Genomic DNA, 57,671 nt, shown 5'->3' with positions numbered 1-57,671 from the left:
GCCAGCTACTACTTCATAGCTTTTATTTTTTACCAATCCAAAAAACTTTTTCGTTACGACTACTTTTGAATTTAAAATAACTGCATCCTCGCCTAAATCTGACCGGATTTGTTTCATCGCTTCGGCAATAGAAGGTGCATTATACTTTTTCATCTTCATTCAACATTCACCACCCCAACACTTTGAATTTCTACTGCTGCATCTAACTCATTATAGGATAGAATTGGAACTTGCGGGAAATACCGCTCTGTCAACTGTCTTAAATACATACGCACACCTGGTGAGCAAAGCATGATAGGTGATTGCTCCATATAAGATACACGCTCCACTTCCTTTGCGACTGCTTCCAGAACAAATTGTGATTCTTGTGGATCCATTGCCAAATAGTTTCCATGGTCTGTTTGCTGAATGCTATCTGCCAATAACTTTTCCACTTTTGCAGAAACAGTAATGACTTTCAAGGCTTGTTGACCACCAACAAACTGAGCCGTTATTTGTCTTGCCAATGCTTGTCTTACATACTCGGTTAATATATCCGTATCACTCGTAAGTTTTGCATAATCTGCAAGTGTTTCAAATATGATTGGTAAATTGCGAACGGAAACATTTTCACGTAGTAATTTCGCCAAAACTTTTTGCACTTCACCAATTGAAAGTGGCGCTGGGATTAACTCGTCTACTAATATCGCATGTGTTTCACGTAAGTGGTCTATTAATTGCTTCGCTTCCTGACGTCCCAGTAAATCATGGGCATTTGCACGAATAATTTCCGTTAAATGTGTTGATACAACACTCGGTGGATCAACTACTGTATACCCAAACATTTCTGCATCTTCTTTTACTGCTTCTGTAATCCATTTTGCAGGAAGGCCGAATGAAGGCTCGATTGTATCTATTCCATCAATTGAGTCGTCATCCCCGGGACTCATTGCTAAATAATGATCCAGCAATAGTTCACCTCTTGCCATTTCATTTCCCTTAATCTTAATTCTGTATTCATTCGGTTGTAGTTGTATATTATCACGGATACGAACAATTGGAATAACAATCCCAAGTTCTAATGCAAGCTGACGGCGAATCATGACAACTCTGTCCAGTAAATCTCCACCTTGCGCAGCATCCACCAATGGAATTAACCCATATCCAAATTCGAATTCGATTGGGTCTACATTTAATAAGTTAATAACATTTTCGGGACTTTTCATCGTATCTGAAGCTACTTCTTCTTCAATTTCCATCATTTCTTCTGGAGTTTCATCCTTTTTACGATCCATCAGAAACGCTCCAATTGCCAAAGCTGCAGCGATCGGCATTGTTATCCAATCAGGAATTGGCGTAAACAATCCGAGCAATAAAATCGTACCTGCAGCAACATAGAGCAGTTTCGATTGCGCAAATAATTGATCGGTAATATCTGCACCAAGATTTCCTTTAGAGGCAGCACGTGTTACTACAATCCCTGTAGCGGTCGAAATTAATAATGCAGGAATTTGTGATACAAGTCCGTCACCGACTGTCAGCAATGAATATTTTGCTGCAGCTTCGCCAAAGCTTAGCTCCATTTGCATCATACCAATAATCATACCAAACAGTAAGTTAATACCTACCATGATAATAGAAGCAATTGCGTCACCTTTTACGAATTTTGTAGCACCATCCATCGCACCATAAAAGTCCGCTTCTCCGGCTACCTTTTCGCGTCGTTCACGCGCTTCCTTTTCAGAAATCATCCCTGCATTTAAATCAGCATCAATACTCATTTGCTTACCCGGCATCGCATCTAACGTGAAACGCGCAGCTACTTCAGCAACACGCTCGGCACCTTTTGTAATAACGATGAATTGAATAATAACAAGTAATAGGAAAATTACTAAGCCGACTAAAATATTCCCGCCCGTAACGAAATTACCAAATGTCTCTACAACCTGTCCTGCATCACCTTCTGCTAAAATTGCACGTGTTGTAGAAACCGATAATGCTAGACGGAATAGGGTTAATAAAAGGATAACTGTCGGGAAAATCGAGAAATCAAGGGCTTCTTTCATATTCATGGCTGTTAATAATACAAGAATCGCCAATGTAATATTGACGATAATTAAAAAGCTTAATAACCAATGTGGAAGAGGGATAATGAGCATCGCTACAACCATAATGACTGCAGCTAAAACCCCTAAATCGCGTATTTGCATTGATGTCCCTCCTGAAATCTATGTTAAATTTTGCGTTTAATACGATATACATATGCAAGAACTTCAGCGACCGCTTTGAAAAATTCTTCAGGCACTGCTTGGCCGATCTCCACTTGATCATACATAGCACGGGCAAGTGGCCTGTTTTCGACCATGATAACATCATGTTCTTTTGCAATAAGCTTTATTTTTTGGGCAACAAAGTCAGTCCCTTTTGCTACCACTCTTGGAGCCTCCATTTCGTCCTCATTATATTTTAACGCAATGGCATAATGGGTCGGGTTTGTAATAACCACGTCTGCAGCAGGGATTTCCTGCATCATTCTTCGCATCGCCATTTCCCGTTGACGCTGTTTAATTTTGGACTTGATTAAAGGATCACCTTCTGCATTTTTATGTTCATCTTTAATATCCTGTTTTGACATTTTCAATTGTTTTTCATATTCAAATCGTTCATAAATATAATCAATCAATGCGATGAATATGAGCATTATGGAAGCCGCTATCCCCATAATGGCAGATAAATAGGCAACAGTCGCCAATATTTCTGCGGGACTATGTAAAGCAAGTGATAATACATCTTCCAAGTAAATGATGATTACCACTGATGTAACAGTTCCGATCAACGTCACTTTCAATAAAGATTTAATTAAATTGACGATTGCCCGGACAGATATAATTTTTTTTATCCCTTTAATAGGGTCCATTTTCTTTAAATCAATTTTTAATGTTTCTGTTGTAAATAATAAGCCAAATTGAAAAAAGTTAGCTCCAATACCTGCAATCATGGCGACAACCATAATAGGTAAAACTATAATCGCCATCTCTTTTATGGACTCGACATACATATACATAACTGTTTCAGCATTTAGCGTTTCGATTAACATATTGCGCTCAAGCCCTTGCAATAAAAATCCTTTTACCCCGTTATACATAAATGGTGCAAAAAAGAGTAAAAAGGAAAATGACAGTAATAATAAAAAAGCTGCAGTTACATCCTGACTTTTTAATACTTGTCCCTTTTTACGTGCATCCTGTCGCTTTTTGGGTGTTGCCTTTTCAGTTTTTTCTCCTGCAAAAAACTGTAGATCTACTTTTATTAAGAGTTTTAACTCCATCTTAGCCACCACCTAAAATAACCATTAAATCACGCAATGAAACAATCATAAATTCAATCAGTTCCTTCATAACTCCAACTAATACACCCATCGTCACCATCAATACAAGAAAGCCTACCGCTATTTTAATGGGGAAGCCGATGACAAAAATATTCATTTGTGGTACGGTTTTCCCTGTTATTCCCAACGCTAATGTTACTAAAAACAGTGTTGCAACTATTGGAGCTGACATTTGAAATGCAATGGCAAAAACAGAAACAAACATTTTCATAATAAACAATACGGTTCCTTCTTCTCCAAAGTTCGGGAAGAATTGGTCCATAGGCAAAAACTGATAACTATAAAATATACCATCCAAAATTAGATGGTGACCATTAATCGCCAACAATACCAACAACGTTAAAAAGTTTAAAAATTGCCCCATTAACGGAGATTGTGCGCCTGTTTGGGGGTCAATTATATTTGCCATCGCAAAGCCCATCTGGAAATCGATGAACCCCCCTGCTATCTGAACAGCAGATATAATAATCATCGCAGCTAAACCTAACATCAGCCCGATAATCGCCTCTTTTAAAACAAATAATAAATATACACCATTAATCTCAAATGGTTCCATATTAAATGTGTAATACATCATCCATGCTAAAACAACCGCCAATGTAATGCGCACTTGTGGGGGGATTGTACGATAAGAAAATAAAGGTACAGTGACAAAAAACGCAGAAACACGAACTAAAATTAATAATAATATTGATAGATTCGGTATTATTTCCGTCATTTCCTCACCCAATATACCGGACTAAATTATTTAAAATATCATGAAAATAATCTGTCATTCTCGAAATCATAAAAGGGCCAAAAAATATAATCGCAAGCAATACAGCTACGATTTTAGGTACGAATGCCAAAGTCTGCTCTTGAATAGAAGTTGTCGCCTGAAAAATACTCACGACTAGACCGCTGGCTAACGCGATTAAAAGCAATGGACCCGAAACTATCAATATTGTAAAAACTGCATTTTCTGCAATTGCAATGACCATTTCCTGTGTCACTATGTATCATCCCCTAAAAACTTTGAAGTAAAGATTTCATCACTAAATACCAACCATCGACGAGTACAAACAACAATATTTTAAATGGTAGTGAAATCATTACTGGAGGTAGCATCATCATCCCCATCGACATAAGTGTACTTGCGACAACCATATCAATAACTAAAAATGGAATGAAAATCATAAAACCCATTTGGAAAGCTGTTTTAATTTCACTTAAAGCAAATGCAGGTACTAACAGCGTCATCGGAATTTCTTCTATTGAATCCGGATACTCCGCTTGGTTATATTCTATAAATAACTCTAGATCTTTTTGCCTTGTATGCTGTGCCATAAATTGTTTAAATGGTATCGTTGCCCGGTCATACGCTTCTTCTAAATTGATTTCTTCATCAAAAAGTGGCTGCAATGCCTGCTCATTTACTTGCTGGAATGTCGGCGCCATGATAAAAAATGTTAAAAATAATGCCAAGCCGATAATGACTTGGTTCGGAGGCATTTGGTTTGTAGCAAGGGCCGTCCTTGTAAATGACAGTACGATGACAATACGAGCGAACGATGTCATCAAAATTAAAAGACTTGGTGCTAATGAGAGGACCGTCAACAGGAATAATAGCGTAACCGATGTGGATACATTTCCCGGATCGCTTTCAGAAAAGACGGAAAGAAGATCGTTCATCGTTCATCACGCTCCCGCTCTTTCCAACGCTCTAACTCATTACTACGCTGTTTCTTTATTTCCCCTATTTTTTCATTGAACATATCATTAAATTTAGGGCTATTCGATACATCTTCTGGTCGGTTCTTTTTGGTAAATTTCCTGAACAGCTCTGCAATATACGGTGAAGTATTCATCATAGTTTGGTTGCTTTCAGTTTGACTTAGCAATTGTTCAATTTCCTCTTCGGAATCGATTTCCTTGAGAAGCTGAATATTATCCCCTACACCAACTACATATACATTTTTACCGATTAACAGTAATTGTACGGACTTTTGCTGCCCTACAGACAAGCCGCCGATATTTTTAACTACGGCATTTTGTTGATAGTTTAAGTTACGTTTGTTTAAATACTTCAAAATAAACAATAATAGCCCTAGTACAAAAACAAGTGCTATTAAAACTTTTATGTAATCCAAGAAACCGATGCCAGATGCCGATTCAGTAGATTCTGCGTCGGCATCTGTAACATTATCTTCTGAAATATTTTCTTCCGAACATACTTCAGGATTTTCATTACAGTTCTCATATACGTTACTTACCATCGCAAAAGTTCCATTTGAGATTGGTGCAAACAATGCCGTCATCAATACTATTCCAACAGCAAGCCAAAATCGAAATGATTTATTTGCTTTCATATCATTAACCTAATGCTTTTTGAATGGCTTCGATTACACGGTCAGCTTGGAATGGCTTAACTATAAAATCTTTTGCACCGGCTTGAATTGCGTCAATTACCATAGCTTGTTGACCCATTGCTGAGCACATAATGACAACAGCATTTGGATCTGTACCTTTAATTGCTTTTAATGCCGCGATGCCATCCATTTCAGGCATTGTAATATCCATTGTTACTAAATCTGGACGTAGCTCATTGTACTTTTCAACTGCTTGTATACCATCAGCTGCTTCCCCAATTACTTCATATCCATTTTTTGTTAAAATATCCTTAATCATCATGCGCATGAAAGCTGCATCGTCAACAATTAAAATTCTTTTAGACATACTCTGATTCCTCCAATTAGAAAACTATCTTAGATTGTTCAAGCGATCAGCTTGACTTAAAATATGTGTGATTCGAACACCGAAGTTCTCATCAATTACTACTACTTCACCTTTTGCGATTAACCGGCTGTTAACTAAAATATCAACAGGTTCACCTGCAAGCTTATCAAGTTCAATTACAGAACCACTGGAAAGCTCCAATATTTCTTTTACTGAACGCTTTGTACGTCCGAGCTCCACTGTTACTTGCAATGGAATGTCAAGTAGCATATTTAAATTGCGTGCTTCTGTCTGTGTTATATTTGCAGATTCGAAGCTGGCAAATTGAGCTTGCTGAACATTTGCTGGTGGTGCAGAATAAACTGGTTGTTGATACATTTGCTGTTGAACCGGTTGCTCGTACATCGGTTGCTGATTTGGCTGTTGTGCCGGTTGTTCATACATTGGTTGCTGATACATTGGCTGTTGGACCGGTTGCTCATGCATCGGCTGTTGAACTTGCTGTTGCTGTACATTTTGTTCCTGTTGCATCGTTTGTTGGGGTGCTGGTTGCGATACCGGCGCAGGCGGAACGGCTGTAGTTGCAACAATAGGCTCTTCAGTTTCTCCCAATAATGACTTTACTATTTTTTTACTAAACTTTAAAGGCAGTAATTGCATTAAATTTGAATCTATTAATTCCCCAATGCGCAATCTAAATGAAATTTTCACTAATAAATCGTCCGGCGGTATATTATCTGTACCTTCATTTTGGGAAAGATTCATTAAATCAATAGACGGCGGTGAGATATCCACCTTTTGATTAAATACAGTTGACATCGATGTAGCAGCAGAACCCATCATTTGATTCATCGCTTCCTGTACTGCACTTAATTGTATTTCATTTAACTGAGGTTTCGGGTTTAAACCATCCCCACCAAGCATTAAGTCCGCTATAATTGCAGCATCTGATTGTTTTATAACAAGTAAATTCATGCCTGATAGACCAACAGTATATTCTACCTGCACAGCAACATACGGATTTGGGAATTCTTCTTCTAAACGATTACGATTGATCATTGTGATACTTGGCGTTGTAATATCGACTTTTTGTCCTAATAATGCAGATAAAGCAGTAGCAGAACTTCCGAACGATATATTTCCTACTTCACCTAATGCATCAATTTCTATTGGAGTTAAGTAATCCTCAACTTTTACTTCTTCTTTTTGAGGTTCAAAATTGGCAGAGACATCATCTAGTGTCTCGCCTCTTAATAGGGCCTCAATTTCTTCTTGGGAGAGCATTTCATCACTCATCTTCGTCTCCTCCTTTCAAAGGTTCGATAATTTGAACAGCCATTTTTTTATTTAATTTTCCTGGCTGTACGGTGAATTTAGGTAAATCCCCTACTTTTAACGTCAACGGATGATCAATTTTTTGATTTAGCGGAATGACATCGCCTATCGTCATCCCCAAGAAATCTTCAATTGTAATATCTGTCGTACCTAATTCGGCAATAATAGGCAATTTTGCTTGTTTCACTCGTGTTTCAAGCATCTTTGTTTGTTCAGGAGAAATCTCCTTCGTATTAGTCTGCATCCAGTAACGTACAGATAAATTCGGTACAATTGGCTCCAATACGACATGTGGTATACAAATATTAATCATCCCTGTTGTTTCACCAATAATAGTATTCAATGAAATGACAACAACTGTTTCATTTGGTGAAATCATTTGTAAAAACTGTGGGTTAACTTCTAATTCTACAAGCATCGGGTCTATTTCAGCAATATTTTCCCATGCCTCCCGTAAATTATCAAATGAACGTTCGAATAGATTCGTCATAATTTTCGTTTCTATTTCGGTTAAATTGTCAACATTGCTATGACTTGCACCCGTTCCGCCCATTAATCGATCCAACATTGAATAGGCAATATTCGGGTTAATCTCCATTAGAATATTGCCATCCAATGGGGGAACCTCAAATACATTAATTAATGTCATATTCGGTATAGAACGAACAAATTCTTCAAATGGAATTTGGTCAACAGATGCAACTGTTATTTGTACATAGCTTCTTAACTGAGCGGAAAAGAAGGTTGTTAACAGTCGCGCAAAATTTTCATGTATACGGGTCAAACTTCGGATTTGGTCTTTAGAGAAGCGTAATGCACGTTTAAAGTCATACACTTTAACTTTCCGTGTTTCGTCTTCTTTTTTCATGTCCGCTGCCGACATTTCTCCTGTTGAAATCGCTGACAAAAGCGCATCAATTTCGGATTGGGACATTATATCTCCTGCCATTTGCCCACCTCCATTTCAAGATATAAAATTATAATATTCACTTATTGAAGAACATATGAAGTAATGTATACTTGTGTAATCTCCCCAACTTGCATTAACTCGTTTACTTGCGATTTTATCGCATTCTGGAAAGCTATTTTACCTTGTTTACCCTCCAAAGCCTCTTCTTCCATTTCTGAAAGTTCCTGAATAACGATGTTTTTAACTTGGAAATCACGTTTCAATAATTCTTCCCCGGCTTTTTTATCTGAAGCCTGAATTTTTAAAGTTATTCGAACAAAACTTCCATCAGCTAAATTTGTCGTAATTTCCGGTATATCGACTGACGACTCAACAATTTCATCGATTGACGGACCACTTGATTTTTCTTTATCAAGCTGAGTTATTAATACCACTACAATAATACCTAATAGTGTAATAGTCACTAAAATAATGAGCATTATCGTTATTAATTTATTGTTCTTCATCTTTTTCACCTCTTAGATGCGGGTTTGATAAAACTTGTATAGTTTGATAAAAAGCTTTTACCTTTTGTCGCACCTGTTCTTCAGTTTCTAAAACAATGAATCTACGCCCAGTCGTCAGCGTAATTTGCGTATCTGGGAAAGCTTCGACTGTTTCTATGTATAGAGCGTTTAAAGTAAATGCTTTACCGTTCAGACGAGTGACTTCGATCATTGAAATAGGGCCGGTCCTAGTGAAGAGCCGGCCCGACCCTCCTTTACAATGAATATATGATATATTTTTAGACTATCGTTTTAAGTTAACTAACTCTTGTAAAATCTCATCTGAAGTTGTAATAATACGAGAGTTCGCCTGGAAACCACGCTGCGCAACGATCATTTCAGTAAATTCTTCTGAAAGGTCAACGTTGGACATTTCCACGAAGCCTGAGTTCACTGAACCAATTCCGTCTTGTGTAGCTAATTGAGCATAAATTGCTCCAGAGTTTTGAGAAGTTTGGAAGTAGTTCCCTCCATTTTTAATTAGACCCCCAGGGTTAGCAAATTTAGCTAACACTACTGTTCCTGCATATTGTAAATCACCTGCTGAGTCGACAAATGATACAGTTCCATCTTGAGAAATACTCATTGATTGAGCTGTTACAGGTATACGAATCGGTGATGCTGTTGTTTGGCCTTGTGCTAAAAGTTCACCTGTTGCAGGATCAATCAAGTTTGCTCCTCCAGCTATATCTGGCTTATTTGTATCAAATCCTGCTCCAGGAGCATTTAAAGGATCAATAGCATCATAAGCAGTTACATCCGCAGCAAAACCGACTGCATATTTACCATCTGAATTTACTAAAAAACCATTTTGATCCATATAGAAATTCCCTGCACGAGTATAAAGTGTATTAGTGAACCCTTCAGCAGTCGCTGGTGTGCCAGTAGCAGGATCTCCGTTAATAAAGTCTGTAGCATCCGCCACCATAAAGAAGCCATCACCTGAAATCGCTAAATCTAATGTACGACCAGTCGTTTGCATTGAACCTGGATTATGAATTGTATCAATCGCTGCTAACTGTGACCCTAGCCCAACCTGGATAGCATTTACACCACCACGAGTTGCAGATGGACCTGATGCCCCCGTCTGTGTTTGTGATACTAAATCTTTAAAAATCGTACGCTCTTTCTTAAACCCGTACGTATTAACATTCGCGATATTATTACCAATAACATCTAATTTCGTTTGAAAGTTTTTTAAACCTGAAATTCCTGAATACATTGAACGTATCATAAGATGTCGTTCTCCCTTCAATTTTCACTTTTATAATTTTGTTCAGTTGTCTCGATCAGTCAACAACTGTAGGCTTCCTTACTTCTGAAGGTCCAGCCTATAATAGAATTGTTCCATCAATATTTGTAAATATTTGTTGTTTAGCTTCTTTACGGTCCAATGCCGTAATGACTGTTGCATTTTTTGCACTTACTATTAAAGCCGCCTGTTCCAAAAGAACTAATGGCTGTTTCACACCTTTATCTTTCGCCTCAGAAACCTTTTCAGTAATTTGCTGCCATTCTTTCGCTGAAATTGAAATATTGCGTTCTTTCAGACGTTCCGATGCATGCTTACTCATTTTAAGTTCTTCTACCGTTACTTGTTTCAAGTGATCAATAAATGACTGTTTTGAAACTTGTTCACCTTTTTGTTTCACAGCTGGCTGTATAGGTGGATGATAAGGTATATGTTGTATATTCACTCGATTCATCAAATCCCCCTCTTACTCTGCCGCTGATTCGGGATTTTGTTTACTGACAGTAAATTGTTCTTTTGTTAAACGAGTTCCATCATTTAAAAGATACTCGATATTTACGTTATTCGTTTTAATTGCTTCAATAATGGCTTCAATTATTTGGTCCCCACTCGTATATTGAACTTTTTGTCCAATCAGCTGACTAGCTTCTGCTAATGGGTTTGCAGCTGGGATTGCCGGTTGTGTCGAGTTATCACTGCCTAAAATAGATGAAATATTACCTGGTTTTATTTCTTTCCCATCTGTGAGGACAAATACTGCTTCTCCCTTAACGAATTTCAATTCTTTAATACTTCCTGTACCTTCGTTATAAATTGGCTTATTATCTGCATCTACTTTATCTGTAAGCTCATGCCATTTTACATCTTTTCCGACGAAGGTTGAGTAATTCATCATCTGTGTTTGCTCTTGAGATGCGAGTAAATTCTCCATCGCTTTTGTCATATTTTGCATTTGTTCCAATGACGAGAATTGAGCCATTTGGGATATAAATTCTTTATCATCCATCGGGCTTGTTGGGTCCTGGTTTTGAAGCTGAGTAATTAATATTTTTAAAAATGCATCTTTTCCTAGAGCTCCGTTATCTTGCTTATCTGTTACTTTGAAATTAGGATTATTTGCAGGTAAATAATAGTCATTTGAAATTGAATTTGCCATTTACTATACCTCCTCACTTAATAAATCTTTAAACGAAATAGTTTCTTCTTCAGAGTTATCTTCTTTTTCCTCTAATTCTTCATCTTTTTGTTTACCGAAGAAGTTATTAAAGAAACTTTGGTCACGTGTATTACGATCCGCATCCTGTAATGATTGCGCAACATCTATTCTATCCATTTGGATGTTTTGTGCGACAAATCCGGCCTTTAATTGATTAATGTTATTCTCCAATAACTCTTTACCGATTGGTGTCGTTGCCAATAATCGTGCGGTTAGTACACCATCTTTCTGTACTATTTCAATACGTATCTGACCCAAGTTTTCTGGGAAAAGTTTTAAAAATAGCTTCATATTCCCTTGCTGACCAGAAAGTTGACTGCGATTGATTAAATTTTGGATCTCTTTAATTAATGCTTCTGACTGTGCCGGTTTTTCTGCAGGCAATGTAATCGTCACTGTTTTCGTTTGAATAGCCTGGTGCTGTAACGGGACAGCAGACTGATTTTCCGAGTCAACTTTTACTGTTGTTTGTTGACTTTGCTGATTTTGTTGGGATGCTTGCTGTGTTATTTGTTGAACAACTTGTACGAAAGGTGTCCTCGTTGTACTTACCTCTGAATTATTTAATGTTCTCGCTTCATTTGCCAAAGCTAGTAGTGCTTCTTTAAGCTTGGCTAATTGATCTTCTTGCCTATACACCGTATCTAATTTACTCCCTGCCAACTCTGTTAACTTTAATAACTGAATGACTTGTTGAAGCTCTTCCGATTGAACAGCACTCGGTTCACCTTGTTGAATACTTTGCAATGCTTTTAATACTTCATTTAGAATTTGCGGAGCCTGCTCAATTATCGACCAAATATCCGTTATCTCCTGTTGTGACTCACCCATTAACCGTTGAAGCGTTTGTAAAAGCTGCTCTTCGGTCATACCTAAAAGATCAGTTAAGTTGTCTATAGTCAACAATTCATTAACCGCAACCGGCATGCGTTCTTCACCAATGAAAGCAAAAAGCCCTGATTCATCCATCTCAACGCCCAAATCCAAAAGTAAATTTTCCAACGAATCTTTCTCTAAAGTTGTTGTTACATCTTCAGTTAATGATTGTTTTGGTGTAGCAGTTTGTTTGGCTGATTGTTCTGACGTTGTCACAATTGACTTAAACACACTTCCAAAAGCTTCACCTTTAGGTTTTGATGACTTCACATCAACAGAAGATTGGGAAAGTTCCTTAGGTGCTTTTGTTTTTATATTTTGCAACAATGAGATATTCATTTGTTCCACCTCCCTTCAAAGTAACTTATTGTTGAGATAATAACTCAGTATAACGAGCCGCATCTGCAGGAGACATTTTCGTAAAAATTGCAGATAATGTATCGGGTTTCATGCTCGACATTATACGTAAACTTTCTGTATCGCTCATTTGAACCAGTATCGGAGCTGCTGTTTTAGCCGACATTTTTTCAAAAGTTGATAGGATCTCTTTAAATTCCTTTTGCGTCTCTTCCTGATTGCGTTTTAGTTTTTCAATTTCAAACAGTAGACGTTCCTGCTCAACCAACAGCTCTTCCTTTTCTATTGCAGATGAATCGATTTGTGATTGCAGTTGCGAAATCTGAGCTTCTTTTTCCTGAATTTCCGCTTGCAGTTCTACCACTTTTTGTTCATTCAATAAACTGTTTTCTATTACGCCTTCACCTTCATCAGAGCTAATAAATGGAATTTTCTCAACGACACCATCCGCCATTTTAAAAACGTTATATTCCGTCACAGATGTAATAATTAATAAAATTGCAATAAGGAACATAAATGGAATTAAAAACAAATAAAAAAACTTTTTGAAAAAACCGGGTTGAGATTCTACTTCATTTTCTTCCACCTGTTGTTCCATTTTATTTTTATTTCTTTTTGCCACGGAATCACCTAATTTCTTTCTTGAAAAACGCAATCGTTGAAAGCTCATCTAGTTGCATTGCTTCAATGCGTAACTGATCCTCTTTAAATCTTTCAAAATCGTTTTCACGCATTTTTTCGTATTTACGTACTTCCAAGTTTTTTTCTAATAATTTTTCCTCATGCCAATTCATTTTGGCCCGCGCCTGTACTACTTTTTGCTGGGCATCTTCAATTGTTTTTTCCATACTATCGATGAATTTAGAATAATGGTTAATTTCATCTATGGAAGAGCCTTCTTTTAAGCGCTCCTGCTGATAGATAATTAAATCTTCCTTTTTCTTCAATAGTCCATATAGCTTTGTCGCAATTTCCTCAAATACATGAACTGATTCTTTAAAGGCAAGTTCAGATTCTGTTTTTTCCTGATCTTTTACAATAAGGATTTTTTCAAAACGATAATTGTAATTCATATTTAACGTGCACCACCATTCGATAACGCGATAATTTCATTTACAGTTTGATCGATTGAAACTTTATCTTTATACCCTTGCTTTAGAAACGCGGTAATAAGCGGTTCATATAAAATAGCTTCGTCAATTTCTTTTGATGTACCACGTTTATAAGCACCTATATTGATTAAGTCCTCCGATTTCGAATATGCGTAATACAATTCCCGCAATCGGCTTGCCGCACTTACATGTTCCGGATCAGCGATATGATTCATCAATCGGCTTACACTCTTTAACACATTAATCGCAGGATACTGTCCTTTATTTGCAAGATTCCTATCCAATACGATATGTCCATCCAATATTCCTCGTACTGCATCGGCAATCGGTTCATTCATATCATCACCGTCTACTAGCACCGTATAAAATGCGGTAATTGTCCCGTTCACATTCGTACCGGAACGCTCCAATAATGTCGGCAAAATTGCAAATACAGATGGAGTATATCCTCTAGTTGCAGGTGGTTCACCAATAGCCAGTCCAATTTCACGTTGGGCCATCGCTACACGGGTCACAGAATCCATCATCAACATAACGTTTTTTCCACGATCCCGGAAATATTCTGCAATAGCTGTTGCTGTAAATGCTGCTTTTATTCGCATAAGTGCCGGCTGATCACTTGTAGCTGCTACTACGACAGAACGCTTTAACCCCTCAGGACCTAAATCACGTTCAATAAATTCCCGAACCTCCCGTCCACGCTCACCAACAAGTGCAATTACATTAATATCTGCCTCTGTATTACGCGCAATCATACCGAGCAATGTACTTTTCCCGACCCCTGAGCCGGCAAATATACCGACACGTTGACCGCTTCCTACAGTAAGCATACCATCTATAGCCTTTACCCCAACTTCCAACTGTTCATTTATCGGAGGACGACTTAATGGATTTGGGGGATCCTGTTCGGTTTGTACAGTTGTTAAACCTCTTGGTAACGCTTGTCCATCAAACGGATTTCCCATCGCATCTAATACTTTTCCGATTAATTCCGGGCCTACCTTCACTTCTAACGGTGTTCCGGTTCCTTCTACGAGACAGCCAATTGATATTTCCTTTAAAGATGAATACGGCATTAAAATGACGATTTCATCTTTAAAGCCCACCACTTCAGCCAGCAAAACTTGATTACCGTTTTTTGATGTTTGAACATGGATTTTACATACGTCCCCGATCGAACTCTCCGGACCTTGCGACTCAATCATCAAGCCTACAACCCGTGTAACTCTTCCATATTTTTTAAATGTATTTAAATTAGGAATCTGTTCAACTAATTGAGCCGCTTTCATCCGTATCATTCCTTACTTTCGATTAGTTCATATAATTGTCGACGAAGCTCTTGCAATTGGTCATCTATCGATACGACAATCCGTCCATGATTCGTTTCTATATAACTTTCAGTAGACTCTAAATCTTCATTGACAAAAATCATAAAGGGTACATTTGCAGGAAACATTTCAGCCAATTCATTATGATGCTCTGTAATGAGCGCATGGTATTCAGGCGACACATATAATTTTATTTCTTTCATTTCACGCGCCTCTTTTAATCCACGTTCAATTATCGAAACAAAAAGTTGATCATCCCGGTCCAGCTGCGCATTAATAATACGCTCTGTAGCCGTTAAAGCTAGTTCCAGTAATACCGTTTCCTGTGATTCAAGATAGGCGGCAGCATTTTTTTGTGCATCATGCATTGTATTATTGGCTATTTGCAATTGCTGTTGCATATTGGCATTTGCCTTTTGAATACCATCTTCGTACCCTTGGGCAAATCCGGCATCATACGCTTCTAGTTGATGTAATGATTTTTCTTCTTCCCATGCTTGCTTTAGCGCATCAATTGTAGCGAGCTGTTCATTACGATATTGCTCGAATTGAAGTTTTTGCTGCTCTATTTCATTTGATGTCTCCTGTAACATTTGTTGACGTTCACGTTGAATGTCTTCAATCGTTAATTGAGGTGTATCGTCCATTTGTTCTTCTTCCGTTTTCGCATAATGAATAGGCTCGAAGAAGTTTTGAAGTTTAATCTCTACAGTAGACGCTTCTTCTGCTTTTTGTGCATTTGTTGAACGGATGATTCTAGACAATTACGTCATCTCCTCCACCACGTGCAATGATAATTTCCCCTGCATCTTCTAAGCGGCGTATTACTGCAACGATGCGGGATTGTGCTTCTTCTACATCACGCAGACGTACTGGCCCCATAATATCCATTTCTTCACGGAATGTCTCAGCCATACGTTGCGACATATTGCGGAAAAGAATTTCCTTTACTTCATCTGAAGAAACTTTCATCGATAATAGTAAATCTTCGTTTTCACAGTCTCGGATAACACGTTGAATTGAACGGTTGTCCAGTGTAACGATATCCTCGAACACAAACATGCGTTTCTTAATTTCTTCCGCAAGTTCTGGATCTTGAATTTCAAGCGCATCGAGAATTGTCTTTTCTGTTTGACGATCTACACCATTCAATACTTCTACCACTGCATCGACGCCACCTGTTTCTGTGTAATCCTGTGTAACTGTCGATGATAATTTACGTTCCAATACGGATTCAATTTCACTAATTACTTCTGGTGAAGTAGATTCCATAATGGCAATTCGCTTTGCAATATCTGCCTGTACTTCCTGTGGCAACGAAGAAAGAATAACTCCTGCTTGACCTGGTTCCAAGTAAGAAAGAATAAGCGCAATTGTTTGAGGGTGTTCATTTTGAATAAAATTAAAAATCTGTGATGGGTCTGCCTTTCTAGCAAAATCAAACGGTCTTACTTGTAACGAAGAAGTAAGTCGATTTAAAATAGCCTGCGCTTGTTCAGCACCCAATGCTTTTTCAAGAACGGTCTTTGCATACCCAATACCACCTTGCGTAATATAATCTTGCGCAAGTGCAATATGATGAAATTCTTCTATTATCTCTTCCTTAACATTCGATTCTACTTTTTTTACACTTGAAATTTCTAGTGTGAGGCGTTCAATTTCCTCTTCACTTAAATGCTTATATACAGAAGCCGAGACTTCCGGTCCTAGAGAAATTAGCAGTAAAGCAGCCTTTTGCTTTCCTGACAAGTCTTTATCTTTCTTGGACACAGCTGAACCTCCTATTAGTCTTCAGCAATCCAACTACGCAATAGCTTCGCAAAATCTTCTGGCTTTTCTTTCGCCATTTTTTCTAATTGCTTACGGCGTACAGTCGCTTCAGTTTCTTTTTCTTCAGAAATATCTTCTACTGGAATTAATTGTTGTTGCTGTTCTATTATTTCCAACTCTTCTTCTTCTTGTTTACGTCTACGTACACGAATGACATAAATTATGAGTAAGACTATTGCTACTAGTAAAATTCCGCCAATTACCCATACCCACCAAGGAATAACTGATTCCGGCTGTCCGTCGGATGAATTGTTACCTTGAAATTGCTGTACAGATACAACTATACGATTAGCAATCTCTTCATCTGTTAAATTACCAGCAGCTTCTTGATCAATTGAAGTACGTACAATTGTCGACAAAATCTGCTCGATATCTGTACGGACACCTTGATCAAATTCATCCACCGCGTTAGGTGGCTCTACCATTACTTGAATGCCTAGATTACGGATTTTATATGGGCTTTCCTGAATTTCGCGACGTATACGATTGACATCGTTATTAATCGTTTCCTCTACACGCTCATAATCACCATCACCTGTCGCACCTTCAGCATAATCAACAAAGTTATCCGTAACGCCTCCAGCTTCTGTGGAACCCTCTGCACCGGGTCCAGCCCCACCTGAATATGTTTCCGTAATACGCTGGGCACTTATTTCTATACCCGTCATATTTTCTTCATCAACAGGTTGTACTAAATTTTCTTCACGATTTTCTTTTTTAAAGTCAATATCTGCCGATACATTTACTACGACATTCTCCGGTCCGATTAACGTACCAAGCATTTGCTGAACTTGTCGCTGTAAATCGCGTTCAATTGTCTTCTTCACTTCCATCTGTCCAGTAACCGTACTGATCCCGTTACCGCCACTTTCTGCAGAAGCAAGATCATAGTACTCGGAATACTGATTCATTATCGTAATATTTTCTTTTGGTAAGTTCGGAATACTCATAGAGATCAGATTAAATAACCCTTTAATTTGATCATCCGAAAATTTATGTCCCGGAGCTGTATTTAATACAATCGCTGCTTGTGCCTCACCTTTGGCATCCTTAAGAAATACGCCTTCTTCCGGTAAACTAATCATGACACTCGCATCTTTAACACCTTCGAATTTACGGACTAAATTTGCTAAATCAGTTTCAATTGTAGCTTGTTTTATAACATTAAATTCGTTGTCCGTCATACCAAACCCGGCATTCGATGTAAAAAACGAAGTATCAATTTCACCAGAGTCAGGATATCCTTGCGCCGCTAACGATACTTGTAGGTCCTGCACTTTATTTTCCGGCACCATTATTGTAGTACCACCATTTGTTATTTCATATTTCACACCTTGTGAAGCAAGTACTTCCGTTATTCTCCCTACCTCAGCCTGAGACATTTCCGGAAATAACTGCGCCATTGTCGTACGTGTCGAAAAATATGTAATTGTAGCTGCAATTACAATAACGCCCACTAGAGCTCCAATTATCGCACCTTTTTGATTTTTCGTGCGACTTTGCCAGAAACCAGTGGAGTCGCTTTTAATTTTAGTAAGTCGTTCATTCATTATGAATCCTCCGCTAATAGTGAATGCCCAACAATTTATTATTCGTTATTCAAATCATTACACACTCATACGCATAATTTCTTGATAAGCTTCCACAGCTTTATTACGAACTTCAATTGTTGTGTTTAAAGTAACACTTGCTTTTTGCGCTGCAACCATCACTTCAAATAAATCAACATCTCCACCATTGATTAATTTTTGTGTCATTGTATCTGATGTTTTTTGATGTTCATTTACACTAGCAATCGCTTCTTTTAAAGTATTAGCAAATTGTTGCTGTGCATTTGCAGGTGTTATTTGATTCTGAACATTTAATTCATTCACAGATTGTGCGGGAGACATAAATGTTATTGGATTAATTGCCATTTAATAATCATCCTTTCCCAATTTCTAGAGCTTTTGTTAACATGCTTTTGTTTGCATTAAAAGCAGTAATATTCGCTTCATATGATCTGCTCGCCGAAATTAAATCAACCATCTCTTTTAATACGTCAACATTCGACATTTGTACATAGCCGTCATCATTCGCATCAGGATGTGCCGGATCATAAACTAGCTTAAATGGAGTCTCTGTATCATCTTTAATGGAGGAAACTTTCACTCCATTACCTGCACCGCTTTTCACCGTTTTGCCCATCGCAGTATTAAGAAAACTGGAAAATTGACCTTCCTGTTCTTTTAAAATAACGGATTTTTTACGGTATGGCTCCCATTCTCCGTTCACTTGTTTCGCCCGGGTCGTATCAACATTCGCTATATTCGAAGAAATAACATCCATGCGTAAACGTTGTGTCGTTAAGGCAGAAGCTGTCGTATTCATACTATGAAAAATCGACATGACTATCTCCCTCCTTTGACAACATTGTTTAACGTTGAGAATTTACTACCAATTCGGTCGACCAGCGCATTGTAGTAAATGGTATTTTCAGCCAATTTCGCTTGTTCGGCATCCATATTCACCGCATTCCCATTTGGTCTACTACGAAAATTATTTGAGTAAACCCCATTGCCACCTATTTCAATTTTAAAATCGTAGTGTCTGGCATCTGTACGATAGGCCGGAATTGAATCTTTTTTCACATCATTGAAAACATCTCTAAAGCTTACTTCTTTCGTTTTATAGTTCGGTGTATCAACATTCGCAATATTTTGGGAAATTGCTTTATTTTTTAACGTAGCATACGAAAGTCCGTTTTCAAGACTGCGTATAGTACCACCAAATAAATCCAAATTGCTCACCTCATTCATTGTTTGCTAAATAATGTACCTGAAAACTTAATAATACAATTGTAATTATAATAATTCTTTGTGTCTATTGACTTTAGACCCTATTGAATAGGCTTATTTAACCATTTTTCGTATTTTTATTTTTACTAAATTAGTATTTAAATCAATAATTTTGTAATATTACAGAGTAATTTAATCCTTTAGCACCTAACATTTTATTATTATAATATAAAGTTACTAATTTTTAGTAGATAATGCACTTCATTAAAGATGAGCATTTAGTGCTTCCTTTAAATTTAACCTAACATATCATACACTAAAACATTGTAAAAGTCGGGGTTTATTATAACAATTCATAATTTTGTAACAAAGCATTTGTCACATTATTTTTAATTCATTCTAGGTATAAATAATATTTATTTGATTTTTAAAACCGTTTCATAACTATCATTATTTTTACATAATTACCCATTTAAATCCTTTAAAATTATTTCCTGAAAATAAAAAACAGACACAATAAGGAAAACCTCATTATGTCTGTAAATTTTTTATTTCATTTTGATTTCAGCTAAAGCTGTTAGGAATTTATCGTTTAAAACTTTAATATATGTTCCCTTCATCCCTAACGAGCGTGATTCAATAACACCCGCGGATTCAAGTTTACGTAACGCGTTAACGATAACCGAGCGAGTAATTCCTACACGGTCAGCAATTTTAGAAGCTACCAGCAAACCTTCATTGCCGTCTAGCTCTTCAAATATATGCTCAATCGCTTCAAGTTCCGAATAAGATAACGAGTTTATCGCCATTTGAACAACAGCTTTCGAACGCGCTTCCTCTTCAATCTCTTCCGACTTTTCACGTAAGATTTCCATACCAACTACTGTCGCACCATATTCAGCAAGTATTAAATCATCATCTTCAAATTGATCACTTATGCGAGCTAAAATTAACGTTCCTAAACGATCACCGCCACCAATAATAGGAACGATAGTAGTTAAACCGTTTGAAAACAGATCTTTGTTTTCAATCGGGAATGCTGTATGTTCATTGTTAACATCCAAGTTAGGAGATGTTTCAGTAATATTGAATAGGTTCTGTGTATATGCTTCTGGGAATTGGCGTACTTCAAACATTTTTTTCATACGCTCATTCTCGATTTGCTGGTGAATTGAAATACCCAACAGTTTTCCTTTTCGGCTTACGATAAATACGTTACTTTCGATTATATCACCTAAAGTGTTGGCCATTTCTTTAAAGTTAACTGGTTTCCCAGCGGATGCTTGTAACATTGAGTTGATTTTTCGTGTTTTTGTTAATAAATTCATTTCTATTTCCTCCTACAGGACTTGTTTAATTCACTTAATATTCTAAAGGTTTTTACAATTTAAAGATACTAATTCAACTTATTATTACAGAATAAATTGCGATAAATCTTTATTTTTTACTATATTCGACAATTTTTGATCGACATAATTCGGGGTAATGTCGATATGTGCCGGTGCAATTTCAGAAGCCTCATAAGATAGTTCTTCAAGTAAACGTTCCAAAATTGTGTGAAGTCGGCGGGCACCAATATTATCAGTTTCCTGATTTACTTCTGTAGCAATTTCTGCAATACGTTCAATTGCTTCTTTTGTAAATTCAAGAGTAACGCCTTCTGTTTCAAGTAACGCTTTATATTGTAAAATTAACGATTGATCAGGCTCCTGTAATATGCGTACAAAATCATCCTTCGTTAATTTTTCAAGTTCTACGCGAATCGGGAATCGCCCTTGCAGTTCCGGGATTAAATCACTCGGCTTAGATATATGGAAAGCACCTGCTGCGATAAATAGCATATAATCGGTTCTAACAGTTCCATATTTCGTATTTACGGTTGAACCCTCTACAATCGGTAATATGTCTCGTTGCACCCCTTCACGGGATACTTCTGCAGATGAAGAACCTTTACTCGCAATTTTGTCAATTTCATCAATAAAAATAATACCTGACTGTTCCGCACGGTGAATTGCTTCACTGGATAAAGCATCTGTATCGATTAGTTTATTGGCTTCTTCCTGAACTAAAATACGTCGCGCATCCTTTACTTGAACTTTGCGTTTTTTTGTTTTTTTCGGCATTAAATTAGACAGCATATCTTGCATACCATTCGCATTATCCATATTCATCCCGGGCATTGCATCAAAAAGTGATGGTGCACTTTCCGTTACTTCAATCGTAACCCACTGTTCTTCTAATTTTCCGTCTTTTAAATCCTGAGCAATTTGCGCACGTCGCGTACGAATTTCCGGCTCTTCCTGCTGAGCTGTATCTTCTTGGGCAGTATCTTTTTGACCAAACAGCATTTCAAATGGATTTTGCGTAAGCTTTTCTTTTACTTTTGAAGGGACTAATAGTTTTATTAATACGTCATTCGCGTTACGCTCAGCTTGTTCCTTAACCGCTTCAACCATCTCGTCTTTCACGAGGCGGCGGGACGCTTCCACTAGGTCACGTACCATTGATTCGACATCGCGACCCACATATCCAACTTCCGTAAACTTCGTTGCCTCCACTTTAATAAAGGGAGCATTCGTTAGTTTAGCGATTCTACGTGCAATTTCTGTTTTCCCTACACCAGTAGGTCCAATCATTAATATATTTTTTGGAATTACTTCAGTTTTTAGCTCTTCACTTAGCAGTGAGCGGCGATAACGGTTGCGCAATGCAATCGCAACAGCACGCTTGGCAGTTTCCTGACCAACAATATGTCGGTTCAAATGTTCCGTAATCTGTCTTGGTGTTAAATTGATCGAAGTCATTATAATACCTCCACGATTATATTATGGTTTGTAAACACACAAATATCCGCAGCAGTCGTTAATGCAGCCTCTGCGATTTCCTTTGCCGTCAAATGATCTGCAGCATGTTTCTTTAATGCACGACCAGCGGATAATGCGTAATTCCCACCTGAACCGATTGCTAAAATACCATCATCCGGTTCAATTACTTCACCTGTCCCTGATACAAGCAGTAATGTTGATTTATCCATAACGAGTAGCATAGCCTCTAGTTGTCGCAGCATTTTATCTCCACGCCATTGTTTCGCTACTTCGACTGCAGCCCTTTGTAGATTGCCATTATATTCATTGAGCTTTGCCTCAAACATTTCAAATAATGTAAATGCATCTGCAACAGAACCTGCAAACCCCGCTAACACTTTCCCATTAAACAGACGTCTGACCTTTCGCGCCGTATGCTTCATTACAACAGCATTTCCTAGTGTTACTTGACCATCCCCGGCCATTGCACATTCACCTTTATGATGAACGGCGAATATCGTTGTCGCATGAATTTGACCCATATTTCATTTCCCCCTTAACTTATGCTCTCGGATGACTTTTCATATATGTCTTTCTTAAAGCTTCTTTCGTTACATGAGTATAAATCTGAGTTGAAGATAAATTCGCGTGCCCTAGTAATTCCTGAACTGTACGCATATCCGCTCCATTATTCAATAGATGCGTAGCAAAGGTGTGGCGCAGCATATGTGGATAAATTTTAGTGTGCATACTTGCATTATCGATCATCTCACTTAATATATAACGCACACCGCGGGTAGTAAGTTCGCCACCTCGCATATTGACAAAGACTTTTTGATGGTTTTCTTTTTTCATTAAAGATGGACGGACCTGCTCTATATAACGAGTAAGTGCCTCATGCGCATACTGTCCAAACGGGATAATTCGCTCTTTACGCCCTTTTCCCATGACACGGACAATACTGTAATGAAAATCGATGTCTGCAATTTCTAAACTTACACATTCACTTACACGCATGCCGGTAGCATATAGAATCTCCAACAATGCAATATTGCGAATTTGGATTGGCTCATTGCCTTCATTTTTTTCGAATAGTTGTTTCAATTCTTCCTCATAAAAAAAGCTCGGTAATCGCTCTTCCTTTTTCGGATGATAAAGTGAACGAAACGGAGCATCATCAATATTCAGTTCTCGATTTAAAAACCGAAAAAAAGAACGGATAGATGAGATTTTCCTTGAGATAGAAGTTCTTGCTTTTTGTTCATCATAAAGCTTTGTTACATACAAACGTGCATGGATATATTCAACTTCTGTAATTTTTTGTACACCTTCAGAATGTAAAAACGCAAAAAATTCATGTAAATCAGATTGATATTCTCGAACGGTATGTAGAGAAAAGTTCTTTTCCAACTGTACATATCGAATAAATTGTTCTAAATGATTTTGCAATGATACATCCATCCTGTATACCCCCATTTCATACAAAAGAAAAATGATGTGTATGGACACTTAATATTTCCTAAAAAAACATACATATTGACACTATACCTATCATGATAACTTTTCAAGTAAAATATGCTAGAATTATTCGTTTTTCTTGTATTTATTCAGCTAATCTAATAATTATCACGATATTTTTTCTATTTTATCCATTATTTCACGGAAATTATTGTATAAATGTAAAAGCCCTTAAAGTATATCAGTCTTTAAGGGCTTTTCGCAATTAAATTACTTGAGTATTAATAAAATTCTGAATTGATTCCAATGCGCGATTTGCATGTCGCTCTGCACGCTCCGGCTTTGATTTAATGCGTTCGCCAAGTTCTGGGAAAATCCCGAAGTTAACGTTCATCGGCTGGAAGTTTTTCGCGTCTGTATGTGTAATGTAACGAGCCATCGCACCTAACGCTGTTTCGTGCGGGAAGTACAGCAACTCTTGACCTAGCGCCATGCGAGCGGCGTTGATTCCCGCTATTAACCCACTGCCTGCAGATTCCACATAACCTTCTACTCCAGTCATTTGACCAGCAAAGAATAGATTTGGACGCGCTTTTAATTGATACGTCTGCGTTAACACTTTCGGTGAGTTAATAAATGTATTACGGTGCATAACCCCGTATCTTACAATTTCCAAATTCTCTAAACCTGGAATCATTGAGAAGACACGCTTTTGTTCAGGCCATTTTAAATGCGTTTGGAAACCTACCAGATTATAAAGTGTTCCTGCTGCATCATCTTGACGCAATTGAACAACCGCATATGGACGTTTATTTGTTTTAGGATCCTCTAAACCTACTGGCTTCATTGGACCGAATGTCATCGTTTTTTCACCACGGGCAGCCATTACTTCAATTGGCATGCAGCCTTCGAAATACTTTTCTTTTTCGAATTCCTTTAGTGGTGCACATTCTGCAGTAATTAATGCTTCACGGAATGCGTTGAACTCTTCTTTCGTCATTGGACAATTCAAATATGCCGCTTCACCTTTGTCGTAGCGTGATTTTAAGTATACTTTGTCCATGTCGATTGAATCTTTTTCAATAATAGGGGCAGCTGCATCATAAAAGTATAAATACTCTTCCCCAGTCAGCCCTTGAATTTGTTTCGCTAATGCTTCGGATGTTAATGGTCCTGTCGCAATAACAGTAATTCCTTCAGGGATTTCAGTTACTTCTTCATTAATAACCTCAATTAACGGATGGTTTTTCACTTTATCTGTTACATGCCCCGCAAACTCATGACGGTCTACAGCCAAGGCTCCACCGGCAGGTACTGAGCTATTGTCCGCTGCTGCAATAATAACAGAATCCAATTTGCGCATTTCTTCTTTGATTACACCAACAGCGTTTGTTAAGCCATTTGCACGTAAAGAGTTTGAACATACAAGTTCAGCGAATTTATCAGTGTGATGTGCAGGAGTTTGCTTTACAGGGCGCATTTCATATAAACGTACGTTCACGCCACGCTTTGCAATTTGCCAAGCTGCTTCAGAACCGGCTAAACCAGCACCAATTACATTTACTATTTGTTGTGTCATTTTTTGTTACCTCTTCATTTTATTGTGATGGTGTTTCTTCATAATCACATTCACTGTTTGTACATTGAATTTGAACACCTTTTTTCAATTTCTTCTCTACTAATAATGAACTACATTTCGGACAAGGTCTACTAATTGGCTTATCCCATGAAACAAAATCACAATCCGGATAGCGATTGCAACCGTAGAAAATCCGCTTCGTTTTGGATTTACGCTCAACAATTTCACCATCGTCACATGTTGGACATTTTACATCGATCGGTTTGACTATCGCTTTTGTGTTACGGCAATCAGGGAAGTTGGAACAAGCCATAAATTTCCCGTAACGTCCAAGTTTAAATACCATTGGATTACCGCATTTTTCACAGTCTTCCCCTGCAGGCTCATCTTTTATTTCGATTTTTTCCATCACTTCATCAGCATGTTTAACACGTGGTTCAAAATCTTTATAAAATTCATCGATTACATTTACCCATTTTGTAATGCCTTCTTCGATTTCATCCAGATTCTGTTCCATTTGTGCAGTAAATTCGATATTAATGATTTCCGGGAAAAACTCCAATGTTGCCTGGTGGACAATTTCGCCAAGCTCTGTAGGTACGAAACGCTTTGCATCCAGTTGAACATAACCTCGTTTTTGAATGGTATCCAATGTCGGTGCATATGTTGATGGTCGACCTATACCTAGCTCCTCTAACGATTTCACAAGACGCGCCTCCGAATAGCGTGGTGGTGGTTGTGTGAAATGTTGCTTTGGCTCGATTTCAAGTGACTTAACTTTATCGCCAACCTTCATTTCTGGCAGGAGTTTGTTCGTTTCTTCGGTTTGATCATCTGTACCTTCGATATAAAGTTTCATGAATCCCGCAAACTTTACTTGAGAACCATTTGCACGGAATAATACATCGTTATTCTGAAGGTCTACTGTTACCGTATCCAGGACAGCAGGCGCCATTTGACTAGCGATAAAGCGTTCCCAAATTAAACGGTACAGACGCAGCTGGTCACGGCTTAAAATCGTTTTCAACTCATCTGGCGTACGCATCGCACTCGTTGGTCGAATCGCTTCATGGGCATCTTGTGCATTCGCTTTTGATTTCGCTTGTTTTTGCTCTAACGCGATGAAGTCTTTGCCGTACTTTGTTTCGATATACGATATAGCTTCCGATTTTGCAGTTTCCGAAATTCGGGTTGAGTCTGTACGCATATACGTAATTAAGCCGACTGCGCCTTCTTTTTTGCTTAGCTCAATACCTTCATAAAGCTGTTGGGCAAGCATCATTGTTTTTTTCGCACGGAAGTTTAATTTACGCGCGGCTTCTTGTTGTAGTGAGGATGTAGTGAAAGCAGGTGATGCATTACGCTTACGCTCTTTCTTTACAACATTCATAACTTCGAAGTCAGAGCCTTTTACACGTTTTAAAACATCCTTCACCTGGGCTTCATTTGTTAGTTTAATTTTTTCTTTGCCGTCTCCGTAGTAGAAAGCATCAAATTGCTTTTTACTTTTCTCGAAGCTCGCATCAATAGACCAATATTCTTCTGGTATAAAGCTTTTAATTTCATTTTCCCGATCGATAATTAGACGCAATGAAACCGATTGCACACGACCTGCAGACAAGCCTTTTTTCACTTTTTTCCATAGAATCGGACTAATATTATAACCTACTAGACGGTCTAGAATACGACGTGCTTGTTGTGCATCCACTAGATCCATATTAATCGGACGTGGGTGTTTGAAGCTTTCTAATATGGCTTCTTTCGTGATTTCATTAAATACGACACGGCAATCTGATTGAATATCAACATTCAATGCTGTTGCTAAATGCCAGGCAATTGCTTCCCCTTCACGGTCTGGATCGGCTGCGAGATAAATCTTTTTCACTTTTTTTGCTGCCGATTTCAAATCCTGGAGTACCGGACCTTTTCCTCGAATCGTAATATATTTTGGTTCATAATTATTTTCGGTATCAATTCCCATTTGACTACGTGGTAAATCACGTACATGTCCAATTGAAGCTTTTACTTTATATTTTTTTCCTAAGTAGCGTTCAATTGTTTTTGCCTTTGCAGGTGATTCAACAATTACTAAATAATCTGCCATCTGTTTTCCTCCTTATAGAGGTATTGTTATTTTCTTAAATTCAATCATATGAATTTGTCAATGTTTTTCAAAGCTTTTCCTGTTGCAAAATGTATAACAGATTGGCTAATAATGCAACTTTTTTTCAACGATATTTTGAAAACATTTGTAATTCCTGAAGGATTTGAAAGCCATTCCATACCGGAATTGCCCCTTCTTTTATTAATTTATTTGTACCTCGCGACTGCTCACTGAATATATTTCCAGGCACCGCAAACACTTCTTTTCCTTGTTCAAGTGCAAGCTCTGTAGTAATTAAAGTACCGCTTTTAAGTGCAGCTTCTGTAACGATAAGCGCTTCACTTAGACCGCTAATAATTCGGTTGCGTGCGGGAAAATGCCATTTTTGCACGCCTACATAAGGAGGGTATTCTGTTACTAATAAATGTTCGCTTGCCATATGCTTGCTTAATTCTATATTTTCCTTCGGATAATTATGGAACAACCCATGTCCCAATACACCGATTGTCTTTCCACCATAACCAATTGTTGCCTCATGTGCAAGTCGGTCTGCTCCTTTAGCAAGACCGCTGACTATGGTAAATTGCTCATCGATTAGTGGAGGAATCAACATTTTCAATACTTCCTCACTATAGCTAGTTGCTCCTCTGGAACCAATGACCGCAATCATTTTTAATTTATTTAATAATTGTATATCCCCTTTTGCATAAAGCACTGCTGGCGCATCGTATAGTTGTTTCAATCGTTCCGGATAAAATTGACTTGTATAGGGGATGGCGTGAATATTTTCTTGCTCATAATAACTTGTCATTGATTTTGGCAATAGTTCTTTAAAATGACGTAGAAGCTGTATGGCTTTTTCTTCTTTAATTTTTAAATGCAACGCTAAATTTTTTGGTGAAACATGTAATAATTTGTCGAAATCATCTAAAATAGTCATCAAATTTTGGAATTTTTGCCATGATAGAGGGAGGATATAGTGTAGTTTCAATAATTGTTCATTTAAGTGATTCATCATTTCAACACTCCTTTTATAATAGAAGAAATTAAAATGACCGCTTTTATAAATAGTGAGGTAGACATACGAAAAAGATGTAGCGAGGCGACCGCTACATCTTTTATATTAATGTGTTTTACAAACTTCGTATAGACCTTTTTCTTTAATTACTTTAATTAGTGTTTCTCCAATAACAGAAGGTGTTGGGGCAACTTCAATACCCGCTGCGTTCATCGCTTTGATTTTCTCTGCAGCTGTTCCTTTACCTCCAGAAATGATAGCACCAGCGTGACCCATACGTTTACCTGGAGGAGCTGTTTGACCACCGATAAAGCCTACAACCGGTTTTGTCATGTTAGCCTGTATCCACTCTGCAGCTTCTTCCTCCGCTGTACCGCCGATTTCCCCTATCATTACTACTGCATATGTTTCAGGGTCTTCATTGAACGCTTTTAGGCAATCGATAAAGTTTGTACCATTTACTGGGTCTCCACCGATTCCTACTGCTGTTGTTTGACCAATACCCGCTTGAGATAATTGATGTACAGCTTCATATGTTAGTGTTCCAGATCTAGATACAACGCCAACATGTCCTTTTGTATGAATATAACCTGGCATAATACCAATCTTGCATTCATCTGCTGTAATAACACCAGGGCAGTTTGGACCTACTAAACGTGTTTTTCTGCCTTCCATATAGCGCTTTACTTTTACCATATCAAGGACAGGAATATGCTCTGTTATACAAATAGTCATATCTAAATCAGCGTCAACTGCTTCAATAATTGCATCTGCTGCAAACGGTGCCGGTACATAAATAACTGATACGTTAGCACCAGTAGCATCTACTGCCTCCTGTACAGTATTAAATACAGGAACACCTTCAATTTCTAGTCCGCCTTTACCAGGTGTTACCCCAGCAACGATTTTTGTTCCGTATTCCAACATTTGTTTCGTATGGAAAAGGGCTGTTTCCCCTGTAATTCCTTGTACGATTACTTTTGTGTCTTTATTAATGAATACGCTCATGCCTTAACCCCGCCTTCAGATTCAACTAATTTCACGATTTTTTGTGCGCCATCAGCCATAGAGTCAGCGGCTACAATATTTAAACCAGATTCATTTAATAATTTTTTACCAAGTTCTACGTTCGTTCCTTCCAAACGTACAACTAACGGAACTTTTAAGCCTACTTCTTTTGCAGCTGTAATAACACCTTCTGCAATGATATCGCACTTCATAATTCCACCGAAAATGTTTACAAAAATACCTTTTACATTTTTGTCTGATAAAATAATTTTAAATGCTTCTGTTACTTTTTCAGCTGTTGCACCGCCCCCAACATCAAGGAAGTTTGCGGGTGAACCGCCGTAATAGCTAATTGTATCCATCGTAGCCATAGCAAGACCTGCACCATTTACCATACAGCCAATGTTGCCATCTAAAGAAATATAGCTTAAGTCATATTTTGAGGCTTCAATTTCCTTTGCATCTTCCTCATCAAAGTCACGTAATTCTACGATATCTTTATGACGGTACAGTGCATTTGCATCAAAATTGAATTTTGCATCAAGCGCCACTACCTGGTCATCACCAGTTACAACTAGCGGGTTGATCTCTACTGTCGATGCATCTTTATCGATAAATGCTTTGTAAATACCAAGCATTAATCCTACTGCTTTATTTACTAACTTCGCCGGAATATTCATATTGAATGCCATACGGCGTGCTTGGAAGGCATTCAAGCCTGTTACTGGATCGATTATTTCTTTAAAGATTTTTTCTGGATTTGACTCTGCTACTTCCTCAATATCCATACCGCCCTCTTCAGAACCCATCATTACTACTCTAGAAGTTGCACGGTCTAATACTAAACTTAAATAGTACTCTTTTTTAATGTCCGAACCTTCCTCTATATAAAGACGTTTTACTTCTTTACCGTCTGGACCTGTTTGGTGCGTTACTAAAACTTTCCCTAGCAGTTCTTTTGCGTAAGAGCGAACTTCATCTAAATTTTTCGCAATTTTTACGCCCCCTGCTTTACCGCGGCCACCTGCATGGATTTGTGCTTTTACTACTGTTACATTTGAACCTAGTTCTTTTGCTGCCTTTACCGCTTCTTCTGGTGAAAACGCGACACTCCCTTTAGGAACCGCAACGCCGTACTGCCTTAATATTTCTTTCCCTTGATACTCATGGATATTCATGATACATCCTCCCATCGGACATTTGGAAATTATTCTACTAACATAATCTATTTTATACAATAATTCAGACAATGTCTATATTTGTCACACAAGCAATTTTTACTTTATTTTATGTCAAAAAATTCTCTTCAAATATATTTTTTAATTTTCTGAAAGATATATTCTACTAACAAGATAAATTTCACTTATTTAGCGTCAGCTTATGCTTCTCATCCAAGTGATAAATAAAGGCAAATACTTCGGCAACAGCCTGATACAGTTCCTCTGGTATGGACGTATTTAAATCCAGTTGGCCAAGCAGTTCCACTAAGTTTGGATCTTCATATATAGGCACATCATGCATTGAGGCTTTCTCTAGTATATTGTCGGCAATTTTACCTTTCCCTTTTGCGACAACAGTAGGTCCACTACTTTTCTGAGAATCATAAGATAGGGCAATTGCTTCTTTTCGCACATATTTTTTTTCGTTCATACCCGAATATCCACACCGCCTTGTTGTTCTTCCGATTGTTTTGAAATTTTTGTGTCAGTTTTTATTTCCTGATTTCCAAAAGGTTTGATGAATAAACCGGACAAGGTATATTCCTTGTCCAGTAAACCAGTTTTTAATGTAGCTTTTAATGATTCAGCTAATGAATCCAAATGTGGAATATCATTATATACATTAATTGTCACTACCCGATTTTGCACTTGCATGTCAATGACGGTTTGCTGCAGGGATTCCATATCTAAATAAAACATAATCCGCGCAAAATTAGCATCAATTTTACCATCTTCCTTCATGCGGCCATTCCATTGAAGTGTTGCATCCATTTTCTTACCAAAAAAGTCCAATGGCAGTTGCATTATAAGTTGATGTTGGTGCCCGTTTTCCCCGGAAGACAACTGCATGCCATTAAGCCTAGCCATTACCATTTCAGCCGTATCCTTTAAAACCGCGGGTGTCTGTACGTCTTGAAGAAGCGCTAATAGCTGCGGTTTAAGCTGCTGTGTAATCGCCTGAATATCTCCTGCCTTATTTGCAAGCGCCGCCTCATAGCTAACTCCTAGCCCTTTTAAAACTGTTTTTATTGCTTGTTCCATTGCACGGCTGTCTACTGCTGCCTGTACTTGTGCTTCAGCTTGAGTAAGGGTACTTTGCATGACTGGCTGCGGACTATCAGCTGTAACTTTCACTAAATTTCGCAAGAGCTGATCAGCAAGTGGAAGATTAGAATCGGGCTTAATCAACGAAAGAAGTTGATCCTTTGCTGAAATCCCCTGGTCATTTTGCACAAATAACCTTGACGTCACACTTTCACTGTAACCGCTTGTCAATTGTTGCTGTACTTGATTAGTCAGTACTTCTATTGCCTGCCTTGTTGCAGGTAACTGTTCAAAACGTCCCAATAATTGCTGTAATTGTTGTTTTTGTGTTTGGGATAACAGATTATCATTGTTAATCCAACCCTTTACCTGGTCCAGCATCGGCTTTATATGCTCAGGAGCAGTTTGGGCCAACTGCTGTAGCATTTGCCCTGCTTCCTTTAATAGCGGTGTTGCAGGAGACTGATTAATAGATTGCTGGTTTGCTTGCTGATTAACAGTTTGCCAATTTTGTAGATTCGCATTTTGCGGTAAAATACCGGCTTCTTTTAAGATGGTTAGCGCTTGAAGCTTGGAAGAGATCGGCGCACTATTATCTACTAATGTTTGTGTAGCTCGTGCAAGAAGGAGGCCCCCTGTTTCATTGTTCAATGGCTTTGCAAGGAGTTCAATTTGCTGACGTAAATTTGTTTTAATCGATTCATTCCCACCAGGTTGATTTGCCAACAACTGTGCTAAATTTTCCAAATTGGTAGATAATCCATCAGTTTTTATTCCTTGCGTTAACGCTTGAAATACTGTATTCGTAAATGGCATCTTTAACTCAACCATTCGTTGCAATGCTTGCAGAGCATTGTTTTTATCCACTCCAGCAGGCAAGGCTTTCATCCAGCCTTCTGCAGCTAGCAACTGTTCTTTTGCAAGGGGGAGCTGGTTCTTTATAAAATGCGAGAGTACTTGTTGCAATTCATTTGATTTTGGTAAATTCATCGTGTCCAATAGCTGGGATATTTGTTGTCCAGATGTCATTGATTGCGACATAGGTCCTGTTACAACTTTCAACTCTGTTTGTGGATTAGTTGCTGTTACTTGAAAGAAATGCGCGTCCCCTAACTTTAAAGGCACCTCAAGCTTGGCCATGAGCTTTTGATTACCGACTTGAACTTCCGCCATTTGATTTGGATACAGCTGCTTTATCGTCCCGTGAAATATTTGATCTTGTTTCAATGATAATGGCTGATTTGTTGTCATTTGTTGTGCCATATTCGTTTGAATGGAATTTGATGATGCAAAGTTCATGCCGTTACTCCCTTCTTTGAAGCATCGATTTTATCGGTTCGAATGTTTTTCGGTGATGAACTGTCGGTCCATGCTGCTGGAGTGCTTCTAAATGTTGCTTTGTACCATAGCCAGCATGTTGAGCAAATCCGTATTGAGGGTATTGTATATCCAAGTTTTCCATATACTCATCACGTGCTGTCTTTGCTAAAATGGACGCCGCTGCAATTGCTAAGCTGCGTGCATCACCTTTTATTATTGAAGCTTGGGGAATCGCTACTGGAAGCGACATTGCATCCGCTAAAATAAAATGTGGCGTTGCCTCAAGTGCTTCTATACTTTTTAACATCGATTGCCGTGTCGCCTCATATATATTAAGTCGATCAATTTCTTCAACACTTTGGAAATGAACGGCATAGTATAGTGCATGTTTTTTAATTCGCTCGGCATACTCTTTACGCTTTTCCTTTGACAATAGCTTCGAATCATTAACACCTAGCAACTCCTGACAGTAGTTTGGCAAAATCACTGCTGCTGTTACAACAGGTCCTGCTAATGGGCCTCGTCCTGCCTCATCAGTACCTGCTATATAAGCATCTTCATATGGTAGGTAGCCTGCATCAAATTGTAGTTTTTCATCATGTGCTTTTTGCAGTACCTCTATTTTTTCTAAACGTTTTTGAAACTGCGCCCATACTTTCACAACACCTGCACGGTCATCTTGTGCAATTTCATCCATCCATGGCTCAATTTGCGTAGATCCTTTTAATACTTCTGTAATCTCTTTGATTGTTTTCATTTATATTCCTCTAATCTAATAAGTTCACTGTAATTTTATAGAGTTGATTTTTATAAGGGTATATTATTTGTTATTGCCCTTAACTCCAATCAACTTAACTATAGTTCTAACTGTTATATCGTCTATTCTTTTCATTATAAAAGAAAAAACCTTTTTCAAATAATGAAAAAGGTTTTGATCCTAATTTTATTGCTCGGTTTCTTGTTTTTGTTGGCGGCGAAGTTCTGCTGTTTTTTTTCGACGTTCTTCGTTTTCTATCTCAATCGCTTCTGCTAATTGTTCTTTTTCAATTTGCTCAGATACAAAGTCGAATGTGAGCTTTCCAAGATGTTGATCACGAATATCACGTACAATCAATACTGCTACTTGATCATAATCAATTTCCCCACCTTGTCCAAATACACGACGTAATTTTCCAATGGCATCAAACGTTTCAACTAACTCTTCAGACACAGAAGAAATTTTATACCGTTCTTCCATTCGGGCTGGGTAATGTAACGCTAAAAAGTTTAAGCCATATACAGCTAAGTCTTCCATATTAGTAATTGTATCTTTAATGGCACCTGTAAGAGCAAGCTTGTAGCCTACTTCCTGATCTTCAAACTTTGGCCATAATATACCTGGTGTATCAAGAAGTTCAATTTCCTTGCCGACTTTAATCCATTGCTGCGCTTTCGTAATCCCTGGTGTATTTCCCGTTTTCGCTAAGTTTTTCTTTGCCAAACGGTTAATCAATGTTGATTTCCCTACATTCGGAATCCCTACAATCATTGCCCGAATTGCACGGGGCTTCATACCTTTTGATCTCATACGGTCCCATTTGTCAGCTAGGATCTCCTGTGCAGCTTTTGTCACTGCCTGTAAGCCTTTACCTTCCAATGAGTTGATCGCTACTGCCTTGAAGCCTCTATCAGCGAAATATTGAATCCAGCGACGTGTTTCTTGCTCATCGGCCATATCTTGTTTATTTAAAACGAGTAGACGTGGTTTTTGATGAATTACCTCATCAATCATCGGATTACGTGATGATAAAGGCAAACGTGCATCCACCAGTTCAAAAATGATATCTACAAGTTTTAAACTTTCCGATACTTGACGGCGCGCCTTTGCCATATGTCCCGGAAACCATTGAATTGTCATATTAGTACCCTCCTGAAAATAATTCATATCTTTATCTACAATTGTGTTACTTTTTTCAGCCTAGACATCTCGATTTTTTTAAAAGTAGAAACCCATTGCTTAGTTATTCCAATTGTCATGATGATAATTTCTTAAACAAAAAAATGAGGAGTTTAAACTATCCCCCTCATTTTAGACAATATTTATAATTTAGAACGATAAATATTATTTTACGATTTCAATCTCGCTTAATGGCCAGAAAATAATACTCGTATTACCGATAATTTCCTTTTGTTCGACAATACCGATATGACGACTATCTTTACTGAAGCGTCGGTTATCGCCCATTACGAATACATAACCTTCCGGAATTACATCTAATGATGGATCAATATCTTTTAGGGAGAAGTCACCTGTTAAGTTGCCTTCGCTAATTTGTGCTTTATATGCATCTAAATATGGCTCATCAATTGCTTCACCATTAATGTATAGTTGGTCATCTTTATATTCCACAAAGTCCCCTGGAACGCCAATGACGCGTTTTATATAATCTTTTTGTTCAGGTGCGTGGAATACGACGATGTCAAAGCGACTAGGCTCGCCGATTTTATAGCTAAATTTGTTAACAATCATCCGATCACCATTCTCAAGGGTTGGCATCATTGAATCCCCATCTACTACAATCGGTGTAAATAAAAAGTAGCGAATAAATGCGGCAATTGCAAACGCAATAAGTAGAGCTTTTGTCCATTCCCACAGCTCATTTTTTTCTTTTTCAGTTTTTTCCACGTAGCTATCCCCCTTGCTCATCACATTTATTGTATACGAAATATGTATTTCAAGCAAAAATCTAACCTGTATTTATTTATCCAACTAATAAGCTTTATGTATATAAACGTATATTTAATACAATTTATTTGAGAAAGAAAGAAAGAAAGAAAGAAAGAAAGAAAGGGACTTGTAGATACAAGCCCCTTCTAAATAGTTCTTATCGAATTTCTTTAATACGAGCAGCTTTACCACGTAGGTTACGTAGGTAGTAAAGTTTAGCACGACGTACTTTACCTTTACGAACTACTTCTAAATTAGCGATTTTTGGAGTGTGTACTGGGAAAGTACGCTCTACACCAACGCCGTAAGAAATTTTACGTACTGTGAAAGTTTCGCTAATTCCGCCACCACGACGTTTAATAACTACACCTTCGAATAATTGGATACGCTCACGAGTACCCTCAACGATTTTAACGTGTACCTTAACTGTGTCACCTGGTTTGAATGACGGTAAGTCTGAACGTAATTGATCTTTAGTGATCTCTGTAATAATGTTTGACATTGTTTTCTCTCCTTGGACAGATGCTCTTGCACGCTAATCTCAGCCACAGCGGAACACCGTAATTCAGTGCCTACATAGAAGCACAAAATGAATCTTATCATAAATTTTACAAGCTTGCAAGTAGTTTTGCTTTACATTTCACTCTTAATCTTTTCAAGCAATTTCAATTGTTTATCCGTCAATTCTAATGCATCGAACAAATCGGGTCTGCGTTCCAATGTACGGACAAATGATTGCTCCTCACGCCAGGCATCGATCTTCGCGTGATTACCTGACAACAGTATATCCGGTACTTTCATACCTCTAAAATCAGCTGGTCGTGTATAATGCGGATGCTCTAGTAGCCCTGTAGAAAATGAATCCTGGATATGCGAATCTTCTTGCCCAAGTACCCCCGGCAATAAGCGAACCACTGCATCGATCACCGTCATCGCTGGAAGCTCTCCACCTGTCAACACGAAGTCCCCAATGGAAATTTCATCTGTTACAAGGTATTGACGAATACGCTCATCATAGCCTTCATAATGACCACATAGGAATACTAAATCTTCTTCCTTCGCTAATTCTTCTGCCTTTTTCTGGGTGAAGCGCTCACCTTGCGGGCACATTAAAATAACGCGTGGTTTGCGACCTTCTGTAATAGCCTCAACAGCATTAAACATTGGCTCGGGCTTTAATACCATTCCGGCACCACCACCATACGGGTAGTCATCAACCTGCTTATGCTTATTTACACTATAGTCTCGAATATCTGTTACTGCTAACTCCACCGCACCTTTTTCCTGAGCCTTTTTTAATATCGATGCACCAAAGACACCGGAAAACATGTCGGGAAATAAACTCAATACATGAATCTTCATTCTAATAGACCTTCCATTACATGAATAATAATTTTCTTCTCTTCGACATCGATTTCTTTTACGATATCCTCAATATAAGGAATGTAATGCTTTTTACCGCTTGATGCTTTAACTTCCCAAACATCATTGGCGCCTGTTTCCAGAATGTCGGTTACAACTCCAATTAATTCGCCTTCTTCTGAAAACACTTCACAATCTTTAATTTCAAAGTGATAGTATTCGTTTTCATCCAGCTCGTCTTCTTCCAGCTGATCCATCGTTATTTTCAGTAGACCTTCCTTAAAAGGCTCCACTAGGTTAATGTTTTCCATTCCTTCAAATGTTACTAAAATAAAGTTTTTATGGCGACGTGATGAAGCGATTGTTACCCAAGTCGGCTTTTTATCATCCTTTTTAAATGCCGCTAATTTAGAACCTACAGCAAAACGCTCTTCTTCAAAATCTGTTGTCGATAAAATCCGAAGTTCTCCACGAACTCCATGTGTATTTACAATACGTCCTACATTAAACCATTCCATGTATATTCCACCTTTTTAGAGTCTGTTGATTTTAAATGATGGTGGATGCTTTCCGCGGGCACGGACTACACGAACGTCTCAGGCGATGGCTCCTAACACTACGCTTTCGTCGCAAAATAAATTTCGCTTTTCCCGCTGGAGTCGCCACCTCCATTTCAATCAACTAGTTGTAATTGTTCAATAAAATATTGCTGATTGAATTATCATAACAAAAAAAGAAGGGTTAGCAAAATGCCACCCTTCTTTTATTAATCCAATATATCGACATACGTCTTTTTCTTCTGGTGGCCGCCCGCTGCTGAGTACACAATCGTACGAATTGCCTTCGCAACACGTCCTTGCTTGCCTATCACTTTCCCTCGATCCTCTGGATGAACAAAAAGCTTATAAACAACTCGATTTGAAGTTTCGTCCGTCTCAATACGAACGTCTTCAGGATAATCGACCAATGGTTTAACAATTGCTTCAATCAGCTGCTGCATAATGCCACCTCCGAATTAATCATTGAATTATTTGCTGTATTTAGCGTTATGGAATTTCTCCATGATACCTTGTTCTGAGAACAGGTTACGTACAGTATCAGATGGTTTTGCACCATCAGCTAACCATTTAAGAGCTTTCTCTTCATCGATTTGTACTGTAGCTGGAACTGTAAGTGGGTTGTAAGTACCTACTGTTTCGATTTGACGGCCGTCACGTGGTGAACGAGCGTCTGCAACTACGATACGATAGAAAGGAGATTTTTTAGCTCCCATACGTTTTAAGCGAATTTTAACTGCCATTTTATATAGCACCTCCGAATAAGTTTCACACAAGATATTATATTATCAATGTCTTAGTGGTTTGTAAAGTGTTTTTTCTTAACACCCTATTTTTTTATTTAAATAACGAATCTAAACCAGGCATTTTCATCTTTTTCTTACCTTTACCCTGCGTCATACCTGTCATTTGTTTCATCATTTTTTTCATATCTTCAAACTGCTTCAATAAGCGGTTTACTTCTTGTATAGTCGTACCTGAACCAGTTGCAATACGTTTTTTGCGGCTCGCCGAAATAATTTCAGGGTTTGTCTTTTCTTTTGGTGTCATCGAATAAATAATTGCTTCAATGCGCCCCATTTGCTTTTCATCAACCTTGACATTATCCAAGCCCTTCATTTTGTTCGCACCTGGAATCATTTTTAGTAATTCATCCAGCGGTCCCATTTTTTTCACGGCTTGAAGCTGCTCAATAAAGTCATCAAACGTGAATGATTGCGTCATAAACTTTTCTTCAAGTTCTTTCGCTTTTTCCATATCAACGTTCGCCTGTGCTTTTTCAATGAGTGATAATACGTCACCCATACCTAAAATACGTGATGCCATGCGTTCTGGATGGAATGGCTCCAATGCATCCATTTTTTCGCCCATACCAACAAATTTAATCGGCTTTTCAGTAACGGCACGGATTGATAAAGCCGCACCACCACGTGTATCACCATCTAATTTCGTTAAAACAACGCCCGTAATGCCGACTGCTTCATTAAAGTTTTGCGCAACATTTACCGCATCTTGACCTGTCATCGCATCTACAACTAAAAATACTTCATCCGGCTCTTTTAATCCGCGAATGTCTTTCAGTTCCTGCATCAGCTCTTCATCAATATGGAGACGACCCGCAGTATCGATTAATACAACATCATGATGCTCTTCTTTTGCATGTTCAATTGCTTGACGTGCAATTTCAACTGGAGAGACATCTGTACCAAGTGAGAACACTGGTAAAGAAAGCTGTTTCCCTATCGTCTGTAATTGCTGAACAGCGGCTGGACGGTATATATCCGCTGCTACTAATAGTGGTTTTTTATTGTATTTTTTACGTAATACATTTGCCAATTTACCTGTAGTCGTCGTTTTACCGGCACCTTGTAACCCTACCATCATAATGACTGTTGGGGGACGGTTGCTAAATTTAATAGGGCTTTGTTCTCCACCCATTAAGTTCTTCAATTCATCCTGTACAATTTTAATGACTTGCTGACCAGGCGTTAATGACTTCATAACGTCGACGCCTACCGCACGCTCACTAACCTTTTTAACGAACTCTTTTACTACTTTTAAGTTTACGTCCGCTTCGATTAAGGCAAATCGGACTTCACGCATCATTTCTTTAACGTCTTGTTCCGTAACTTTCCCTTTACCTTTAATCTTTTGGATCGTACCTTGGAGTCGCTCTGCTAAACCTTCAAAAGCCAACTCGTTCGCCTCCTAATCCGATTCCTTTAATTGTTCAACCAATGCCAGTTTCGCTTCTATTGTAGAAGCCTCATCTTGTATCGCATCCGTCAATTGTTTTAGCACTTGTTGACGTTGTTGAAACTTTTCGAATAAATTTAATTTATCTTCATATTCTTCAAGCATCGCCTCAGTACGGCGAATATTATCATAAACAGCCTGGCGTGAAATATTATAACTTTCGGCGATTTCTCCTAACGAGTGATCGTCTAAGTAATAAAGTTCCATATAGCTGCGCTGTTTGTCAGTTAATAATGCTTGATAAAAGTCGAAGAGAAAGTTCATGCGTGTTGTTTTTTCAAGTAGCATTTTTATCTCTCCAATCATAATTTGTCTATCTTATCATAATCTTGTGAGCACTTACTGTCAAGGTAATCTCCTTGTCCAAGAGATATGTTAACGGAAAAAACGAGCAACAAATTCCATCTGTTGCTCGCTTATATTTAATCTTCTATTTTCTCTAGTTCTTTTTCCAGACCTTCAGCAAATAATCCATATACATAACGTTCTGCATCAAATGGCTGCAAGTCATCCATTTTTTCACCTAGGCCAACGAATTTTACTGGAATGTGTAACTTATTGCGAATAGCTAATACAATACCACCTTTAGCAGTACCGTCCAATTTCGTTAACACAATGCCTGTAACATTCGTTACTTCTTTAAAAGTTTGTGCCTGTACAAGCGCGTTTTGACCTGTTGTTGCATCCAATGCCAATAGTACTTCATGAGGTGCATTTGGAATCTCGCGTGAAATGACACGGTGTACTTTTTGAAGTTCGTTCATCAAGTTGACTTTATTTTGCAAACGACCTGCTGTATCACAAATTAAAATATCAACACCGCGTTTTTTCGCTGCACGAATTGCATCATACATTACTGCTGCAGGATCAGAACCTTCTGATTGCGCAATTACTTCCACGCCAACACGTTCGCCCCACACTTGTAATTGATCGATTGCGCCCGCACGGAATGTATCTCCCGCAGCAAGCATAACCGATTTACCTTCAGATTTCAGACGATGCGCTAATTTACCAATTGTCGTTGTTTTACCAACTCCATTAACACCTACGAACAAAATAACCGTTAAATCGCCATCTTGCTGAATATTTAAGTCCGTTAAGTTTTCTTCTCCAGACTCATAGATTTCAACTAATTTCTCAGAAATAATAGATTGAATACCGTTTGTATCTTTAATATTTTGACGCTGTACTTCGTAGCGCAACTTATCCATTAAATCCATAACCGTTTCAAATCCTACGTCTGCCTGTAGTAGTAATTCCTCAAGTTCTTCAAAGAAATCTTCGTCAACTTTACGGTAACGGGCTACTAAATCATTCACTTTTGAAGTAAATGAATTACGAGTCTTCTCCAAACCGGCTTTGAATTTTTGTGTAATGGACCATGCGGAAGGTTTCTTTTCTTCCACTTGCTCCTCAACAACTACTAACGCCGTATCATTATCGCTCAGTTCCGGTTCTTCCTGAGGAGTCGATTCTTCTTGATTTGAAGCTTCTACTTCAACCGCTTCTTGTTCCACGGAGTTTTGAACTGCCGTTTCTTCAATTAATTCAGGTTCGGGCTTATCAGCCGGTTGCTGTTCATCAAGCTCTGGTTGGTCAACTTTTTGTTCCAGTTCCTCGTTGCCGCCAGTTAGCTTTTCTTTTAGTCGTTTAAAAAAGCTCATTTATGACACTCCCTTACATTACTAATTCCGTTTGTTCTTCCAGTTTTACCGAAACAAGCTTCGACACACCTGATTCCTGCATTGTAATACCATATAGAACATCCGCACCTTCCATCGTACCTTTACGGTGAGTAATGACGATAAATTGTGTATGCTCACTATATTTACGTAAATAATCGCTATATCGGGCTACATTCGATTCGTCCAATGCCGCCTCAACCTCATCCAAAATACAGAATGGAACAGGCCGCGTATTTAATATAGCAAATAATAAAGCAATGGCTGTCAATGCACGTTCACCACCAGAGAGCAAACTTAAGCTCTGCAGTTTTTTACCTGGTGGTTGAGCAATAATTTCAATGCCTGTCTCTAGCATGTTATTTGGATCCACCAACACTAAATCTGCTGTACCGCCTCCAAATAACTCCCTGAATGAAATAACGAATTGCTGACGAATTTGCCTAAATGTGTCGCTAAACCGTTCCGTCATTTCTTCATCCATCTCACCAATCGCTTTGTGGAGCGTATCTTTTGCAGAGACTAAATCTTCTCGCTGTTCACTTAAAAATGTATAACGTTCCTGCACACGATCAAACTCTTCGATTGCTGACAAGTTAACTGGACCGAGTTCCTCGATCGATTGTTTTAACAGTTTTACTTTACGGCGTACATCTTCTTCGTTCTCTATATCAATTACTTCGTCCTGAGCAGTCAAGAAGTCCAGCTCATACTGTTCAAGTAGCTGCTCTTGTAAATTATTCATTTCAAATTCAGTACGACTGCGCTTTAATTCTAACGAACGCAATGCATCCACATAACTTTTATGTACACGCTGAATTTCCTGTAAATGAATTTCATTTTCCGTAATCTGTTCGTGTAAAATGGAACGAGTTGTACGGTTTTTTTGAATAATATCTGTTAATGCTTCCTTTTTCGTCACCCATTGAATAATCGTTTGTGCCAACTCATCTGCAGAAGGACCGTTTAACCCATCTTCAGATTCGATCCACTCTATTTCCTGGGAAATTTTTTCGACCGTATTTTGTGCTTTCGCTAAGTTAAGCTCAATTCCTGCAATTGATGCCTGTACTTGTGTTAACTGTTCTTGTGCAACTGCAAGTTCTGATCGTTGGACCGCCAACTGTTCACGCAATACATCTTTTTGCGTTTCACTTTGAGTTTTAGCGAGTGTGAGTTCATCAACCGTTTGCTGTATTTCCTGCAATTCTTCGCTCAATTCTGCTAATCGTTTTTGTGCAATTTTTTGCTCAACACTTAACGATTGCTTCCTTGTAGAAACGGATGATTGCTCCGATTGTGTAATCGTAGCAGTCGTTTGCAAACTTTTTACAATCATATCCAACTCTAAAAGCTTTGCTCGATGAATCTGCTCTTGCTCCCGCATCGCCTCACCTTGCAGCTTCAACTCTTCCAATGCATGACGCATTTCGGCAATTTGTTCTTTTTTCTTTGCTACTGTCTGCTCGGCTGATTGGATTGTTGCTTCCATTCCCTCTAATGTAGCGACAAGTTTATCAAGCTCGGCTTTCCGTGAAAATAATGAGCTTTGTTGCTTTAAAGCACCACCTGTCAACGAACCACCTGCATTGACGATATCCCCCTCAAGAGTTACAACACGATATTTAAACCCACATAAACGAGCTATTTGACTCGCGCCTTCTAATGAAGAGGCTACAAGTACATTACCTAAAAGGTTTTCAATTATTGTCGTATTTTCCTGTGCATAGCTAACAAGCTCATATCCTAAAGCAATATAAGCCGGATGTGATTGTATATCACTCAATTGCTGTGCATGGATTTTTCGGGAACGCATAACCGTTTTCGGAAGAAATGTTGCACGTCCTGCCCGCTTTTGCTTTAGCCAGCTTATTGCCTTTTGAGCATGTTGTTCGTTTACAGTAACAATATGCTGAGATGCTGCACCTAATGCGGTTTCAATCGCTTGAGAGTACTTTGCCTCAACTTGAATTAGTTCTGCTACAGCACCTTCAATTCCATGCAGTTCCCCACGATCCCGTGCTAATAACACTTCCTTAACACCATGGAAAAACCCAGAAAAATCAGCCTCTAATTCCGCCAATGTTTCTTTTCGGGCCTTTAATTGCTGATGATGTTGATACGCCTTATACAATAGCGCCTGCTTTTCATCTAAATCCGAAGAAGCAGTTTTTAATTGAACTTGCATTACATCAAATTGGCTATGTTGCTCTTTAACGGATTGCACCGCCTGATCAAGTGCCTGCTCTGCCATTTCTTTTGCCAAAAGGGCTTCCGTCAGATCTTTTTGGACTTCCGAAGAACGACCTGTCATACGTTCTACAGAGGCTTGCTCTTGCGTTAATTGTTGATCAATATGCTTTAATTCATTTTTAACTGTTGCTTCTTCATTAAGCAAATTGATATACGTATTTTTTGCTTCTTCAATTTCCTGTTCAATTTCAGAAGCAGAACGCGTTAATGCCTGATCAACTTGTTTCAGGGTCGAACGGATTTGCGAAACTATTTTTTGTTTTTCAGTAAATTGCTGATGCTTTTCCAGCTTTGCCTGTTCCAACTCAATAACAGTGTTCGATGCTTCAGTTAAAGTGTCACGCAATTGTTGCGCTTGCTTTTCGGCATTTGAGCGCTTTTCATTAAATAGCGCTTTTCGTCCTTCCCAGCGCTCTACTTCCGCGCTGGCTTCAACAAGCTGCTCTTGGGAACTATCCAATACGTCATCAATTGCTTTTAACTCATTACGCATTTTACGTAACTGTTGCTCAACTTTTGATATTTCGATTGCATGTTCTTTCTCGGCTGCATTTAATTTTTGTTGTTCTTTATTGTAATTTTGCAATGTATTTTCAAATGTACTAATGTCGTGCACCATTAATGCAATATCAAAATCTTTTAATTCCTCTGTCATACGTACATAATCTTTTGCACTCGATGCCTGAATTTTTAACGGTTCAAGACGCTGGTCAATTTCATGCAGAATATCCAGAACACGATTTAAATTCTCATCCGTTTCAACAAGCTTATGCTCCGCTTTTTTCTTGCGTTGTTTGTACTTCAGTACACCAGCTGCTTCTTCAAAAATACTGCGGCGATCATCTGGACGGCTGTTTAAAATTTCATCAACGCGTCCTTGTGAAATAATGGAAAAAGCTTCTTTTCCAAGCCCGGAATCCATAAACAAGTCTGTTATATCCTTTAGGCGGCATTGTTGATTGTTAAGCAGATATTCACTCTCACCTGAACGGTATACACGTCTTGTTACACTAACTTCAGTGTATGGTATCGCTACTTGCTGATCCGTATTATCCAATACAAGTGTTACTTCCGCAAAATTCAATGCTTTACGTGATTCGCTTCCTGCAAAAATAACATCTTCCATTTTAGCACCACGTAAACTTTTAACAGACTGTTCACCCAAAACCCAGCGAACAGCATCTGTTACATTACTTTTCCCACTACCATTTGGTCCTACAACTGCTGTAACACCCGGAACAAAATCAATTCCGATTCGCTCGGCAAAAGATTTAAAACCTATTACTTCGAGTCTCTTAAGGAACATGTTATTCCCCCTCTTGCTTTGACTGCTTAAGCATTAGCATGGCACTCTGCGCCGCTTGCTGCTCAGCCTCTTTCTTTGATTTTCCACGGCCAATACCTAATTCGTCATCATTTAGCAGCACACGAGAAACAAACGTTCTATTGTGTGCCGGACCTTTTTCATCAACAATTTCGTAGTATAAAAGACCGTTATTTGTTTGCTGTATAATTTCTTGCAATTGACTTTTAAAATCCATCACATGCGAAAAAGCACCGACTTCAACTTTAGGGAATACGATACGCTCTAAAAAGGCGACAACTACATCTAAGCCTTGATCTAAATAAAGGGCACCAATAAATGATTCAAATACGTCAGCAAGTAGTGCTGGACGTTCCCGACCACCAGTTAGCTCTTCCCCTTTACCTAATAAAACATATTGTCCAAAATCAAGTTCATTCGCAAATACAACGAGCGATGGCTCACATACAATTGATGCACGTAATTTAGTTAGCTCACCTTCACTCATATTTGGGAATTTTTCAAATAAATATTTGGATACAGATAATTCTAGTACAGCGTCCCCTAAAAATTCTAATCGTTCGTTGTCCGTAAATAGTTTGCGGCGATGCTCATTCACATAGGATGAATGCGTAAAAGCTTGATATAATAAAGCTTTATTTTGAAAATGAATATTCATTTCGTCTTGGAAAATTTGGAATTGTGATTTTACTTTATCAGGGAGTACACCAGGTTTGTGGTTGTTCCCTTTTCTTCTTTGGGTCATAGAGTTTCTGCCTTCCTATTAGTTTCTCACGTTTAGTTTACCTTGTTATATAGTATTGTGCAAAGGGTATCAGCCAAAATAGTTCCGAAATCCTTTTTATTTTGTTTATCCAATAAAATCGGGCAATTCCCCTGAAAAATCAGTTAATTACCCTCTTCTTGAATTTTGGTTGGAAGGGAAAGTAAAATAAGTGGTTTATCATCATAGGTTGGGGAGGGAGAATGAATTGCATAATGAGATAAATAACGGAAGGAATTTCCGTTATTTCGAAAATAAAATAAAAAGCAGCAAAAATAACGGAAGGAATTTCCGTTATTGACCTAAAAGTCATGAAATTTCACGATTTTATTTGAAATAACGGTAAAACGTTCCTTTATTTATCCTAAAAATGAGCTACATCATTTAAATAACGGTAAAAGCTCCCCTTATTTTAGGAGGGTACTGAAAACTTATATTTTGCTGCGAGACTAATTTCAAATAAGCAAAATTCCTCCGTTATCTCCCCAATACGTAAAAGGGCTGTATTAAAGTCAAATCGACTTAATACAGCCCCAATAATTCTATGAATTAGCTAATTTTGCTTTCGATGTATGAAATTGCATTACCAACTGTAGCAATTTTTTCTGCATCTTCATCAGAAATTTCCATATCGAACTCATCTTCAAGTTCCATTACTAACTCAACAACGTCTAATGAATCTGCACCTAAATCCTCACGGAATGATGCTTCTAATTTCACTTCGCTTTCGTCAACGCCTAAACGGTCAACGATAACTTTTGAAACACGCTCAAATACTGTAGACAAATCAGTCACCTCCCCTCAATGAATGCTGCTTTAATAATATAAATAAATAATGGTTTCTACTACTAACAAGCGAAATTAGAGCTCGCTTTTCACGGGCGGTGCCAATCCTCCTCGTCGCTACGGTGCTCCTGTCGCTTTCGCTTTCGTCGCAAATAAATTTCCTGCGGTGTATCGGCAGTCCCGCTATTCCCGTAGGAAGCTTGCTTGTAGCGAAAGGCGACAGCCGACAGCTACACTCGAGCTCATTTCGCTAAGTCTTCCATAAATATTTACAATCTGCAACTTATAATATTTCAATAATACTAAGCCATCACCATGCCGCCGTCTATTTGCAGTGTTTGCCCTGTAATATAATTGGCACTGTCTGATGCAAAGAACACTACTGCTTTTGCGATATCTTCCGGTTGACCTAGTTTCGCTAATGGAATTTGCTTTAGCATCGTTTCTTTTATTTCTTCCGGCAATGCTTCTGTCATTTCAGTTGTGATGAAACCTGGAGCGATTGCATTTACTAAAATATTACGTGATGCAAGCTCTTGGGCAGTTGTTTTCGTCAATCCGATAACGCCGGCCTTTGCTGCAACGTAATTTGCCTGTCCTGCATTTCCTGCTACACCAACTATAGAGGAAATATTAATAATACGACCTGCACGCTGCTTCATCATTTGACGTGTTACCGCTTTTGTACATAAGAAAACGCCTTTTAAATTCGTATCAATGACGTCATCCCATTCATTTTCTTTCATACGCATTAATAAATTATCGCGAGTTATACCTGCATTATTTACTAGAATATCAATTGATCCATATGTATCAATTGCTGTTTTCATTAAGTGTTGAACGGAATCGGATTCTGCAACGTTTGCCTGTACCGCAATCGCTTCTCCGCCATTATTTTTAATCTCTTCTACAACTTCCAGTGCCTTTTGCTCACTGCCACTATAATTGACAACCACTTTAGCCCCTTCGCTTGCCAATTGCAACGCTATAGCGCGTCCAATACCGCGTGATGCCCCTGTTACGACTGCACATTTACCACCTAAACCCATTGTTTCCACTCCTTTGATGCTTCGACAACTTGCGTTAAACTCGCCTCATCATAAACACAATATGTTTGTACATTGCGGTCAATTTTTTTCACTAAACCTGATAATACTTTTCCAGGTCCACATTCAATAAAAATTGTTACACCTTCTGCAATCAGCTTTTCAATGTTTTGCTCCCATTTTACTGAACTTGTAACTTGTGCAACCATTTCTTCTTCAATTACTTCAACTGTTGTTAATAGCTCTGAAGTAACATTGCTTACAACCGGGATTTTCGGTAATTGCAATGTTAAATTAGCTACTGTATTTTTTAAGTTATGTGCAGCTTTCTGCATTAATGAACTATGGAATGGACCACTTACGACTAATGGCAATGCCCGTTTCGCTCCTGCTTCCTTTGCTCTTTTACACGCTTCGTCCACACCTTGTTTCGTCCCTGAAATCACAATTTGGCCCGGGCAATTGAAGTTTGCTACTTGCACAACTTCACCTTCAGCGGAAACTTGTTGGCATATAGCGTCCAGTTTTTCGGCATCTAACGCTAAAATAGCTGCCATCGCTCCCTGTCCTGCAGGTACCGCCTCGTCCATAAATACACCCCGCTCATGAACCGTTTTTACTGCATCCTCAAAACCAATAACTTCTGAAATAACAAATGCACTATACTCACCCAGTGAATGCCCCGCTGTATAATGCGGTGTAATGCCTGCATCCATCAGTTTGTTGGCAATCATTACCCCTGTTGTTAATAAGGCGGGCTGCGCATGGTAAGTGAGAGTTAATGTTTCTTGAGGACCGTTCAGCATATAGTCCGACAATGGAAGTTGCAGCACTTCATTTGCTCGCTCATAAAATTGTCTGCTCTTTTCATCATTTGCAACGAATTCCGCGCCCATTCCCACAGATTGTGAACCTTGTCCCGGAAAAATAAAAGCAATTTTTGTCATTAAATAATCCCCTTTGTGAAGTTCTTATTCTGGCTTTGGCATTTGCTCGATTGTTTTGGCAATCGTTTCACATACTTCATGCTCTACCATAATCGTCGCCTGGCGAATGGCACTGTATATCGCACGTGCATTCGATGAACCATGCGCCTTAATTACCGGTGCTTTCAACCCGAATAATGCTGCACCACCATATTCTGTGTAGTCCATTTTATCTTTAAGTTGTTTTAAATCATTTTTCACTAAAGCAGCTGCGATTTTCGTTTTTGTTGTAGAAAACAGTGTTTCTTTCAACATTTTGAAAATTGTACCCGCAGTTCCTTCGATTGTTTTCAGGACCATATTACCTGTAAAACCATCTGTAACGACAACGTCTGCCACGCCATTTAATAATTCACGTGCTTCCACGTTCCCCTTGAAATTAAAGTCTGCATCCTTCAACAATGTAAATGCAGATTTTGTCAGCTCATTGCCTTTTTTATCTTCTGTTCCGATATTCAGCAATCCAATACGCGGTGCCTTTTGAGCGCGCACTTGCTTTACATAAATGTCGCCCATAATAGCAAACTGAAGTAAATTTTCGGCTTTTGCATCCGCATTGGCACCTAGATCCAGCATTAAAAAGCCGTCCCCATTCATCGTTGGCAATGTCGTTGCTAATGCAGGGCGTGATACTCCGTCAATACGACCTACTTTAAACAGACCACCCGCCATTAAAGCTCCTGTATTTCCTGCTGATAGACATGCATCTGCCTTCCCTTCAGCAACAGCATCCAGCATACGTGCCATTGATGAATCCTTTTTACGACGTACAGCACGTGCCGGATCATCCTCGGCTTCCACTACCTCACCGCAATGCACGATTGTTAAACGATCATGTTTTTTTAAATATGGCGCCATCTTTTGTTCGTCACCATATAAATCGATTGTTATATTCTGAAAGTCTTCAAGTGCTAGTAACACACCTTCTACGATAGCTTGTGGGGCGTTGTCTCCACCCATGCCGTCTACTGCTATTTTCATATTGTTTATTCACCTTTCGTACGGTACATTTCAAATTCCCCTTTAAAAACCAATTCGTTATCAACAGAAGAAATCACTTCAACAAATGTACGATTTTTTTCAGAGTTTTTCCCTTTTACAATTGCTTTCGTTACGACACGGTCACCCGCACGAACTGGCTTTACGAAAGCAACATTTGATTTTACTGTAAGGGCAAGCTCGTCATCAATTACCGCCACCGCCAAAGAGTTGGCCTGTGCAAATAAATGATGCCCACGTGCTATGCCATTGCGTTGGAATACATGTTCATCTCCAACATCAAAAATGGAGATAGCCCGGTTATCCAATTCAATATCAATAATTTCACCGATGACTTCATCTAGTGGCAAAGATTTTACTTCGTCATATTTTTTAGCAGCAACATCTTTAATACGCTCCCGTAATTCCGGGATTGCAAGTTCCATCCGATCCAGTCGAATCGTTTGAACGCTCACATTAAATTCAGCTGCTAATTGTTCATCAGTAACGAAAGGATTGTCGGCGATTTTTTCAGTCAACAATGACTGTCGCTCTTTTTTGGAACGCTTCATACGTATTTGTTACCTACCTTTAATTTTATAAAAGATTAGTATTAGCACTTGGTACTAATATCAATATACAGGTATAAAAAAAGGAACGCAACATATTTTTGCTGCGTTCCTAAAAAACCTGTGTTTCTAGCTGTACCAATAACTAATCTATTCGTTCACCTTGCAGAACGCCGGAATCTTCTAACTCTTTACGGAGGTACTCATATTCAGCATCGTGCCAAAACGCTTCTTCATACAGCATTTTAGCAGCATCTTGTCTTGCAGTTTCCAATGCACGGTAATCATGAACGAGATCAGCCAATTTAAATTCAGGCAACCCACTTTGACGCTTCCCAAAAAAATCTCCGGAGCCTCGAAGTTCCAAATCTTTTTCAGCTAAACGGAATCCGTCATTCGTCTCTGTCATGCTCATCATGCGCTCTTTACCTTCATCTGTTTTTGGATCCGCTATGAGCACGCAATACGATTGATGCTCTCCCCGGCCAACACGTCCACGGAGCTGGTGAAGTTGGGCTAAACCAAATCGTTCCGCATCATAAATTGTCATAAATGTAGCATTGGGAACATTTACCCCTACTTCAACTACGGTCGTTGAAACAAGAACATGGATTTTCCCTTCACTAAATCCGCGCATCACCGCATCCTTTTCATCAGAATGTAAGCGCCCATGCATGAGCCCTATTTCAAACTGATTGCCGAAGTAAGCTTTTAACTGTTCATATGCTTCAACTGCATTTTGCACATCAAGCTTATCCGATTCTTCAATTAACGGCGTAATAACATACGCTTGGCGACCGGATACAAGCTCTTGTTTCATCCGCATTAATACACTATTTAACTGCTCTTTCTTTAGCCAGTGTGTTTCGATTTCCTTACGTCCTGCAGGCAGCTCATCGATAATGGAAACATCCATTTCACCAAAAGCTGTAATCGCCAATGTACGCGGAATGGGAGTAGCAGTCATAAACATAACATCCGGACTTTCTCCCTTTTCCCGTAATACTCGACGTTGTTCTACCCCAAAACGGTGCTGTTCATCTGTAATTACAAACCCTAAGTTATGAAATTCGACATCTGGCTGAATCAATGCATGTGTACCAATCAGTATATCGATTTCACCTGCTGCCAGCTGTGCCAATAATTCACGACGGGCCTTAACTTTTGTAGAGCCAGATAACAATGCGACCTTGACACCAATTGCATCAAACCACGTATGTAAGTTTTCAGCATGTTGCTCTGCCAAAATCTCGGTTGGTGCCATTAAAGCCCCTTGATAGCCTGCTGTTACCGCAGCATAAAGACCGATTGCAGCCACAACAGTCTTACCGGAACCTACATCCCCTTGTAAAAGCCGGTTCATACGCTGTGGAAGCAGTAAGTCTTTACATATTTCATTGACCACTCGCTTTTGGGCACCTGTCAACTCATATGGTAATGTAGCGATAAACTCCTTTAATTTTTCTAAATCAAAACGAATTGAAATTCCCTTTTCATTTTCCTTATTCGCTTTTCTTAAGGCTTGAATACGCAGTTGAAATTGTAATAGCTCCTCATAAACAAAACGACGGCGCGCCTGTTTTGCATGTTCAGCATTTAGTGGGAAATGCACACCTTCCAATGCATCATGAATATTAACTAATTGATAATTTTCACGCAGTACACTTGGCAATGTTTCAGGCAATTGATCCTTTACAGTATCTAATGCTTGTCGCATATATTTACGAAATCGCTTTTGCTGGATATTTCCCTTTAAACTATATACCGGCTCAAAATCTATCTGATCGGTTTTTGGACCAAATGTAACAGTGGATCCTACAATTACTTGACGTCCACGATCCCATTTCCCTGTCACCGTAATAATATTGCCCGTTAACAGCTTTTGCCGCAAATAGTTCTGATTGAAAAACACTACTTTTATTAAATGTCTTCCTGCGAGTGCCGTAAATTGAAGTCGGGATTTATTTTTCCCTAAAAATAATACTGTTGGCTCACTTTCAACACGCGCTTCAATAGTGACACGTTCGTTATGTGGGGTTTCTGTTAAATCCTTCAATCGAAAATCTTCATGGCGATACGGAAATGTCCAAATCAAATCATGAACGGTATGTATGCCAATTTTCATCAAATTTTCAGCTGTTTCTTTTCCGATACCCTTTAATTGTGAAACTGGCTCATGGATCATTTTCGACACTTCCTTTACGAAATATTTGTTCCTTAAGAATAGCATAAAATAGGTGCATACGTTCTCTTTCAAATGAAAAAAAGCTTGTGCTAAAAATCTGAAAGATCTTTAACACAAACAAATAAACCTCTATACATTCAAATACTAATTGCTGTTTACACGTGATTTTAACAGGCTCTTTAAATCTCCACCTTCAAAAATTGCATGTGTAATCGCTTTACCAGTCGGTGTTGCCGCTAAGCCGCCACGAGCCGTTTCTTTTAAGTTCGGGCTCATTGCCTGACCGATACGGTACATTGCACCAATAACTTCATCACACGGTATGCGGCTAGTCACACCTGCCAACGCCATATCCGCTGCAACAAGTGAATTCGATGCACCCATTGCATTTCTCTTTACACATGGTACTTCTACTAAGCCGGCAACCGGATCACACACTAAACCAAGCATATTTTTCAATGTAATTGCGAATGCTTCCGAACTTTGCTGAGCAGTTCCTCCAGCCATTTCGACAATCGCTGCAGCAGCCATTGCGGATGCACTTCCTACTTCCGCCTGACAGCCACCTTCTGCTCCTGAAATCGAGGCATTGTTTGCCACGATAAAACCAAATGCCCCTGAAGTGAATAAATAGCGGATCATTTGTTCACGCGTCGGATTTAATTTATTCTGAACTGCAAATAATGTCCCCGGAACTACTCCCGCAGAACCTGCAGTCGGAGTCGCACAAATTGTACCCATTGCCGCATTTACTTCATTTGTAGCAACCGCTTTGCTGACAGCATCAAGTAAAAGATCTCCGGCTAATGAATTGCCTTTTTTAATATAATTTTGAATGAGTACAGCATCTCCACCAGTTAAACCTGTTACGGACTGTACTCCTTTTAAGCCGCGCTCAACCGCTTCTTCCATGATTGTCAGGTTACGATCCATCTGCGCAAAAATTTCCTCACGAGTACGGCCTGTAATTAACATTTCCTGCTCTATCATTAATTCAGAAATTAGCTTTCCTTCTTTCTCTGCTAATTCCACCAATTCTCGAACACTACGAAATAATACATCCATTTTGTCACCCCTTAATTATTAATTTTTGAAACTTTTGTAATGTGCGGGATGTAAGAAATTTGCTCTAGTAGACGCTGATCTATATTCTGATCAACTTCAATAACCATTAAAGCAGTTAAGCCACGTTCTATACGTGATACTTCCATATGCCCAATATTTACGTCATGCATCGCTAAGCAATTAGCTACGTTTGCGATACATCCTGCACGGTCATCATGCACGACTAAAATAGCCGGCATTCCTCCTGTAAGTCGCAGTTTAAAGCCATTCACTTCGCTAATTTCAATTTTACCGCCGCCAATTGAAATACCTTCAACACTCATTTCCGACTCATCATCGCCCATTAAAAGACGTGCTGTATTTGGATGTTCTTTATTTGCTGTTTCTGGAATAAATTCAAATTGCAAACCGGCTTTTTCCGCTTCGGCAAAAGCTGTTTTAATACGTTCGTCATCTGTATCATAGTCGAGTAATCCTCCGACAATAGCGACATCAGTGCCATGCCCTCGATAAGTTTCAGCAAATGAACCATATAAATAAATTTTTACCCATTTAGGTTGACGTCCGAACAAATCACGCGCGACACGACCAATGCGTGCTGCACCAGCTGTATGTGAAGAGGATGGCCCAATCATAACTGGACCGATAATATCAAAAACTGATGTAAATTTCATAATGATAATCCCCCATTTTCTTTCATACTTTCATATACATCTAGTGTACTCATTTTCTCTGCAATTAACAAACTTCTTGTTGTTAAAACAGAATAATAACCATTATAAGGAGAAATACCCTTATCATTCCGGATTGAAAAATAAACGGAGAAAATTCACTTATTATAGGTTACTTCGTAAATTAAATCATGATTGCAAACAGAAAAACATCAATTTTTCTCACAAAGAGAAATAATTGATGTTTTTCGTATGATCCCAGTTGCTTTTTACTATTTATTCTACAGAAAGAATGAATGGGTAAAGGGATTGTTTACCTTCAACAATTTCCACTTCTGCATCCGGGTAATTTTCTTCGATAAAGTTTTGTAATTCATCTGCCTGCTCTGCTGTTGCATCTTCACCAAAAATGATTGTAACGATTTCCGAATCTTCATCCATTAATCCTTCAAGCACTTTTTTCGCTGCATCCATCATTTCAGGAGTCGATAAAATAATTTTACCTTCAGCTAATGCCATGTAATCATCTTTGCGGATTTCAACACCATCAATCGATGTATCGCGTACTGCAAATGTTACTTGACCTGTCTTCACATGAGCAAAACCTGATGTCATGTTATTTTTATTATCCTCAACCGACTCAGCAGGATTAAATGCTAAAATAGCTGCCATCCCTTGAGGAATTGTTTTTGTTGGCACAACAGCAGCTTCAATTTCCAGAAGCTCAACTGCTTGTTCTGCTGCCATAATGATATTTTTGTTATTCGGCAAAATTAATACACGTTCTGCACCAATTTCCTGAACAGCTTTTACGATATCCTCAGTAGAAGGATTCATCGTTTGTCCGCCTTCTATTACATAAGAAGCACCGATTGAACGCAATAAATTTGAAACACCTTCACCCATTGCAATCGTTACAATCGCATATGGAACTTTTGCTTTTTGCTGTTTAGCAGGAGCTTTTGGTGCATCATTTACGATAGCAGAATGCTGTTCACGCATATTATCTACTTTAATTTTAATAAGACTACCATATTTTTGACCAGCTGCAAGTACGTCTCCAGGAGTTTCCGAGTGAATATGTACTTTCGCGATTTCATCATCTGAAATGACTAATAATGAATCACCCATTGGATTTAACTCTTGGCGGAACTGCTCTTCGTCAAATGGTGTTTTATCTTCTTCAAAGCGCACCATGATTTCTGTACAATATCCGAATTCAATATCAGATGTGTCCATGAAATCCTGTACACGATGGTGTTCAGCATTGATTAAATCATCTAGTGAAGATTCATTTTTCGCTGGTAAAGGTTCACCTTTCATTGAAGCAAGGAATCCTTCGTAAACAAATAGTAAGCCTTGGCCACCACTATCCACAACACCAACCTCTTTTAATACTGGTAAAAGATCCGGTGTGCGATTTAATGATTGCTTGGCTTCTTCGATAAATGCTTCCATTAGCGTAATCATATTATCTTCAGTTTCCGCTACTTCGACACCTTTTGCCGCAGCTTCACGTGCTACCGTTAAAATTGTACCTTCCACTGGTTTCATAACGGCTTTATAGGCAGTATCTACGCCTGCTTGGAAAGCATTCGCTAAGCCCTTCGCATCAATTTCAGCATCTTTTTCGATTGCTTTACCGAAACCACGGAATAATTGAGATAAAATTACACCTGAGTTACCACGAGCTCCCATAAGTAAGCCCTTTGATAGCGCTTGTGCCGTTTTACCGATATGTGCATTTACATTAGCTTCTGTTTCATCTGCACCAGATGTCATTGATAAATTCATATTTGTCCCTGTATCACCATCCGGCACAGGGAATACATTTAGTGAATCAACATATGCTGCATTTTGGTATAGGTGATGTGCACCCATTTGGACCATTTCAGCAAATTTAATTCCGTCTAAAGACTTCATTCGATTCATTTCCTCCTCTTACACATTCGCAACACGAACGCCCTGTACAAAAATATTAACTGATTTAACGCTCATACCTAATGTTTTATTTACTGTATATTTTACTTTTGATTGTACTTGATAAGCGATCTCAGAAATTTTTGTACCGTAGCTTACAATAATGTACATATCAATATGTAAGTCATCACCTTCTTGGCGGATGAGCACACCTTTAGCAAAATTCTCTTTTCGTAAAATATCTGTTAATCCATCACGAATTTGATGTTTTGATGCCATGCCTACAATGCCATAACATTCAATCGCTGCTCCACCAGCAATTTGAGCAATAACATCATTGGAAATATCAATATGACCGAATTCGTTATTTAATTCTACTGACATAGTGAATGCCCCCTTGGCTCTATTTAACTAATTTATATTGTACTACACAAAAGTTGATTATAAAAGAAAACGTTCATCCACGTCTAGCTTGAAGTCATCTTTTTAACAAACTTCAATTTTTTTATTTCAAAATTTTCCATTCTTATATAGAATTATTTAAACTTGATAATTTGAGTATTCGACAAAATTCAATTGTTATACGGGAGCATAATTAATAATGTTAATTATTACAATAAAATTCGATATGATTATGCAAAACTGAAATTTTTGCCGGTAATTGACTGATTAAGTCGCCATCGACATTTAGAGGAAGTGGTTGATCCGCTTTAATTTGAATTTCCTGTGCATCAAATTTTGTTATATTATCGTCCTTCTCATGGTTGCCTGTTATAAGGTTTTTAGCCGTACCGACTACCTGTAATGTATTGGTGCTCTTTACGATAAAACCGTGCATTAAACCATCAGACGTGTCAGCATCTTCATTGATTTGTCGGAAACTGCCGACAGAATTGGTTAACACACATATAAAAATCATGATATCTTCTTTATAAGTTTGTCCATTTGCTGTTATTTCTATATTACAAGAGTCATTTTCGATCGCTGCTTTTACGCCCTCAAATAAATAGGCGAGAGCACCAAGTGATGTTTTTTGCTCTACCGACACCTCTCCTACTGCTTCCGCTAATGAACCAATGGCAATAATGTTTGTAAAATATTTATCATTGACCTTACCGATATCCGCCTTTCTTGTACGCCCTCCAAGTAAAGCGATCGCTTCATCAGGATCGAGGGAAATATTTAACGCGCGTGCAAAGTCATTCACTGTTCCTAAAGGGACAATCCCGACAACCGGTCTGTGCGGCTGTTCAGCAATTCCATTAATTCCCTCATTTAATGTTCCATCTCCTCCTACTAAAATGACCGTGTCATAGTTTTCATCACATGCCTTTTTAGCATATCGGGTCGCATCCCCTTCACCCATTGTTTCTTTCATTACCACTT

60 protein-coding genes (2 of these 60 cut by a window edge) are annotated in these 57,671 nt (G+C 38.5%); all 60 read right to left on the bottom strand.

What is annotated here, in order from left to right:
- On the bottom strand, window positions 1-159 hold the 5' portion of the coding sequence (gene flhF / locus MHH95_RS09095) for a flagellar biosynthesis protein FlhF (RefSeq protein WP_340727235.1). 1,035 nt of this gene lie to the left of the window's left edge; 159 of the gene's 1,194 nt are visible here — the first part of the coding sequence; its start codon is at window positions 157-159; its stop codon lies beyond the left edge, outside the window.
- Window positions 156-2,189, bottom strand: coding sequence for a flagellar biosynthesis protein FlhA (gene flhA / locus MHH95_RS09090; protein WP_340727234.1), 2,034 nt, complete (start codon window positions 2,187-2,189; stop codon window positions 156-158). The genes flhF and flhA overlap by 4 nt, the downstream gene beginning before the upstream one ends.
- 23 nt (window positions 2,190-2,212) lie before the next feature.
- On the bottom strand, window positions 2,213-3,307 hold the full coding sequence (flhB, locus tag MHH95_RS09085; RefSeq protein ID WP_340727233.1) for a flagellar biosynthesis protein FlhB: 1,095 nt from the start codon (window positions 3,305-3,307) through the stop codon (window positions 2,213-2,215).
- Window position 3,308: 1 nt separating this feature from the next.
- Entirely contained in the window at window positions 3,309-4,085 is a 777-nt protein-coding gene (gene fliR / locus MHH95_RS09080) for a flagellar biosynthetic protein FliR (protein ID WP_340727232.1), read from the bottom strand.
- A 4-nt stretch (window positions 4,086-4,089) separates the two neighbouring features.
- Window positions 4,090-4,359, bottom strand: coding sequence for a flagellar biosynthesis protein FliQ (gene fliQ, locus MHH95_RS09075; protein ID WP_340727231.1), 270 nt, complete (start codon window positions 4,357-4,359; stop codon window positions 4,090-4,092).
- A gap of 13 nt (window positions 4,360-4,372) precedes the next feature.
- Window positions 4,373-5,038: a flagellar type III secretion system pore protein FliP gene (fliP, locus tag MHH95_RS09070; protein WP_008403271.1), complete on the bottom strand. Its 666-nt coding sequence runs from the start codon at window positions 5,036-5,038 to the stop codon at window positions 4,373-4,375.
- On the bottom strand, window positions 5,035-5,715 hold the full coding sequence (locus tag MHH95_RS09065) for a flagellar biosynthetic protein FliO (protein ID WP_340727230.1): 681 nt from the start codon (window positions 5,713-5,715) through the stop codon (window positions 5,035-5,037). Before MHH95_RS09065 ends, fliP begins: the two co-directional genes overlap by 4 nt.
- Before the next feature lie 4 nt (window positions 5,716-5,719).
- Window positions 5,720-6,082, bottom strand: coding sequence for a response regulator (locus MHH95_RS09060; protein WP_191698399.1), 363 nt, complete (start codon window positions 6,080-6,082; stop codon window positions 5,720-5,722).
- A gap of 24 nt (window positions 6,083-6,106) precedes the next feature.
- Window positions 6,107-7,378: a flagellar motor switch phosphatase FliY gene (gene fliY / locus MHH95_RS09055; RefSeq protein ID WP_340727229.1), complete on the bottom strand. Its 1,272-nt coding sequence runs from the start codon at window positions 7,376-7,378 to the stop codon at window positions 6,107-6,109.
- A complete protein-coding gene (gene fliM, locus MHH95_RS09050; protein ID WP_340727228.1) occupies window positions 7,371-8,366 on the bottom strand; it encodes a flagellar motor switch protein FliM in 996 nt (331 codons plus the stop codon). Before fliM ends, fliY begins: the two co-directional genes overlap by 8 nt.
- A 41-nt stretch (window positions 8,367-8,407) precedes the next feature.
- Window positions 8,408-8,833 carry a flagellar basal body-associated protein FliL gene (gene fliL, locus MHH95_RS09045; RefSeq protein ID WP_340727227.1) on the bottom strand — a complete coding sequence of 142 codons (426 nt, stop codon included), beginning with the start codon at window positions 8,831-8,833 and terminating at the stop codon, window positions 8,408-8,410.
- Window positions 8,820-9,044, bottom strand: coding sequence for a flagellar FlbD family protein (locus MHH95_RS09040; protein ID WP_340727226.1), 225 nt, complete (start codon window positions 9,042-9,044; stop codon window positions 8,820-8,822). The genes fliL and MHH95_RS09040 overlap by 14 nt, the downstream gene beginning before the upstream one ends.
- 72 nt (window positions 9,045-9,116) lie before the next feature.
- Window positions 9,117-10,106 carry a flagellar hook-basal body complex protein gene (locus MHH95_RS09035; protein ID WP_340727225.1) on the bottom strand — a complete coding sequence of 330 codons (990 nt, stop codon included), beginning with the start codon at window positions 10,104-10,106 and terminating at the stop codon, window positions 9,117-9,119.
- 97 nt (window positions 10,107-10,203) lie between these two features.
- Window positions 10,204-10,578, bottom strand: a complete 375-nt coding sequence (locus tag MHH95_RS09030) for a TIGR02530 family flagellar biosynthesis protein (protein WP_340727224.1) — start codon at window positions 10,576-10,578, stop codon at window positions 10,204-10,206.
- 12 nt (window positions 10,579-10,590) lie between these two features.
- Window positions 10,591-11,280 carry a flagellar hook assembly protein FlgD gene (gene flgD, locus MHH95_RS09025; RefSeq protein WP_340727223.1) on the bottom strand — a complete coding sequence of 230 codons (690 nt, stop codon included), beginning with the start codon at window positions 11,278-11,280 and terminating at the stop codon, window positions 10,591-10,593.
- Between the two features lie 3 nt (window positions 11,281-11,283).
- Entirely contained in the window at window positions 11,284-12,555 is a 1,272-nt protein-coding gene (locus MHH95_RS09020) for a flagellar hook-length control protein FliK (RefSeq protein WP_340727222.1), read from the bottom strand.
- A 25-nt stretch (window positions 12,556-12,580) separates the two neighbouring features.
- Window positions 12,581-13,228, bottom strand: a complete 648-nt coding sequence (locus MHH95_RS09015; RefSeq protein ID WP_340727221.1) for a MotE family protein — start codon at window positions 13,226-13,228, stop codon at window positions 12,581-12,583.
- On the bottom strand, window positions 13,200-13,646 hold the full coding sequence (fliJ, locus tag MHH95_RS09010) for a flagellar export protein FliJ (protein ID WP_340727220.1): 447 nt from the start codon (window positions 13,644-13,646) through the stop codon (window positions 13,200-13,202). Before fliJ ends, MHH95_RS09015 begins: the two co-directional genes overlap by 29 nt.
- Before the next feature lie 2 nt (window positions 13,647-13,648).
- Window positions 13,649-14,974: a flagellar protein export ATPase FliI gene (fliI, locus tag MHH95_RS09005; protein WP_340727219.1), complete on the bottom strand. Its 1,326-nt coding sequence runs from the start codon at window positions 14,972-14,974 to the stop codon at window positions 13,649-13,651.
- A 5-nt stretch (window positions 14,975-14,979) separates the two neighbouring features.
- Complete coding sequence (locus MHH95_RS09000; protein ID WP_340727218.1) at window positions 14,980-15,777, bottom strand: FliH/SctL family protein; 798 nt, start codon at window positions 15,775-15,777, stop codon at window positions 14,980-14,982.
- On the bottom strand, window positions 15,770-16,783 hold the full coding sequence (fliG, locus tag MHH95_RS08995; protein WP_340727217.1) for a flagellar motor switch protein FliG: 1,014 nt from the start codon (window positions 16,781-16,783) through the stop codon (window positions 15,770-15,772). Before fliG ends, MHH95_RS09000 begins: the two co-directional genes overlap by 8 nt.
- A 14-nt stretch (window positions 16,784-16,797) precedes the next feature.
- Window positions 16,798-18,393: a flagellar basal-body MS-ring/collar protein FliF gene (gene fliF, locus MHH95_RS08990; RefSeq protein ID WP_340727216.1), complete on the bottom strand. Its 1,596-nt coding sequence runs from the start codon at window positions 18,391-18,393 to the stop codon at window positions 16,798-16,800.
- A gap of 57 nt (window positions 18,394-18,450) precedes the next feature.
- A complete protein-coding gene (gene fliE / locus MHH95_RS08985) occupies window positions 18,451-18,759 on the bottom strand; it encodes a flagellar hook-basal body complex protein FliE (RefSeq protein WP_191698413.1) in 309 nt (102 codons plus the stop codon).
- A 7-nt stretch (window positions 18,760-18,766) separates the two neighbouring features.
- Complete coding sequence (gene flgC, locus MHH95_RS08980) at window positions 18,767-19,231, bottom strand: flagellar basal body rod protein FlgC (RefSeq protein ID WP_340727215.1); 465 nt, start codon at window positions 19,229-19,231, stop codon at window positions 18,767-18,769.
- 2 nt (window positions 19,232-19,233) lie between these two features.
- A complete protein-coding gene (gene flgB / locus MHH95_RS08975; protein ID WP_340727321.1) occupies window positions 19,234-19,623 on the bottom strand; it encodes a flagellar basal body rod protein FlgB in 390 nt (129 codons plus the stop codon).
- 545 nt (window positions 19,624-20,168) lie between these two features.
- A complete protein-coding gene (gene codY / locus MHH95_RS08970; protein ID WP_340727214.1) occupies window positions 20,169-20,948 on the bottom strand; it encodes a GTP-sensing pleiotropic transcriptional regulator CodY in 780 nt (259 codons plus the stop codon).
- Window positions 20,949-21,032: 84 nt separating this feature from the next.
- A complete protein-coding gene (hslU, locus tag MHH95_RS08965; RefSeq protein ID WP_339215489.1) occupies window positions 21,033-22,424 on the bottom strand; it encodes an ATP-dependent protease ATPase subunit HslU in 1,392 nt (463 codons plus the stop codon).
- Complete coding sequence (gene hslV / locus MHH95_RS08960) at window positions 22,424-22,966, bottom strand: ATP-dependent protease subunit HslV (RefSeq protein WP_191698418.1); 543 nt, start codon at window positions 22,964-22,966, stop codon at window positions 22,424-22,426. The genes hslU and hslV overlap by 1 nt, the downstream gene beginning before the upstream one ends.
- A 19-nt stretch (window positions 22,967-22,985) precedes the next feature.
- Window positions 22,986-23,885, bottom strand: coding sequence for a tyrosine recombinase XerC (gene xerC / locus MHH95_RS08955; RefSeq protein ID WP_191698419.1), 900 nt, complete (start codon window positions 23,883-23,885; stop codon window positions 22,986-22,988).
- A gap of 262 nt (window positions 23,886-24,147) precedes the next feature.
- On the bottom strand, window positions 24,148-25,461 hold the full coding sequence (gene trmFO / locus MHH95_RS08950; protein ID WP_191698420.1) for an FADH(2)-oxidizing methylenetetrahydrofolate--tRNA-(uracil(54)-C(5))-methyltransferase TrmFO: 1,314 nt from the start codon (window positions 25,459-25,461) through the stop codon (window positions 24,148-24,150).
- A gap of 19 nt (window positions 25,462-25,480) precedes the next feature.
- Window positions 25,481-27,565 carry a type I DNA topoisomerase gene (topA, locus tag MHH95_RS08945; RefSeq protein WP_340727212.1) on the bottom strand — a complete coding sequence of 695 codons (2,085 nt, stop codon included), beginning with the start codon at window positions 27,563-27,565 and terminating at the stop codon, window positions 25,481-25,483.
- A gap of 124 nt (window positions 27,566-27,689) precedes the next feature.
- Complete coding sequence (gene dprA, locus MHH95_RS08940) at window positions 27,690-28,583, bottom strand: DNA-processing protein DprA (RefSeq protein WP_340727211.1); 894 nt, start codon at window positions 28,581-28,583, stop codon at window positions 27,690-27,692.
- Window positions 28,584-28,688: 105 nt separating this feature from the next.
- Complete coding sequence (gene sucD / locus MHH95_RS08935; protein WP_340727210.1) at window positions 28,689-29,591, bottom strand: succinate--CoA ligase subunit alpha; 903 nt, start codon at window positions 29,589-29,591, stop codon at window positions 28,689-28,691.
- Window positions 29,588-30,769, bottom strand: a complete 1,182-nt coding sequence (gene sucC / locus MHH95_RS08930) for an ADP-forming succinate--CoA ligase subunit beta (protein WP_191698424.1) — start codon at window positions 30,767-30,769, stop codon at window positions 29,588-29,590. The genes sucD and sucC overlap by 4 nt, the downstream gene beginning before the upstream one ends.
- A gap of 181 nt (window positions 30,770-30,950) precedes the next feature.
- Entirely contained in the window at window positions 30,951-31,241 is a 291-nt protein-coding gene (locus tag MHH95_RS08925; RefSeq protein WP_191698425.1) for an EscU/YscU/HrcU family type III secretion system export apparatus switch protein, read from the bottom strand.
- Complete coding sequence (locus MHH95_RS08920) at window positions 31,238-33,154, bottom strand: hypothetical protein (protein ID WP_340727209.1); 1,917 nt, start codon at window positions 33,152-33,154, stop codon at window positions 31,238-31,240. The genes MHH95_RS08925 and MHH95_RS08920 overlap by 4 nt, the downstream gene beginning before the upstream one ends.
- Window positions 33,155-33,158: 4 nt before the next feature.
- Window positions 33,159-33,932, bottom strand: coding sequence for a ribonuclease HII (locus MHH95_RS08915; RefSeq protein WP_191698427.1), 774 nt, complete (start codon window positions 33,930-33,932; stop codon window positions 33,159-33,161).
- 186 nt (window positions 33,933-34,118) lie between these two features.
- Window positions 34,119-35,072, bottom strand: coding sequence for a ribosome biogenesis GTPase YlqF (gene ylqF, locus MHH95_RS08910; protein ID WP_340727208.1), 954 nt, complete (start codon window positions 35,070-35,072; stop codon window positions 34,119-34,121).
- A gap of 204 nt (window positions 35,073-35,276) precedes the next feature.
- Window positions 35,277-35,840: a signal peptidase I gene (gene lepB / locus MHH95_RS08905; protein WP_318245167.1), complete on the bottom strand. Its 564-nt coding sequence runs from the start codon at window positions 35,838-35,840 to the stop codon at window positions 35,277-35,279.
- Window positions 35,841-36,039: 199 nt separating this feature from the next.
- The gene (gene rplS, locus MHH95_RS08900) at window positions 36,040-36,384 is read right to left on the bottom strand and encodes a 50S ribosomal protein L19 (protein ID WP_191698429.1); all 345 of its coding nucleotides are present in this window, start codon (window positions 36,382-36,384) and stop codon (window positions 36,040-36,042) included.
- A gap of 131 nt (window positions 36,385-36,515) precedes the next feature.
- A complete protein-coding gene (trmD, locus tag MHH95_RS08895; protein WP_340727207.1) occupies window positions 36,516-37,244 on the bottom strand; it encodes a tRNA (guanosine(37)-N1)-methyltransferase TrmD in 729 nt (242 codons plus the stop codon).
- Complete coding sequence (gene rimM / locus MHH95_RS08890) at window positions 37,241-37,762, bottom strand: ribosome maturation factor RimM (RefSeq protein WP_340727206.1); 522 nt, start codon at window positions 37,760-37,762, stop codon at window positions 37,241-37,243. Before rimM ends, trmD begins: the two co-directional genes overlap by 4 nt.
- 248 nt (window positions 37,763-38,010) lie before the next feature.
- Complete coding sequence (locus MHH95_RS08885) at window positions 38,011-38,244, bottom strand: KH domain-containing protein (protein ID WP_008403311.1); 234 nt, start codon at window positions 38,242-38,244, stop codon at window positions 38,011-38,013.
- 27 nt (window positions 38,245-38,271) lie between these two features.
- Entirely contained in the window at window positions 38,272-38,544 is a 273-nt protein-coding gene (gene rpsP / locus MHH95_RS08880; RefSeq protein ID WP_191698432.1) for a 30S ribosomal protein S16, read from the bottom strand.
- Window positions 38,545-38,638: 94 nt separating this feature from the next.
- Window positions 38,639-39,997, bottom strand: coding sequence for a signal recognition particle protein (gene ffh, locus MHH95_RS08875; protein ID WP_340727205.1), 1,359 nt, complete (start codon window positions 39,995-39,997; stop codon window positions 38,639-38,641).
- A 12-nt stretch (window positions 39,998-40,009) separates the two neighbouring features.
- Window positions 40,010-40,345, bottom strand: coding sequence for a putative DNA-binding protein (locus MHH95_RS08870; RefSeq protein WP_191698434.1), 336 nt, complete (start codon window positions 40,343-40,345; stop codon window positions 40,010-40,012).
- Between the two features lie 134 nt (window positions 40,346-40,479).
- On the bottom strand, window positions 40,480-41,721 hold the full coding sequence (gene ftsY, locus MHH95_RS08865) for a signal recognition particle-docking protein FtsY (RefSeq protein WP_340727204.1): 1,242 nt from the start codon (window positions 41,719-41,721) through the stop codon (window positions 40,480-40,482).
- 13 nt (window positions 41,722-41,734) lie between these two features.
- A complete protein-coding gene (gene smc / locus MHH95_RS08860; RefSeq protein WP_340727203.1) occupies window positions 41,735-45,298 on the bottom strand; it encodes a chromosome segregation protein SMC in 3,564 nt (1,187 codons plus the stop codon).
- 1 nt (window position 45,299) lies between these two features.
- The gene (rnc, locus tag MHH95_RS08855; protein WP_191698437.1) at window positions 45,300-46,061 is read right to left on the bottom strand and encodes a ribonuclease III; all 762 of its coding nucleotides are present in this window, start codon (window positions 46,059-46,061) and stop codon (window positions 45,300-45,302) included.
- Window positions 46,062-46,628: 567 nt separating this feature from the next.
- Window positions 46,629-46,865: an acyl carrier protein gene (gene acpP, locus MHH95_RS08850; protein ID WP_191698438.1), complete on the bottom strand. Its 237-nt coding sequence runs from the start codon at window positions 46,863-46,865 to the stop codon at window positions 46,629-46,631.
- 302 nt (window positions 46,866-47,167) lie between these two features.
- Window positions 47,168-47,914, bottom strand: coding sequence for a 3-oxoacyl-[acyl-carrier-protein] reductase (gene fabG / locus MHH95_RS08845; protein WP_340727202.1), 747 nt, complete (start codon window positions 47,912-47,914; stop codon window positions 47,168-47,170).
- Window positions 47,905-48,858: an ACP S-malonyltransferase gene (fabD, locus tag MHH95_RS08840; protein ID WP_340727201.1), complete on the bottom strand. Its 954-nt coding sequence runs from the start codon at window positions 48,856-48,858 to the stop codon at window positions 47,905-47,907. Before fabD ends, fabG begins: the two co-directional genes overlap by 10 nt.
- 24 nt (window positions 48,859-48,882) lie before the next feature.
- Window positions 48,883-49,878 carry a phosphate acyltransferase PlsX gene (plsX, locus tag MHH95_RS08835; RefSeq protein WP_340727200.1) on the bottom strand — a complete coding sequence of 332 codons (996 nt, stop codon included), beginning with the start codon at window positions 49,876-49,878 and terminating at the stop codon, window positions 48,883-48,885.
- 5 nt (window positions 49,879-49,883) lie between these two features.
- Window positions 49,884-50,447 (bottom strand): transcription factor FapR, encoded by a 564-nt coding sequence (gene fapR, locus MHH95_RS08830; protein ID WP_340727199.1) that lies wholly within the window; start codon window positions 50,445-50,447, stop codon window positions 49,884-49,886.
- Between the two features lie 142 nt (window positions 50,448-50,589).
- Window positions 50,590-52,629 (bottom strand): ATP-dependent DNA helicase RecG, encoded by a 2,040-nt coding sequence (gene recG, locus MHH95_RS08825; RefSeq protein ID WP_340727198.1) that lies wholly within the window; start codon window positions 52,627-52,629, stop codon window positions 50,590-50,592.
- Between the two features lie 144 nt (window positions 52,630-52,773).
- On the bottom strand, window positions 52,774-53,694 hold the full coding sequence (gene sdaAA, locus MHH95_RS08820) for an L-serine ammonia-lyase, iron-sulfur-dependent, subunit alpha (protein WP_191698444.1): 921 nt from the start codon (window positions 53,692-53,694) through the stop codon (window positions 52,774-52,776).
- Between the two features lie 11 nt (window positions 53,695-53,705).
- A complete protein-coding gene (gene sdaAB / locus MHH95_RS08815) occupies window positions 53,706-54,368 on the bottom strand; it encodes an L-serine ammonia-lyase, iron-sulfur-dependent subunit beta (RefSeq protein WP_191698445.1) in 663 nt (220 codons plus the stop codon).
- Between the two features lie 273 nt (window positions 54,369-54,641).
- Window positions 54,642-56,288, bottom strand: a complete 1,647-nt coding sequence (locus MHH95_RS08810) for a DAK2 domain-containing protein (protein WP_340727197.1) — start codon at window positions 56,286-56,288, stop codon at window positions 54,642-54,644.
- Window positions 56,289-56,306: 18 nt separating this feature from the next.
- Entirely contained in the window at window positions 56,307-56,669 is a 363-nt protein-coding gene (locus MHH95_RS08805; protein ID WP_008403339.1) for an Asp23/Gls24 family envelope stress response protein, read from the bottom strand.
- Window positions 56,670-56,889: 220 nt separating this feature from the next.
- Window positions 56,890-57,671 carry the 3' portion of a diacylglycerol/lipid kinase family protein gene (locus tag MHH95_RS08800; protein WP_340727196.1) on the bottom strand. Its footprint extends 94 nt past the window's final position, so 782 of the gene's 876 nt are visible here — the last part of the coding sequence; the start codon falls outside the window, past its right edge; the stop codon is at window positions 56,890-56,892.

It is taken from the genome of Solibacillus sp. FSL K6-4121, assembly GCF_038002585.1.
Lineage (GTDB): Bacteria > Bacillota > Bacilli > Bacillales_A > Planococcaceae > Solibacillus > Solibacillus faecavium.
Note: the sequence above shows the minus strand (reverse complement) of the source record. Positions and strands in the feature narration are given on the sequence as shown.

Excerpts from the sequence above, each read along its gene's own strand:
- flhA (WP_340727234.1), bottom strand. The coding sequence starts at position 2,189 with ATGCAAATACGCGATTTAGGGGTTTTAGCTGCAGTCATTATGGTTGTA.
- flhB (WP_340727233.1), bottom strand. The coding sequence starts at position 3,307 with ATGGAGTTAAAACTCTTAATAAAAGTAGATCTACAGTTTTTTGCAGGA.
- fliR (WP_340727232.1), bottom strand. The coding sequence starts at position 4,085 with ATGACGGAAATAATACCGAATCTATCAATATTATTATTAATTTTAGTT.
- fliP (WP_008403271.1), bottom strand. The coding sequence starts at position 5,038 with ATGAACGATCTTCTTTCCGTCTTTTCTGAAAGCGATCCGGGAAATGTA.
- MHH95_RS09065 (WP_340727230.1), bottom strand. The coding sequence starts at position 5,715 with ATGAAAGCAAATAAATCATTTCGATTTTGGCTTGCTGTTGGAATAGTA.
- MHH95_RS09060 (WP_191698399.1), bottom strand. The coding sequence starts at position 6,082 with ATGTCTAAAAGAATTTTAATTGTTGACGATGCAGCTTTCATGCGCATG.
- fliY (WP_340727229.1), bottom strand. The coding sequence starts at position 7,378 with ATGAGTGATGAAATGCTCTCCCAAGAAGAAATTGAGGCCCTATTAAGA.
- fliM (WP_340727228.1), bottom strand. The coding sequence starts at position 8,366 with ATGGCAGGAGATATAATGTCCCAATCCGAAATTGATGCGCTTTTGTCA.
- fliL (WP_340727227.1), bottom strand. The coding sequence starts at position 8,833 with ATGAAGAACAATAAATTAATAACGATAATGCTCATTATTTTAGTGACT.
- MHH95_RS09040 (WP_340727226.1), bottom strand. The coding sequence starts at position 9,044 with ATGATCGAAGTCACTCGTCTGAACGGTAAAGCATTTACTTTAAACGCT.
- MHH95_RS09035 (WP_340727225.1), bottom strand. The coding sequence starts at position 10,106 with ATGATACGTTCAATGTATTCAGGAATTTCAGGTTTAAAAAACTTTCAA.
- MHH95_RS09030 (WP_340727224.1), bottom strand. The coding sequence starts at position 10,578 with ATGAATCGAGTGAATATACAACATATACCTTATCATCCACCTATACAG.
- flgD (WP_340727223.1), bottom strand. The coding sequence starts at position 11,280 with ATGGCAAATTCAATTTCAAATGACTATTATTTACCTGCAAATAATCCT.
- MHH95_RS09020 (WP_340727222.1), bottom strand. The coding sequence starts at position 12,555 with ATGAATATCTCATTGTTGCAAAATATAAAAACAAAAGCACCTAAGGAA.
- fliJ (WP_340727220.1), bottom strand. The coding sequence starts at position 13,646 with ATGAATTACAATTATCGTTTTGAAAAAATCCTTATTGTAAAAGATCAG.
- fliI (WP_340727219.1), bottom strand. The coding sequence starts at position 14,974 with ATGAAAGCGGCTCAATTAGTTGAACAGATTCCTAATTTAAATACATTT.
- fliF (WP_340727216.1), bottom strand. The coding sequence starts at position 18,393 with ATGAATGAACGACTTACTAAAATTAAAAGCGACTCCACTGGTTTCTGG.
- fliE (WP_191698413.1), bottom strand. The coding sequence starts at position 18,759 with ATGGCAATTAATCCAATAACATTTATGTCTCCCGCACAATCTGTGAAT.
- flgC (WP_340727215.1), bottom strand. The coding sequence starts at position 19,231 with ATGTCGATTTTTCATAGTATGAATACGACAGCTTCTGCCTTAACGACA.
- codY (WP_340727214.1), bottom strand. The coding sequence starts at position 20,948 with ATGAATTTATTAACAAAAACACGAAAAATCAACTCAATGTTACAAGCA.
- hslU (WP_339215489.1), bottom strand. The coding sequence starts at position 22,424 with ATGACTTCGATCAATTTAACACCAAGACAGATTACGGAACATTTGAAC.
- hslV (WP_191698418.1), bottom strand. The coding sequence starts at position 22,966 with ATGGGTCAAATTCATGCGACAACGATATTCGCCGTTCATCATAAAGGT.
- xerC (WP_191698419.1), bottom strand. The coding sequence starts at position 23,885 with ATGGATGTATCATTGCAAAATCATTTAGAACAATTTATTCGATATGTA.
- trmFO (WP_191698420.1), bottom strand. The coding sequence starts at position 25,461 with ATGACACAACAAATAGTAAATGTAATTGGTGCTGGTTTAGCCGGTTCT.
- topA (WP_340727212.1), bottom strand. The coding sequence starts at position 27,565 with ATGGCAGATTATTTAGTAATTGTTGAATCACCTGCAAAGGCAAAAACA.
- dprA (WP_340727211.1), bottom strand. The coding sequence starts at position 28,583 with ATGATGAATCACTTAAATGAACAATTATTGAAACTACACTATATCCTC.
- sucD (WP_340727210.1), bottom strand. The coding sequence starts at position 29,591 with ATGAGCGTATTCATTAATAAAGACACAAAAGTAATCGTACAAGGAATT.
- sucC (WP_191698424.1), bottom strand. The coding sequence starts at position 30,769 with ATGAATATCCATGAGTATCAAGGGAAAGAAATATTAAGGCAGTACGGC.
- MHH95_RS08925 (WP_191698425.1), bottom strand. The coding sequence starts at position 31,241 with ATGAACGAAAAAAAATATGTGCGAAAAGAAGCAATTGCCCTATCTTAT.
- MHH95_RS08920 (WP_340727209.1), bottom strand. The coding sequence starts at position 33,154 with ATGAACTTTGCATCATCAAATTCCATTCAAACGAATATGGCACAACAA.
- MHH95_RS08915 (WP_191698427.1), bottom strand. The coding sequence starts at position 33,932 with ATGAAAACAATCAAAGAGATTACAGAAGTATTAAAAGGATCTACGCAA.
- ylqF (WP_340727208.1), bottom strand. The coding sequence starts at position 35,072 with ATGACAATTCAATGGTTTCCGGGACATATGGCAAAGGCGCGCCGTCAA.
- rplS (WP_191698429.1), bottom strand. The coding sequence starts at position 36,384 with ATGTCAAACATTATTACAGAGATCACTAAAGATCAATTACGTTCAGAC.
- trmD (WP_340727207.1), bottom strand. The coding sequence starts at position 37,244 with ATGAAGATTCATGTATTGAGTTTATTTCCCGACATGTTTTCCGGTGTC.
- rimM (WP_340727206.1), bottom strand. The coding sequence starts at position 37,762 with ATGGAATGGTTTAATGTAGGACGTATTGTAAATACACATGGAGTTCGT.
- MHH95_RS08885 (WP_008403311.1), bottom strand. The coding sequence starts at position 38,244 with ATGCAGCAGCTGATTGAAGCAATTGTTAAACCATTGGTCGATTATCCT.
- rpsP (WP_191698432.1), bottom strand. The coding sequence starts at position 38,544 with ATGGCAGTTAAAATTCGCTTAAAACGTATGGGAGCTAAAAAATCTCCT.
- MHH95_RS08870 (WP_191698434.1), bottom strand. The coding sequence starts at position 40,345 with ATGCTACTTGAAAAAACAACACGCATGAACTTTCTCTTCGACTTTTAT.
- ftsY (WP_340727204.1), bottom strand. The coding sequence starts at position 41,721 with ATGAGCTTTTTTAAACGACTAAAAGAAAAGCTAACTGGCGGCAACGAG.
- smc (WP_340727203.1), bottom strand. The coding sequence starts at position 45,298 with ATGTTCCTTAAGAGACTCGAAGTAATAGGTTTTAAATCTTTTGCCGAG.
- rnc (WP_191698437.1), bottom strand. The coding sequence starts at position 46,061 with ATGACCCAAAGAAGAAAAGGGAACAACCACAAACCTGGTGTACTCCCT.
- fabG (WP_340727202.1), bottom strand. The coding sequence starts at position 47,914 with ATGGGTTTAGGTGGTAAATGTGCAGTCGTAACAGGGGCATCACGCGGT.
- fabD (WP_340727201.1), bottom strand. The coding sequence starts at position 48,858 with ATGACAAAAATTGCTTTTATTTTTCCGGGACAAGGTTCACAATCTGTG.
- plsX (WP_340727200.1), bottom strand. The coding sequence starts at position 49,878 with ATGAAAATAGCAGTAGACGGCATGGGTGGAGACAACGCCCCACAAGCT.
- fapR (WP_340727199.1), bottom strand. The coding sequence starts at position 50,447 with ATGAAGCGTTCCAAAAAAGAGCGACAGTCATTGTTGACTGAAAAAATC.
- recG (WP_340727198.1), bottom strand. The coding sequence starts at position 52,629 with ATGATCCATGAGCCAGTTTCACAATTAAAGGGTATCGGAAAAGAAACA.
- sdaAA (WP_191698444.1), bottom strand. The coding sequence starts at position 53,694 with ATGGATGTATTATTTCGTAGTGTTCGAGAATTGGTGGAATTAGCAGAG.
- sdaAB (WP_191698445.1), bottom strand. The coding sequence starts at position 54,368 with ATGAAATTTACATCAGTTTTTGATATTATCGGTCCAGTTATGATTGGG.
- MHH95_RS08810 (WP_340727197.1), bottom strand. The coding sequence starts at position 56,288 with ATGAAGTCTTTAGACGGAATTAAATTTGCTGAAATGGTCCAAATGGGT.
- MHH95_RS08805 (WP_008403339.1), bottom strand. The coding sequence starts at position 56,669 with ATGTCAGTAGAATTAAATAACGAATTCGGTCATATTGATATTTCCAAT.